The sequence below is a fragment of the Sulfitobacter sabulilitoris genome (genome assembly GCF_005887615.1).
GTDB classification, from domain to species: domain Bacteria; phylum Pseudomonadota; class Alphaproteobacteria; order Rhodobacterales; family Rhodobacteraceae; genus Sulfitobacter_E; species Sulfitobacter_E sabulilitoris.
Genome location: NZ_VANS01000004.1, coordinates 1 through 57671, shown reverse-complemented (window position 1 = coordinate 57671; position 57671 = coordinate 1). Strand labels below are relative to the sequence as shown.

The following is a 57671-nucleotide window of genomic DNA, read 5'->3' as shown; positions in this document are numbered from 1 at the left end:
GGGCCAGCACGTCGGCACCGCCCTTGCACGGGTCGTCGCCGAAGAGCTTGAGGCGAACTGGGACGACATCGAGATCGTGCATGTCGATAGCGATCCGAAATGGGGTTACATGGTCACGGGCGGGTCGTGGTCGGTCAATCACACATGGTTCATGCTGTCGCAAGCGGGGGCCGCGGGCCGCATCGCGCTGATCGAGGCGGGCGCACGGATGCTGGATGCCGATCCGGCGGATTGCACCGCGCGCGGCGGCATGGTCAAGCACGGCGAGGCATCCGTGAGCTATGGCGACATCGTCGCAGCCGGGCCGGAGTTCCGCAGCTTTTCATCCGAGGAGTTGGGCGCGATCACCCTCAAACCCGCAAGCGAGCGCCGGATCCTCAACACCAGCGCCCAGGCGCTGGACATCCCGGCGAAATCGACCGGCACCGCGACGTTCGGCATCGACGCCGAAGTCGACGGTATGGTCTATGCCCGCCCGGTGCTGCCGCCCTCGCGGTTCGGCGCCGTGGTCAACGGGTTCGACGACAGCAAGGCCAGGGACATTCCCGGCTATCTGCAAACGGTCGAGATCGACGATCCGTCCGGCACCTGCCAGGGCTGGCTTGCCGTGGTGGCAGAGACCTATCCCGCCGCGATCAAGGCCGCCGACGCCCTGAGCGTGGACTGGACACCCGGCCCCAATGCCGATGTGAGCGAAGCGCAACTGGTGGAAGAGGCGGCCCGCCTTGCGAACGATCCCGACAGCGGCGCGCTTTTCGTGTCGCAGGGGGACGCACGGGCCACCATCGACGCGACGGCGCCCGAACGGCTGGTCAAGGGCACCTACCGCACATCGAGCGTGCTGCACTTTCAGCTGGAGCCGGTGAACGCGGTGGCGATGGAGGAAGACGGCCATTGGCACCTGCATGGCGGCAACCAGTGGCAATCGCTGGTCCTGCCTGTCCTGGCCTCCGCCCTTGGGGTGGAACAGAGCAATATCACCCTGCACCAGTATTATCTGGGCGGCGGGTTCGGCCGGCGGCTTTTCGGTGACTACTTCGTGCCAGCCGCGCTGACCGCCAAGGCGGTGGGCAAGCCCGTCAAGATGGTGTTCACCCGCGAGGATGACGCATGGCTTGACTGTGCGCGCTCGCCATCGGTTCAGACGCTGACGACGGCGCTGGATGAAGGTGGTGCGCCCGTCGCATGGGATCATGCCGCGGCGGCGGGGTGGCCGACGACGGCCATTTTCCCGGGCGGTCTTGCCCAGGGCGTGAACGGCGAAAAGCTCGACGCGTTTTCCGCCAATGGTGCGGACCACTGGTATGCCATTCCCGATCAGCGCATCCGTGCCATCGACGTGCCGCTTGTGCGCGAGACGTTCACGCCGGGCTGGCTGCGGTCGGTGGGTGTGGGCTGGATCACCTGGGCGCTGGAAAGCCACATGGACGAGGTCGCCCGCGCCGCCGGGGCCGATCCGCTGGAATACCGCCTGTCGCTGCTCAAGGCCGAAGGCCGCAATGCGGGCGAGGCCCCGGTCAGCGTCGGCGGGGCTGCGAGGCTGGCGGGCGTGCTTGAGCGGGTGCGCGAGATGTCGGACTGGGACGCGCGCGATGCGCTGCCCGACGGCACTGCGCTGGGCCTGGCCACGGCCTTCGGACAGGAACGGTCCATGCCGACATGGATCGCCTGCGTGGTCCGCGCCAAGGTCGATCGCGACAGTGGCGAGGTCAAGGTCGAGAAGATCACGATGGCGATCGACGCGGGCACGGTCGTGCATCCGGACGGCGCGATGGCACAGGCCGAAGGGTCCATCCTGTGGGGGCTGTCGATGGCCTTGCACGAGGCCACGCAGATCGAAAACGGTGTCGTGGCCGATCGCAACCTCGACACCTACACGCCGCTGCGGATGAACCAGGTGCCCGAGCTCGAGATCGAATTCGTCGAGAGCACGGAAATGCCTGTCGGCCTGGGAGAGCCGGGAACGGTGGCGATTGCCCCCGCGATCGGCAACGCGATCCGCGAGGCGCTGGGCGTCAGGGTCACCGATCTGCCGATCCGTCCCGATGCCGTGACGGCCCTGCTCAAGGGCTAGGCGCAACGCCGCGATCCGGTCGGGCCTGCGCGCAGGCCCGACCCACCCCCGAACTGAAACAGCGCCGCCCCAACCCGGGGCGGCGCTTTGTTTTTTGTGGCGCGCCGGGTGTGCCCATGCGCGGCCCGATTTGACCCCGGAAGGAGGATCGGCCGCCGCAGGACATCCTTTGCATCTGACAACTGGCGTCTGCCGCAAAATCAAAATATCCTTCCCGTGCAGGTTCGCGACAGAAAAGGCAGGCGGAATGGCGAAAGCTCCCCCTAAAGGACCCACTGGCAAACGCGCAAAACCGTCGTCGGCGGCACGGAAAAAGCGCGCCATTGCCAAGGCCCCCTCCAAGGCGACGGAGCGCCTGGCGCCGGCGCCGACAGGTGTCGTGCCGGTCGTGGGGCTTGGCGCGTCGGCCGGCGGGTTGCAGGCCTTGTCGGATTTCTTCGAGGCGATGCCCGACGCGGGCGGCATGGCCTTTGTCGTCATTCACCATGCCGACCCCGACCATGAAAGCCTGATGGCCGATCTTCTGGCCAAGCACACCAGGATGACCGTGACGCTGGCAAAGGACGATACGCGCATCGTTCCCGACAATGTGTATGTAATTCCGCCCAACCGGTTTCTGAGCATGGACAACGGCGTCTTGCGGCTGACCGAGCCGGCAGAGCGTCGCGGCCTGCGGCTTCCCATCGATTTCTTCCTGCGCTCGCTTGCCGAGGACCAACAGCAAAAGGCGGTGGCGATCATCCTGTCCGGCACCGGCAGCGACGGTGCGGCGGGTGTTCGCAACATCAAGGCCCAGGGCGGAGTGGTTCTGGTTCAGAAACCGAAGGACGCGGCCCATGACGGGATGCCCCGCAGCGCCATCGCGACCGGGTCGGTGGATTACATCGTGTCAGTCAAGGACATGCCCGCGATCATCCTGAAATACGCCAAGCACCCCTATGTCGACAAAGCCAGGGCGCCCAAGGTCCTGGGCGACAATGCGCGCGGGTCGCTTTACGATATCATCGCCGCGCTCAAGGCCTATTCGCCGATCAACTTCGATCTCTACAAGGAAGGCACCCTGCTGCGGCGGATCGAACGGCGGATGGCCCTGCGGCACATGGAGAACTCAGCCGACTATCTTGCGTTGCTGCAAGACAGCCCGGAAGAAGCGGCCAGGCTTTGCAGTGACCTGCTGATCAGCGTGACATCGTTTTTCCGCGACCCGGAGGCGTTTGAATACCTGTCCGGAAACGTTCTTCATGACATGGTGGAAAATCAGACCTCGGGCCAACCGATCCGCGTCTGGGTTCCGGCCTGCGCGACGGGCGAGGAAGCCTATTCCCTGGCGATCCTGCTGATCGAAAAAATCTCTGCGTTGCGTAAGGACGTCAAGCTTCAGGTCTTTGCGTCGGACGTGGACGAAACCGCGTTGTCGGTGGCCCGCTCGGGCGTCTACCCCGACGCGATCGAGGAAACGGTATCGCCCGAACGGCTGGAACGGTTCTTCATCCACGAGGATCACACCTACCGCGTCGTGCCCGAACTGCGCGACACGGTCGTCTTTGCCAGTCAGAACATCCTCGCCGATGCGCCGTTTTCCAAGCTTGATCTGATCTCCTGCCGGAATCTGCTGATCTATCTCAATGCCGACGCGCAAGAGCGCATCATCCACATGTTTCATTTCGCCCTGAACGAGGACGGCATCCTGTTTCTCGGCTCGTCCGAGACGGCGAATGCCCAAGAGATGTATTTCCGTCCCGTTTCCAAGAAATACCGCGTGTATCGACGCGCCGGCGGGGTTCGGAACCGCCCGATCAATTTTCCCTCGCCGCAAAGATCGTACTTGGGGCACCTTGCGCCGGCGTTGCGCGCGGCCGACGCCCCGAAAGGCGTGCCCCTGGCCGATCTGAGCCAGAAGGTCCTGATCGAGCATTACGCGCCTGCGGCCGTTCTGATCAACGGACAGATGGAAGCCCTGTTCGTGCAGGGTCCGGCGGATCGCTACCTCAAGGTGCCGCTGGGCGAGGCAAGCCAAGATTTGCTGGCGATGGCGCGCGACGGCATGCGCGCGCAACTGGGCAGCGCCGTACGCAAGACCATCCAGCAAAACAAAGAGGTCGCGCGCACCGGAACGGTGACCCGCGACGGGGTCAGCGTGGCCGTGACGATCAAGGTGCACCCCATGCGGGTCGAGGACGCGCAGCTCTACCTCGTGACCTTTACCGATCAGCCGGTGACGGAACCCGCGCCAAGCCTTGACGACGTGTCCAAAGGCAGCGCGGCCTACCAGCAGTTGGAAAAGGAACTGGAGACGACGCGGCTCGATCTTCAGAACACGATCCGGGATTTCGAGTTATCGACAGAAGAACTGAAGGCCGCCAACGAAGAAGCCATGTCGATGAACGAGGAGTTCCAGTCGACCAACGAAGAACTGGAAACGTCCAAGGAGGAATTGCAGTCGCTGAACGAGGAACTCACGACCCTCAACAGCCAGCTTCAACAAAAAGTCGATGACGAGCGGCGCCTGTCGGACGATCTGAACAATCTCCTGTCCAGCTCGGGTGTCGCCACGCTGTTTCTCGATCCGGACCTCAACATCAAACGTTTCACACCGGCGACCCGTGACCTTTTCAACCTGATCACGAACGATGTCGGACGTCCGTTCAGCGACATCACCGGCAAGATCGACGATCCCGACCTTCTGAACGACGCGCGCCGGGTCATTTCCGAACTGACGGCGATCGAGGTCGAAGTGCAGGCGACCGACGGTCGTTGGTTCATTCGCCGGCTTCTGCCCTACCGGACGCAATCCGGGCAGATCAACGGCGTGGTGGTCACGTTCACGGATGTGTCGGACATCAAGAACATGCAGGAGGCACATAAACAGGCCCAGCGCTTTGCCGAGAATATCGTCTCGACGGTGCGCGAGCCGATGCTTGTTCTCGACAACACCCTGGCGATCGTCCGGGCAAGCCTGTCCTTCCACAAGTTGTTCCAGACCTCGCCCGAGCAGATCGAAGGCCAGGTTCTTTTCGATCTTCAGGGGCAGCAGTGGGACCGGCCCCGCCTGCGACAGTTGCTGGAACGTATCCTGCCGAACAAGACGACCGTCGAAGACTACGAGATCAAGATCGACACCGCACGGTTGGGCAAGCGGACGATGCTGTTGAACGCCCGCACGCTCGAGGGTGAAAACGACCACGGCACCATGATCCTGCTCGCGCTCGAGGACGTGACGGAGCGCAAGAGGATCCAGGCCGACCTGGAGGAACGCGAGGCGCGGTTGCGCGCGATCCTGGACGCCGCGCCCGAGGCGATCATCACCATCGACGAACATGGCATCGTGGGCAGCTACAGCCCCGCGGCGGAGAGCCTTCTGGGATTTCCCGCCAACGAGGTCATCGGCAAGAATGTCAGCATGCTGATGCCCGCGCCCGACAGGGACAAGCACGATTCCTATATTTCGCACTACATCAGGACCGGCGAAAAACGGATTATCGGCATCGGCCGCGAGATGAACGCCTGCCGGAGGGATGGCACGATCATCCCGATCCGCCTGACCGTTGCGGAATGGTGGATCGAGGGCAAACGCTATTTCACCGGCATCATCCACGACCTGACAGAAGACATGCAGCGCCGAGACGCCTTGAACCGGGTGCAAAAGATGGAGGCCGTCGGGCAACTGACCGGCGGACTTGCGCATGATTTCAACAATCTGCTGACCGTAATCATCGGCAATCTCGAACTGCTGGACATGCACCTTGGCGACCATCCCAAGCGCGACCTGCTTGTCGAGGCGCTGGAGGCGTCGAACCTGGGGGCGCAACTGACGGCGCAGATGCTGGCCTTTTCGCGGAACCAGGCGCTGACCCCGGAAATCGTGGCGCTGAATACGCTGGTGCGATCGCTGCGCCCGATGCTGACGCGCACCCTGGGCGAGCAGATCACCATCGAAACCGAGCTTGCCGACGATCTGCGCATGACCCTGACCGATCCGGGGCAGATCGAAAGCGCCATCCTGAACCTCGCACTCAACGCGCGCGATGCCATGCCCGATGGCGGCACCCTCGGCATTGCGACATGGAACGCCATTCTGGACGAGGATTACGCCGCCACGCAGGTCGACGTGACGCCCGGGGTGTATGTCGCGCTGGCGGTCACCGATACCGGGCACGGAATGACGCCGGATGTGATCAACCGCGTGTTCGAGCCGTTCTTTACCACCAAGGGGCCCGGTGCAGGTTCGGGGCTGGGGCTGAGTATGGTCTATGGCTTTGCCAAACAGTCGGGCGGCCACGTCGCAATTGACAGCACCCCCGGCGTGGGCACGAAAATCACCCTGTTTCTGCCGGTCGCGTCGGAAGGCGAGGCCGAGTTCGCCGATGTCACGCCCGATATGGTGGCCAGATCATCCGATGAAACCATCCTCGTGGTGGAGGACGACCCATGTGTCCGCAGGCTGACCGTCATGCGCCTCAACGAATTGGGCTACCAGGTCATCGCCGCCGAGGACGGCCCGACCGCGATCGAGGTGCTCAGGAAAAACGGTGACATCGACCTGATCCTTTCCGATGTGGTTATGCCCGGCGGCATGTCGGGGTTCGAGGTCGCGGAAAAGGCGCTCGAGATCAATCCCGACCTGAAGGTCCTGCTTGCGACCGGATACGCGAAATCGGAGCGACCGGGCAACGGCGAGCCGGCGACGCCCCACAAGATGCTGCGCAAACCCTACAGCCTGCAGGAGCTTGCCCAGTCGCTGCACGAGCTGCTGGACTAGATCAGCGTCACGGCGCGCCGGTGCCCCGACCGCCGGCGGGGGCCTGTTTCGACGGGCCAGCAACCAAAGGCCCGCGGAACCGCGCGGTCAAAGGCCAGGCTCCTTTTCGCGGCGCCCCGGCACTATGCCGCGCGACTGCATTTCCCTTGCCAACCGTGGGAAATTCACCATGACTTGAGGCACATCGCCGAATTTCGGCGCGCTTGCATGACCCTGACAGGGGGGCTGGCGGACGTGATATTTTTCAAGTTTGGATCCCGGCCGGCAGTACGCGGACGGATCGAGAGGTGTTCGACATCAAAGGGACATCAACCAGCAAAGGCCCGTCCGAGACCGCGTTGCGCGGCGGTATCTGGACGACGGTATCGCGGGTCTTGGTGCAGGTCATCCAGTTCGGGATCTTCATGGTGGCCGTCCGTGTGATGCGGCCCGAGGAATTCGGGATCTTCGCACTGGTCGCGGCACTTATCTTGTTTCTCAACCAGATGGCGACGGCGGGTTGGTCGGAATACATACTGCATTGGAAAGGGGCGGAGGACCGGCTGCGGCAAACCCTCTTTCTTGCGCTGGTCGCCGGTCTTGTCGGATCGGCGCTGGGGGTGTCTTTGTCGTTCTTCGCGCATATGTTTAGCGATGACCCCGTCGTCGCTTGGCTGGCGCGGGTTCTGTCGGCGAGCGTCGTTTTCACCGCGGTCGGGGCAACCTATTCCGGCGTGCTGATATGGCAGGGCAGGATTTCCGTGTCGGCGATCTGCATCCTGACCGGAGAGATGGCCAATTTCGCCGTCGCGGTTACATCGCTTTTGCAGGGTCAGGGCATCATGGCGCTGGCCTATGGCCGACTTGCCGGCGCAATCGTCACCTGCGGCGCATCGATGGCGGCGTCGCACCTGCGGCCGGTCGTCACCACGCAGCTATCCTTGATTGCCGAAATAGCGGTTTTCTCGTGGAATATCATGGCGACACGGCTGCTCGTGACCTTTCGCAGCTACGCGGCGACCCTGATGATCGGCGGTTTCATGGGGCCGGCGGCGGTTGGCATCTATCGCGCCGGGCAGCGCGTTGTCGGCGCTTTCGAAGAAATCCTGAGCGAACCCGCGCGTATCCTGGCATGGAGCCATTTTCGCAAGTTCCATACCACCGCAACCCCGGACCAAGGTTTCGACGAGGCGGCGCGGCGATACTTTCCGATGCTGATCTATTGTGCCGTCCCGCTGTTCACCGGGATTGCGGTGATGGCCGACGATCTGATCCGCGGGATGCTGGGCGCGGACTGGACCGCGGCGGTGCCCGTGGTTCAGGTTCTGGCGATCGCGGCATTTATCCGCGCGTCAAGTTCGGCCTCCACGCCCATCTTGTCGCTGGTGGGCAAGGTCGGCCTGCTGCCACGCTACGTGCTTTTGTACTCACTCATTTCCATCGCGTGCATATCCGTGGGCGCGGTGTTCGGCGTTATCGCGACCGCCCTGTCCGAAGTCATTGCCGCGGTGATCGTGTTCGTCATCAATGCGCGGGTGATGCGCATCCATGCCGATGTGCGATGGCCGGCCATTCTTGCCGGTTGCTGGCCGGTGCTGCCCGCGGTCCTGGCTGCGTTGCCGGTTCCGTACCTGCTGATCGGCACTGGCCCGGTCGCACATCTGCACCCGCTTGTGCGGTTTGTCGGTCTGGGTCTGTGCATGTTGGCAGTCTATGCCCCGGTGATCGCGATTTGTGACAGGTCACTGCGGTCTGCCATCGGGCGCAAGATACGATCATTGGCCGGTTAGCGAACTGTTTCGCGGCGCGGCGGCCTGTCCGCCGCGGATCAGGCTGCGATAAAGCCTTTCACGGCAGAATTGCAGGTTTGCACTTCGGTTTCTGGGTCGGCGGAAATTTGAGCGCGCGGCAGGCGGGACAAAGGATACATCGGCCAGAATCAGCGATGCGCTCCCGGAAAACGGCTTGATTTCGCCCACACACTTATCGGTTGAAAATCATTTGTCTTCGGACGCTGTTTTCTTGCTACTCTCATGGCATGAACAAAGAGGTGTTGCCCCCACTGGAACATCAATCGAAAATTCGCACGAAAACGATGCCCCGGTCCCGTCCCCACCGGCTTCGAGGATCGGTTCTGCGAACGATCGTCGTCGTGGCCTGCGCGGTGTTCTGGGGCGTGGCGATTTGGATGATTCTGGTTTGATAGGGCGCCAGGTGCGTATCTGTCGCCGAAATGGAAACAATCTCGGACGACTGCCTTGAGATTGACACCCTTGGGAAAACTTGTGCGCGGCCACAGTATTTGGTGGCTTTGAGCGCAGCGGCTACAATTTCTGCGGCGTCCGGGGGCGCCGCGACGTATCCGCCAGCAGGATCGAATTCCACCGACCCGGTGAAAGCTGACGCTGGCGCAAAGAAGAGTCGATTTTCGCAAGTCGATGATTTACCCTGAAAAAATTGGATCACGAAATTAGTGTGATTTCAGTTTGGTGGGGGCCGAACTTCCTTTGTAGATATTTTTCGCAGCACTATTTCGTGACTGCACCAAAAGGATTGTGCTCCCCGTTTGCGTGGGGGATGACATGCTTGACGATGCTGCAAGAAACGCGTTGGCGGAATTGCAATATGACGCCGATGCAACTCTGATCGACCAAGTCCTGAACGTCGCCGACATCGTGCCCGATGCCATTGCATTGCGCGGTGGTGGACACAGCTTCACGTATTCCCAAATGGGTGCCGCCGCCGATCGGATTGCCTGGCATCTGATGGCGAATGGCGTCGGGCCGGGCAGCCAAGTCGCCATGATCACCGACCGCACGCTGCATTCCGTGCTCGTGATGGCGGGGATCATGCGCGCCGGGGCGGTATATGTGCCGCTCGATCCGGCCTACGACTCCAAGCAGCTCGGCTATGTCATCGACGACTGCACCCCAGCGTCGATCCTGTGGGATGCGCCCTACGGCAATCTGGCGAAAGGGCTGGCCCCGGCGGGCACGCCCTTGCTGAATATCCAGAACCTGTTGCAAGACGCGCCGGACGCGCGCCCCGGCTTTCCCCGCCGTAGTGGCGACGATCCCTGCTACATCATGTACACCTCGGGATCGACCGGCAAACCCAAGGGTGTCGTGCTGCCCCATCGCGCCATCACGCGGCTGGGGTACGATCAGCCCGTCGGGCAGTTCACGCCCAGTGACGTGTCTCTCGCGAATTCAACGATCGCCTGCGATGCTTCGACGTGGGAAATCTGGGCGCCGCTGCTCAACGGGGCGTCGGTCGCGGTCGTGACCCAAACCAAACCGGCATTGGACGTGCTGGCCCGCGTCATCCGCGACGAACAGGTCACCGTGGCCTTTTTCTATACCGGGCTGGCACACCTGATGATCGAACACCACCTCGATGCGCTTGGTGGGCTGCGGCAATTCAGGGCTGGCGGCGATGTCATGTCCTCCTCTCACATGCGGCGCTTGATGGACACCTACCCAGATGTCGAGATTATCAACGGCTATGGCCCGACCGAAAATTCCGTGTTCACCACCATTCACCTGCTGTGCCGCGCAGATGTTGAGGGCGGCTCGATCCCGATCGGGGTGCCAACGGGGCATTGCGACTGCTTTGTCATCGACGACGACCACGCCGAACTGGGCGATGGAGAGTTGGGCCAGCTTGTTGCGGCGGGGCCGAGCGTGGCGCTGGGATACCTCAATCAACCCGATCGCAGCGCGGTGTCCTTTATCGCCGATCCGCGGCCCGGGCACAGCGGCCTGGTCTATCTGACCGGCGACCTGGTGCGGCGGCGCGATACCGGCATTTACGAATTCTCCGGCCGCGTGGACCGGCAGGTCAAGTTGGGCGGTCGCCGGATCGAGCTGGACGAGGTCGAACATCACCTGCGCGAATTGCCCATGCTGACCGACGCGGCGGTCGCGTTGGTCACCACCCCATCGGGGGATAAGCGGATCGCGTCGTTTCTGAAACCCCAAGGCGGGATGCCTCAGGATCATACCGCGTTCATCCGCGCGGTCATGGCTGCGCTGGCGAACAGCCTGCCCGACGGCATGCTGCCCCGCGTCAATCGCGTCCTGCCCGAGTTCCCCCTGACCGTGAACAGCAAGATCGACCGAAAGGCACTGCTGCGCAGCCTTGAAGAGACCCCGGCCACCCGCGAACCGGACCCACCCGCGCCCAAGGCAACTGTGGCGAAATCCGTCTCGGTCAATGACGTATCGCGCCAGATCGCGACGATTTGGGATCAGTCCCTGAAATGTGGTCCCGTCGCGGACGACATGACATTTTTCGAGGCGGGCGGCACGTCCTTGCAACTGGTCGACGTGCATGCCGAACTCAAGAAACACTTCCGCATCGGTTTCGACATCACCCTCTTGTTCGAGGCACCGAAGCTTGCGCAGCTCTCGGCCCGGCTGGCCGAGATCATAGCGCAGCAAGAGCCCGATCAAGCCCCTGTTCGCGATGCCGCGCCGGACGCGCACCCGACAGGGGTGACGGAGCTTCCCGACGCGGCCATCGCAATCGTGGGCCTGTCGGCCCGTACCCCTGCGTCGGGGTCCATCGCCGAATTCTGGGACCATCTGCGGCAGGGCACGAACCTGATCCGCCCCTTTGCCCCCGACGAACTGGAGGACAGCTTCACCCCGCAAGAACGCGCCGCGGGCAATTATGTCCCGACCCGGCCTCATCTGCCGGACGCCGGCCTTTTCGACGCCAAGTTCTTTTCGATGTACCCGCGCGAAGCGGCGGTCACCGACCCGCAGGCCCGGATCTTCATGGAAATGTGCTACGAGGCCCTGGAGGACAGCGGCCACGACCCCAAACACACCAAGATGAGCACGGGCGTTTTTGCCGGGTCGTCGATGAACACCTACCTGATCCACAACGTGCTGGGAAACCGCGCCGAGGCCGAGGCCTTCACCTCGAACTACCAGACCGGAAAATATTCGGAACTGACCGGCAACCTCGGCGATTGCCTGGCGACGCGCGTGTCGTTCAAGCTGAACCTGCAGGGCCCGGCGATGACGGTGCAGACCGCCTGTTCAACCTCGCTGACGGCTATTTCACAGGCGGTGCTGAACCTGCGGTCAGGCCTGTGCGACATGGCGCTGGCCGGGGGCGTTTCCATCACTTTCCCGCAAAGGCGCGGCTACTTCACCCAAGACGGCGGGCTGGCGTCGGATGACGGCACCTGCCGCCCGTTTGACGCGCAGGCAACGGGCACCGTGTTTTCGCATGGTGGCGGGGTTGTCGTTCTGCGCCGTCTGGCGGACGCGGTCGCGGATGGCGATCAGATCTATGCCGTGATCCGCGGTGTCGGGGTGAACAATGACGGCGCCGACAAGATTTCCTACACCGCGCCCACGGTTCTGGGTCAGGCTGCGGCCATTCGCATGGCCCACGCCGACGCCGGTGTCGCGCCCAAGACGATTTCCTACGTGGAATGCCACGGCACCGCGACTCCGCTGGGCGACCCGATCGAGGTCAGCGGGCTGCGGCAGGCATTCGGCTCCGACCTCGATGAAGGGCAGTGCGCACTCGGCTCTGTCAAAGGCAATATCGGCCATCTGGATGCCGGCGCAGGCGTGGTCAGCGTGATCAAGACGGCGCTGATGATGACGCATCGCGAAATCCCGCCAGTTGCCAATTTCAAGACCCTGAATGACCGGATCGACCTGTCCGGCTCTCCTTTCCGCATTCAGACCGAACTGTCGGACTGGCGCGCGGACGGGCCGCTGCGGGCCGGGGTCAGTTCCTTTGGTGTCGGCGGCACGAACGTGCATGTGGTTCTGGAGGAAGCCCCACCGCAGCGCCGGCGGGAGATACCAGACAACGTTCAGACGGTGGTTCTGTCCGCCAGGACGCCGGACGCGCTGGTGCAGATGCAGACCCGGCTCGCCGATGCGATGGAGGCAAACGATCCGCCGGATCTGTGCGACGTGGCATTCACGCTTCAGGAAGGGCGCAGCGCGTTCGCATACCGACTGGCCGTGGCGGGCACACAGACCGCCGAAGTGGCGGCCAGGCTGCGCCGTGCGCCTGCCGTGCGCAAGCCGGCCCTGTCCGGCACACCGGCGGTTTCGTTCATGTTCCCCGGCCAGGGGTCGCAATATCCCGGCATGGGCAGCGGACTTTACCACAGCGAACCGGAGTTCGCCCGCTGGATCGACGAGGGTGCCGAAATCCTGCGCCCGATCCTTGGGCTCGACGTGAAAACCATGCTGTGCTTTGGCGATTCGTCGGACAAGGACGCGGCGCGCGCGTTGCGCGAGACCCGGTTGACGCAACCGGCGCTTTTCCTCACGCAATATGCCTGCGCAAAGCTGTGGATGGCCCGCGGCGTGGTGCCTGCCGCGATGATCGGGCATTCCGTGGGCGAATTCACCGCCGCCGCGCTGGCGGGTGTGATGAGCTTCGAGACCGGCCTGGGGATCATCGCGACACGTGGTCAACTGATGCAGGACCAGCCCGAAGGCGCTATGCTGTCGGTGCGCGCGCCGCTGGATGTGCTTGAACCGCACCTTGACGCCAGCGTCGATATCGCCGCGCGGAACGCGCCGAAACTGAACGTGGTCGCCGGTGCCTTCGACGCGGTCGCGCAATTGGAAGAGCGTCTCAAGTCGGCGGGCATCGCCTGCGCCCGGCTGCATACCTCGCATGCCTTTCATTCGCGGATGATGGACCCTGTCTGTGACGGCCTGACCGAGGCCCTGGCAGGTATCGCCCTGACCCCGGCGCACATTCCCTATGTCAGTTGTGTCACCGGCACGTGGATCACCCAAGCCGAGTGTACCGATCCGGCCTATTGGGCACGGCAGGCCCGCGCGGCGGTGAACTTTGCCGATGCCGTGACCGAACTCGCCGGGCCGGATCCTGCGATCCTGCTCGAGGTCGGGGCGGGCAATACGCTCAGCGCATTCTGCGCGCAGACCCTGCCGCGCGACGCGCAGGTGGCAATTGTCCAATCGCTGCCCGATCACACCCGACCCGACAGCGACGAGGTGACAATGGCCGAAGGGTTCGGTCGGCTCTGGGCTGCGGGGGCCGAGGTGGCGTGGGACAAGCTGGGCCCGCGTGGCAACCGGCGCGTTTCTCTGCCCACCTATCCCTTCGAGCGAAAGCTTCACTGGATCGACGCACCGGCGCCCGATTTCGCAACCGACCAAGCCACGCCGCCTGCGGCCGCCGTCGCAGCCCCCAATCCCATACGCCAACAGGAGGTTGCCCCAATGGCCGACCCATCGACTGCACCGGTCATCGACCGCACACCCCGACTGATCAGCGACGTGCTGGCGATGCTCAGCGATGTCTCGGGCGAAGACCTCGGTCCCGACGACGCGGGCGCCTCGTTCCTCGATCTGGGTTTCGACTCGTTGTTTCTTGGACAGGTCGCACAAAAGCTGGGATCGGAATACGGAATTGACCTTACGTTTCGCCAGTTGCTTGCGAACTATCCCACCGCAGAGGCGGTCGCGGCCTATCTGGATGCGACCCTGCCGCCCGAAGTCGCCGAGGCCCTGCCCGCCCAGGACGGTGCAGCCCCGACCGGCACCACGGCCGCCGCCCCGGCAGTCGTCCCGGCCGCAGCACCGGTCCCGACAGCACCCGCAACCGCCCCGGTCGGTGCCGACAGCTCCGCCGCCGCCCTGATGCAAGCGCAGATATCCGCGATGCAGTCACTGTTTTCGCAACAACTCCAGACGATTTCAGGGGCCCAGCCCGCCGCAGCGGCGGTTCCTGTTGCGCCGTCACGGGACACTGTCGCGCCATCGCAGGCCGCAGCACCCGTGGCTGCGGCCCCGACCGCACCGACCGACGATGCGCCACGCGAGGACGCAAAGCCGAACTTCTCGATCGGGCGGGCGACCAACGCGAGCGGTGGCGACCTGACGGAGGAGCAATTGCGCTTTGCCCGCGATCTGGCCGATCGCTACAGTGCGCGCAGCCCGAAATCCAAGGCCTATGTGCAAAAATATCGGTCCGTCATGGCCGATCCGCGCACCGCGTCAGGATTTCGCGCGGAGTGGAAGGAACTGGTGTTCCCGATGGTCTGCGACACATCCAAGGGCGCGCACCTGTGGGACATCGACGGCAATCAATACGTCGATCTGGTCAACGGCTTCGGCCAGACCGCCTTTGGCCATTCGCCCGACTTCGTGATCGATGCCGTCACCCGCCAGATGAAACGTGGCTTTGCCATCGGACCGCAAAGCGACCTGGCCGGCCCCGTCGCAGAGCGTTTCGCGCGCTTCGTGGGCCACGAACGCGCCGCGTTCTGCAACACCGGGTCAGAGGCCGTTATGGCGGCGATGCGGATCGCCAGGACCGTGACCGGGCGCGAAAAGATCGTGGTTTTCGGAAACGACTACCACGGCCAGTTCGACGAGGTGCTGGTCAAAGGCAAGAAGCGCGGTGGCGACCCGACCGCCTTGCCGATCGCGCCGGGCATACCCCGGTCCAGCCTGTCGAACATGATCGTGCTGCCCTATGCCGAGCAGGACAGTCTTGACTGGCTGCGCGACAACATCGCGCACGTCGCCGCCGTGGTCGTCGAGCCGGTGCAAAGCCGCCATCCCGATCTGCGCCCCCGCGCCTTTGTGCAGACCATTCGCGACCTGACGCAGGCCGGGGGGGCCGCAATGGTGATGGACGAGGTCGTGACCGGCTTTCGCGTCGGGCCGCGCGGGATGCAGGGGGAATGGGACATTCAGGCCGACATGGCGACCTATGGCAAGGTCATGGGGGGCGGTATGCCCGTGGGAATGCTGGCCGGATCTGCCCGGTTCATGGATGCGCTCGATGGCGGTATGTGGCACTTCGGCGATGCGTCCGTGCCCGAGGCCTCTCCAACCTTCTTTGCGGGTACATTCGTGCGGCATCCGCTGGTGCTTGCCGCGATAGAGGCGACCCTCGACCACATGGAGAGGAACGGCGCCGACCTGTGGCAGGCGACCGCCGCGCTGACCGCAAGCGCCGTGGGCCGGATGAACGACATCCTGGAGCAACGCGGCCTGCCGCGCATGGTCGAGACATACTCAAGTTGGTTCGTCCCGCAGGTCACGGATCAGGACCCGAATGCGGCCCTGTTGTTTCCGTTGATGCGGCTGGGCGGGGTGCATGTGCAGATCGGCTATCCTTGCATCTTCACCACCGCCCATGGCCAGGCAGAGGCAGACAAGGTCGTCGCCGTCTTCGAACAGTCGGTCGATGCGCTGCGCAGCGTGGGCATTCTGGCGTCGGACACCACCGCGGCGTCGGCCACGCGCCCGGCGGAACAGGCGCCGACACGGGACATTCCGCTGACAGAGGCGCAGCGAGAAATCTGGATGACCGCGCAACTGGGCAAGGCGGCCTCGTGCTGCTTTAACGAAAGCGCGTCGATCGAGCTGGACGGACCGCTGGACCGGGATGCACTGCAGCGCGCGTTCGACCGGGTGATCGCGCGGCACGACGGCCTGCGGCAGGTCTTTGACCGCGCCGGCGAAACCTTTGACATCCTCGATCCGTTCTCGCTGCCGCTCGACCTGCACGACCTCGGCAATCACGCCGATGCGGACGCCGCACTGGCCGACCTTCTGGCCCGCGACGCCGCCACCGAGATCGATATCGTCGAAGGCCCGCCACTGCGCGCGTTCTTGGTGCGCAAGGCGACGGACAAGCATGTTCTTGTGATCAATGCGCATCACATCGTCTGCGACGGCTGGTCCTACAACGTAATCGGCAGCGACCTGGCGGCCTGCTATGCGCAGGAGGTGACCGGCACCACGGCAGACCTGCCGCCCGCGCCATCGTTTGCCCGGTACGCGATGGACCGCGCCGGGACCAAGACATCGGACGCCACGCGCAGCTATTGGCAGGCGCAATTCGCCGACCTGCCGGAATTGCCGGACCTTCCGACGGATCGGCCGCGCCCCGCGATGAAGTCCTTTTCCGGATCGACCTGCACGGCGCATATTCCGGGTGACGTGATGCGCGGCGCGCGCAAGGCGGGGGCGGCGCAAGGCTGTACGCTCTTTGCCACGCTCTTTGCCGCGCTGCAGATCGTGATCGGGCGGCTGTCGGGCTCTGACGACATAGTCCTTGGCGTCCCCGCCGGTGGCCAGGCCAATCTTGCCGACAGCGCCCTTGTCGGGCACTGCGTCAATTTCCTGCCGATCCGCAGCACCTGGACCCCCACGGCCTCGGTGGCCGAGACACTGGCGCAGGTGCGCGACCGGGTGATGGATGCCTTCGAGCATCAGGAATACACCTACGGAACACTGGTGCGCGATCTCGACATCGACCGCTCGCTCAACCGGTTGCCGCTGACCGAGATCCAGTTCAACCTCGAACGGCTGGGCGAAAGCGTCGACATGGGGCCGGTGCGCGCGACGATGGCGCCCAATCCCAAGGCCGCGGTCAATTTCGACCTGTTCTTCAACATCGTGGAGCGGCGCGACGGGCTGCGGGTGGATGTCGATTACAATACGGATGTGTTCGACAAGTCCACGGTCGAACGCTGGATCGGCCATCTTGAAACCGTGCTGTCGGAAATGGCCGCGGACACCGCGCGCCCGATTGCGCAGGTTCCGGTCCAGTCCGCCGGGGAACGCGCCTGGATGCTCGAGACGCTGAACGACACCGCTGCCCCGCTGCCCGCGCCGCAAACCGTCGATGCGATGGTGGCGCGCGCCGCCACCGCGCACCCTGATGCCATCGCCATCGAGGACAGCGCGGGCCAGATGACCTATGGCCGGCTTGAGCGGCGCAGCGACGCGATTGCCGCGGCCTTGCAGGCGCAGGGTGTCGGCCGCGACGGCCGCATCGCGGTGGCGGTGCCCCGCTCGGCAGAGGGCATCGCGGCGCTGCTGGCGGTGATGAAGACCGGCAATGCCTATGTGCCGCTCGACGTGACGCAACCGCCGGCAAGACTTCGCATGATCCTTGAGACTGCCGATGTGGCCGCAATCCTGCACGATCACGCCGAACTGCCGGAGTGCGCATCCGGGCTTGGGCTGACCGCGCTCGGGATTGGCGATTGCCCGCAGTCGGGCACGCCCGAGGCCTGCCAGGCGACCGGCGATGCCTCGGCCTACGTGATGTTCACCTCCGGCTCGACCGGCGTCCCGAAAGGGGTCGAGATCAGTCATCGCTCGGTCGTGAACCTGCTTGGATCGATGGCGCAGGAGCCTGGATTTGACCAGAACGACGTTTTGCTGGCCGTGACCACGACGATGTTCGACATCTCCGTGCTCGAGATGTTCTTGCCGCTGACCGTCGGCGGGCGCTGCGTGATCGCCCCGCACGAAGACGTGCTTGACGGCTTTCGGCTGGTCGAGCGTCTGGGCCGGGGCGACATCACCCACATGCAGGCCACCCCCACCCTCTGGGCGATGGCGCTGGAAGCCGGGTTCAAACCCCGCAATGGGCTGACCATGCTGGCCGGTGGCGAGCCTCTGCCGCAGGATCTTGCCGACCGTCTGACGGAGAACGGCGCGGATGTCTGGAATGTCTATGGGCCGACCGAAACCACGATATGGTCCGCGATTGCCCGCATGCGCCCCGGCGACAGCGTGACCATCGGGCATCCGATCGCGAACACCCAACTGCATGTGCTGGGAGAGGCGGATCAGCTTTTGCCGATCGGGGCGGTGGGCGTGCTGAATATCGGTGGCGCCGGACTGGCCAAGGGGTATTTCCGCAACGCGGAACTGACCCGCGCTGCGTTTCGCGACGTGACCCTGAACGGCACGGCCCGGCGTCTGTACAGGACCGGAGATCGCGCGCGGCGGCTGGCCGATGGATCCATCGAAGTGCTCGGCCGCGAGGACGGGCAGGTCAAGCTGCGCGGCTTTCGGATCGAGTTGGGCGAGATCGAAAGCGCCCTGCGCGGGCTGGAGGGGGTCGCGGCGGCGGCTGTTGCGCTGAAACCCACACCGCGCGGCGGCGATCAGCTTGTCGGCTACGTCGTGGCCCGCGGGGGCCGTGATCCGCAGCCCGGCGCCTTGGCCACCGCGGTCGGCGAGGCCCTGCCCGCCTACATGGTGCCGACCGCCTGGGTGTTCCTGAGCAAGCTGCCGTCAAACGCCAATGGCAAGCTGGACCGCAAGGCGCTACCCGATGCCCAGAGTGTCGCCACGATCACCGCGCTGCATACCGCACCGGGCACCGCAACCGAAACCAGGATGGCCGAGATCTGGGAATCCGTTCTGGGGATGGATGGCATCAGCACCTCGCAAACCCTGTTCGCGCTGGGTGCGGATTCGCTGACCGTCTTTCGGATAGCTGCACGGCTGATCGATGCTGGGATGAATCTCGAAGCGCGGCACCTGCTGGAATATCCGTCAATCGCGCGACTGGCCGCCTTTGCCGACAGCCGGCAGGACGATCCGGCGGCACCCAAGAAGCCATCGCTCAAATCCTTTCGGCGCGGGGCGCGGCGCGGGGTGTGAGCCCGGGCGCCAACCCGGCGGCGTCACCCGCCGGTCAGCGGGCCGGCGATCTGGATCCGGCGGCGGACCGAGCCGTTGCCGCCGGGGCCGCCGGGCGCGATTTCGAAATCAACCGTATCGCCCGGCGCCAGTTGCAACGACACCCCCGAAAGCGAAAACCTGTCCGGCGTGATCGTGGCTTGGGAAATCGTCTGCCGATTGTGCCGGATCAGAAGCTGCGAGGCTTCGGTCTTGGGCGATGCTTCCCACCAGCCGCTTACACGGTAGCGCCCGCCCGCCCGCGCGGTGAATCGCTCGATCGCGTGATAGGGCTTGTCGCCGAACCGCGCGGTCGTGATCCAGTCGTCGCGAACGGCCAGCGGTGACAGGTCGGGCGCACCCCGGTAGCTGGTCCAGTCCCAGTCGATGATCTCCAGCGGGACAAGGCCAATGTCGGGCCGCAGCGCATAATAGCTCCAGGGCGGCTGACCATATTGGTACAAGCTGTCGGCGACGATTTCCGAAGCGGCGACCTGCACCTCGATCCCCCGGCCCACGACAATCACGGGGCTGTCCGTCAACCGTGTCACGGGCGCGATGTCTCGCCCGCGTGTGTCGAGAAAGCTCGCCGCGCCCGTGATGGCGACGGTGGCGCCGCTGCCCCAAAGCACATAGGCCTCTCCGCTGGTGCCGAATTCGAACACGCGGACAGTCGCATCGTCGCTGAGCGTGCGGGGCCGACCGAGCGGGATCAGCCGGGTCTGCAACATCTGGAAGGTTTCCGCGGCGGGCTTGCGCGCTTTGCCCCCGCGATCCATCAGGCCCATATTGGGCCACCATTCCTCGTCCAAAAGCGCGTACCAATAGGCCTCCTCCACCCCGGCGGCCGCCAGTTGCGTCACCATCTTGACCATGTAATCGGGCGCATTGTCCGGGTTTTCGAACCAGTTGCCGAATTCGGTCACGTAGATCGGTTTTTCGCCACCGTACTCGCGCATCAAGGCCCGCAGACGCGCCAGATCGCCCATCAGGCTGTCAGGATTGTCGCGGTAGGGATGCACCGAGATCGCATCGCAGGCCACCAAACCGCCACGGCGAAAGAACGACCGGTAGAACCCGATGGCAACGGTGTTCAGGCCCGAGCAGATGATGCCCGCCTGCGGATGGTCCTGTTGCAGCCTTTCCTTTACCGCCCGCACCGTCGCCGCGAAATAGCGCGGCTGATCCGTGGCGAAAGGACCGTTCACGAAATCGCCCGAATTCACCTCGTTGCCGATTTCGATCCGCACCGCATCCGCGCCGTAGTGCGACAGGATGGCGCTGACATAGCGGGCAAAGGCGGCCCGGCCATCCGTGCTGTGTGGTGTCTTTCCCCCATCGTAAAGCGGGTTGGTGTCGTTGATGACGATGAAAGGCATGATGCCGGCCCGGATCAGCGGGTGCATGTACGCATCCGCGACCGAAAAGTCATAGACGCCGGGCGCGGTCTCGACCTCGCTCCAGCCGATTTCATCCCGAACCGCGGGCGCGCCGAGGCGCTTTGCGGTCTCGATCAGGTCGGTTGACCAGCCCTGCTCGAAATGGGTCTGAACGCCCAGGCGAAACGCGTCGACACGGTGCTGCGCGGCCGCACCCGACGCCCATGCCACGATCACCGCGCAGCATGTCGTGGCCAAGGGTCTCATTGCCCGCTCCAATCAAAGACATAACGGTCGCCCGCGACGCTCAGATGGTGAATTCCGGTAATGCCCGGGCGGTCGGCGGGTGTGAAACGCCGGATCAGGCTTTCGTCAAAGGCCGTCGCATCCAGCCGCGAGATTTCCATCAGGTTCAAACCATAGCCGTAAACGCCGAAGCTGTTGTTCTGCGAGGGCCGGAACAGACGACCGTCCTGACGGATGATCGCGCCGGCGTTGCGCGCGTGGTCGGCGCCGATTGCAACGGGGTTGTCGGGATGTGCCACGATGGATGTCAGGTCCGGCCCATCCACGGCAAACAGATAAAGCTCGCTTGAGTGGTCCTGGAACGCATGGTGGTCCGACAGATTCGTCAGCAGCCACCACTGTCCGTCCTGCGCCTTGAACAGGCTTGAATCCGCAAGGTGCTGCCCTTCGAAGGCCGTGGCGTGCAAGACCCAGTCGGTCGGAAAACGCGTTGCGCGCCAGACCTCCAGCCGTTGCGACTGGCAGGTTTCCGGCATCATGTAAATGTCGCCCCCGTCGCGAAACACGAAGGGAAACGACAGGTGATAGGGGCGCGCCAGCGCTGTCACCGGGGTTTCAAGCCCATCCCCGACCAACCGGGCAGCGGCGATCCACCCGTCGCCGTCATCAGCATTCATCGCCTCGTAGAACAGCCAATCAGACCCGTCGTCGTGGAACAGGAAAGGGTCGGCCATCGTATGCGTGAGCGCGGGCAGGCGTGCCGCCGACGTCAGGGACAGGTCCGCCAGCGCGCCCGTGCCGCTGGCAAGGCGCCAATAGACGCGCGCGCGGCCCTGCCGGGTCCGGCTCTCTTCCCTCAGCTTGCGCAGGGCGATCCGTGCAAACTGCGCGGCATAGCCCAGCGACGCGGTGACACCCGGAACCGCAGGCGCGGCCAGGGGCAATGGCGCGGGCCGGTCGGGCGCCCTGCCAGCCGCCAGATCCCACAAGGCGCGCAGCATCAGAAGAACAGATTTTTCCGCGACGAAGGCCCCTGTCAGAACGGCGCCCGGTTTGGGGTTGTAACCCGCACGACGCACCACCCTTGCCGACGGATGATCGGCAGACCGCGCAATGATATCGACGTCAACGGTCTCCGCCCCGTGGATATCCCGCGCCGCCCCGATCCACGAGGGGTCTGCCGCGCCGGAAAAGGTCACGGACCATTCCCCGTGCCCGACTGCCGCCAATTGCCCATCGGACAGCGCGCCGGTACTCAGCGCCAGCGCCAGATCGGCCTGCGCCGGTGCGCGATTGACAAGACTGTCCAGGAGACGTCGCGCCGGGCCCGTGTCATAGGGCCTGATGCGGCGATGCATCAGCGCGCGTTCGCCCGCCAGCACCATCCGCAGTACCGGCGACGGCGCGGGATCGGCGCGTCGGCCCTCTCCTTCGATCTGTCCCACAAAATCGAACCTGGGGTCCGCCGCGATCCTGTCGATCAGGCGGGCCTGCCAGTCCTGAAGGGATTGCCCCCTGGGCGTGACCAGCACGATGCGCACCGCCGCGCGGGCATTTTCAGTCATCGCGACGGTCGGCGGGCACCATCCGCCGGGCCTTGGCATCGAGCACGCCGATGATGCGGTCGAACCCCGAACGCATCAGGACATCGCCATGCCAGCCGTTGACCGGATAGACCGCCGTGTCACTGGCCAGGATACCCGACCACCCCAAAACGCCGTCGCGCGGCACGAGCCCCTGCGACCGGGTGATGAAAAGCGCCGCTTCCCCGTCGTAGGGCGCGAAACGGTAGTCGCGGGTCTGCGCCACCAGCAGGTCCACCGTGTCATCGACAAGCGCCTCGGTTTCGGTGGTGGCCGCCGCCTGACCGGAGCGGGGCAGGAGACGCGCCGCGAAATCGTTCTGCCGCAGCAGATCGATCCAGCCGATCTGGCCCTGAGCTTTAAGTCCCAGGTAGTAGCGCAGGCGCCGCAACCGGATCCGCCAGCGATCCCGCAGTCTGGCATTGGCCGAAAACGCCTGGATCGCTCCGGGTGCCCAGGTGTCTATCATGGCCACCAGTTGCACGGCTTCCCCGCTGTCCTTCAGACGCTGGGCAAGGCGCAGCGCGACCCGGCCATCGACGCACAAACCGCACAGCAAAAGCGGCCGGCCCGCGTATCGCGCGCGGACCACCGCAAGTCCCGCATCCAGTGCCGCGTCAAAGCCCGCGTCCGTCAGCGCCGCAAGGTGATCGCGCCCGGCAACGCCCAAGTTGGCGACCGTGCACTGCGCCGACATGTCCCGCGCCAGCGCCTGATACATGAACGGTTGGTTCATCGTCAGCAGCACCGGTGCGTCGGGGCGCGCGGCGCGCAATTCGATCAATTGCCAGATGGCCTGTGCAGCGGATCGCTCCTGCTGCGGCGCGGGGGCGGAGATCTGTCCCTTGGGAAAGTCCGCCTGCCCGAGCAGCCGCGCCAGCCCCGCCAGCGTCGGATCGCCCAGGAAGGCGTAAATTCCCGGACGGTGATCGAACTGATCCCCGACCTTTGCCAGCATTCGCAGCGCCAGCGCCGAATGCCCGCCCAGATCAAAGAAATTGCCCTCCACCTCGGTCTCCGGAAGGCCCAGGACATCGGCCCAGATCGCCCTGAGCCGGGTCGCCGTCTCGGGGCGTGGGGTGGGGTCAGGCGGCTGTTCGGCCAGCGCCGTCGACGCGGCCAGAACCGCGGGCGCAGGGGCCGACGGCGCGGCGATGTCGCCGATCGGCGTCTCGGCGCGGTGCATCATGGCCTCGAACACCTTGGTCAGCAGATCCGAGAACCGGCGCATCGTGTCCGCATCGAACAGACGGGCGTTGTAGTCGATCACCATACGCCATCCGGCATTGCGCCCGACGATATTGACGTTGAGATCGTAAAGCGTGCCCGGTGAATGCGATTGCACCGACACCAGCTCAAAGGGGCCATAGCCGCGCTCTTTCAGGAACGCCCGCTGCAGATTGAACATCACCGACACCAGCGGGATGCGCAGCGGATCGCGCGGCGGGTTCAAGACCTGTACAAGCTTGTCGAACGGCAGGGTCTGATGGGCCAGCGCCCCGTTGACCACATCGCGGGACGCCTGCGCATGCCGGGCCAACGACCCCCGCGGATCGACGTCGAACCGCAAGACAAGCGGATTGGTGAAAATCCCGATGAGCGGTTCGAGGTCGATGTCGTTGCGGCCCGCGACCTGCACCGCAAAACTGATATCGGTCCGGCCGGAAAACCGCTCGAGCGCGATGCTGAAGGCTGCCGTGCCCAGCGCGAATACGGACGTCTCCAACGCCTTTGCGGTCGCCGCCATGCGCTCTTCGAAATCTGCGGGCAGGTCCGTGGCGCAGGCCTTGGTCTCGGGTTCCTCGGCCACCCTCGGGTGGTCGGCGGGCAGTTCGAAATAGGGCATGCCGTGCAGCGTGCGCACCCAATAGGCCTCTTCTTCGGCCATTGCGCCACTGGCCTCGTATTCGGCCAGCCACATGGCGTAATCGCCGTATTGCAGTTCGAGATCGGGCAGATCCGGCGCGGTGCCCGCGGCCAATGCCGCAAGCCTGGTACCCAATTCGTGCCCCAACACGCCAATGGAATAGCCGTCGAACACCGCGTTGTGCACCGCGATCAACAGCGCCGCGCGCTGCGGTTCGATCTGGATCATTGCAACACGCATCAGGCAGGGCACGCCCAGATCGAAGGGCTCTTCGGCATGTGCCCTGGCGATTTCATTGATTTTTTCGGCCCGCGCGGCTTCGGGAACATTGCGGACATCGACACGGTTCAGCCGGAAATCGACATGATCGACGATCTGCTGAACCGGCTCCCCGTCCCGCTCCATGAAACAGGTCCGCAGGATTTCGTGTCGGGCCACGATCTGGCGGAACGCCGTTTCGACCATTTCGCTGGTTGCGGGCCCCCGCAGTTCCCACCGCACCGCAATGTTCAGCCCGCGGTTTCCGGGGTGGATCTGTTCCATGAACCAGCAGCGTTGTTGAGTGACCGAGGTTGGAAACGACGCAACGACGTTCCCTTCTTGCAAAGCTTTCATTTCAATTCCCTTTCACGCCCCATTGGTCGAAAAAAACCATCGGCAAATCAGGCAATACGGAAAAAATTCGCCGGAAACGGGCGCATGCGCGCAACTGATAATAATACATAGTTTCGCGCCATGCGTCGCGGCGAGTCAAAACAAAATCGAATTCGCCGCGGCCTCCTGTGCCAGTTTCACGCAAAAGGCGAGGCGTCCGGCGGCAAAACCGGTCGGCTTTCGCCTGTCCCGTGCACGAAGCCTACGCACCCCATTGCGCCGATTCGCAGTGCCGGCACGGCAGAGCCGACGTGTGCACACGAAATGGCCTGGCATATGTGCTGGCCTGCGCCACCCTGCCCTTTGGGCTGTCGGTTGATGGCCCGCAACCGTCCACGTCCGGCGCTTTGGTGAATATCAAGCCTGCGGCGGGGTTAAGTTGCTATAGTAAGTAATGAATTTTTTACCCAGCGATTCGTCATGTTTTTGATAGCGAGAAGTCATCCTTTTTTTATCGCCCCGGTGCGCAACTGGGTTTGGGCGGCATGCATGTTGGTCGCGACCCTCGGCGCGGCCATGCCCGCATCGGCGGCAACGTTGGACGCCTACCTGATCAACGTGGGCGACGAGCTTGAGCTTGACATACTGGATGACAACGACCCCCCCCAACGGTTTACGGTAGGCCGCGACGGTGCCGTGCAGTTGCCCTTTATCGGCGGCCTCGAAGTGGTGTCGAACACGGTCAGCGACGCCCGCCGGATGATCCAGGCCGCCTATGTCGATCGAGAGATCTTCGTGGATCCGCTGATTGAATTGTCGATTGCCAGCTTCCGCCCCATCTCGGTGCTGGGCGATGTCAGAACGCCGGGCAACTACGATTACCAGCCCTTCATGACGGCCGAGCAGGCGGTGGGCATGGCCGGCGGACCATCGATTTCAGCGAACAACGAGGAAGCGCGGGTTCTGGAGCGGCGCAGCCTTGAGGGGTCTCTCAATACGATCGAGTTTGATCTCGCTCTGCTGGCCGCGCAATTCGCCCGCGCTCAGGCGCAACTCAAGGGCAACGACAGCGCGGTCTGGACCGACGTGCCGCAGACGATCCGCCCCGGCATAGACCGCGAATTGTTCGATGAACACAGGATCGAGGAAGACAGGATCATCGCCCTTGAGGCGCAGGACGCGACCACCCGCCGCAAGCTGCTGACCGACGCGGTATCGGAGTCGGAAAACCGGATCTCGTTGCTGGAGCAGCAAGAGGTCGTTCTGACCGAGGTGTTGACCATCACCCGAGGCGAGGTCACACGCGTGCGAACGCTGGCCGATCGCGGGTTGATCCCCAAGAACGAGGTCACCACGACCGAACTTCGGGCCTCCCAGGCCGACAACCAGCTTTTGCAGCTGCGCGAAGAACGCTCTGCCGCGCGGGTGCAACTGGCCGAATTGTCCGGGCGATTGTCACAGTTCGACGCCGAACGCGAAAAACAGCTGTTGACCGAACAGCAAAGGTTTCTGAGCGAAATCAAGAAGGCGCTGTCGACGCGCGCATCGCTTCAGGATCGGATGCGCCTGTTGCAGCAATGGATGAACGCAGCCTCCGGATTGCAGACCGAATTGCTGCTGCAATACCAGGTTCGCAGGCGCGATGGCGCGGGGATCAGCACCCTGACCATAACGCCCAGTGACGAATTGTTGCCCGGCGACCTGCTGGTCATCGTCGTGAAATCCCCTGAATCCTTGGACGATAAATGATGAACCGTCCCACGGCCAACAGGCACCCAGGCGGAAGCGACGCACCGGTACATGGCACCGGCGAGGGGCACAACGCGATCCATTCGATCGACCTGATGTATCTCTTTTCCGTGCTACGCTCCAATGCGCGGCTGATCGCGCTGACGACATTTGCCAGCCTTGTCGCCATGTTCGTCTATCTGCAATTCGTACCACCGGTCTTTACCGCCTATTCGCAAGTGATCCTCGACACCCGAAAGGAACGGGTGACGCCGGTCGAGGAGGTCGTGTCAAACCTTGACGTCTCGCAGTCGGTGATGGCCGGCGAGGTGATCACGATCCGGTCCAATGTCCTGATCGGCGAGGTCGTGGATCGGCTTGATCTTGTCGATGCGCCGGAATTCGACCCGCGGCTGCCGCGGCCCGAAAGCGTCGTGTCGTATTTGAAGAGAATCGCGCGTGGTGGCGAAAAACCTCATGTCATCGCGGCGCGCCTGCCGTTTGACACGTTGCGGTCCTGGGTGATCGGCGCGGTGCGTCGCGACCTTGGCGTGTCGCAGATCGGGGTTTCCTATGGCATCGGCATCAGCTTTCGCAGCACCAACCCGAAACTGGCGGCAGAGATCGCGAACGCCGTTGCGGATCAATATATCGAAAGCCAACTTGACGCCAAGATGGCCGCGACACTGCGGGCCAACGCCTGGCTGTCGGACCGCTTGCTGGAGCTGAGCGACCAGGTCGAGACCGCCGACCGGGAGGTCGTGGATTTCAAGGCCAACATGATCGAGATCGCCAATGGCAGCGAGGTGAGCATCAACCAGTTGCTGGCGGAATTGAACACCAAGCTGGTCGGCAGTTCCACCGAGCGCGCCGATGCCGAAGTGCGGCTGAGCCAGGTCGAAATGCTCGAGCAGGCCGGCGGGCTGGGCGCGGTGGCCGATGTCGTGACCTCGCCGCTGCTCGAGACACTTCAGCGGCAGCGCGCCGAACTGGCCGCCGCGCAGGCGCAACTGGCCAGCACGCTGGGGCGAAAGCACCCCGAAATGATACGGATCAGCGCCCAGCTTGGCGATATCGACCGCAGCATCGAGGATGAATTGCGGCGGCGGTTGGAAGCCATGCGCAGCGATGTCATCGTGACGCGAAACCGCGAGGATGCGCTGAGCGAACAAATTGCTGTCGTGTCGCAGCGCGCGGATTCGCTTGCCAAGGCCTCCGTCCGGCTGAGCCAGCTTGAACGCACCGCGCAGGCGACCCGCCTTGTCTATGAAAATTTCCTGTCGCGGTTCAAGGAAACCAGCGCGCAGGCCGATTTTCAGACCCCCGAGGCGCGCGTCATTGGATACGCGTCGGTTCCGGTCGTGCCGTCGGGTCCGCGCAAGACGATCTTCATGCTCTCCGCGATGGTTCTGGGAATGTCAGCGGCAATTGCATTCATATTCTTGCGCAACCTCGTGCATGCGCCGGTATCCACGACCGACGAATTGCGCGCGATCAGCCAGAAACCCAATGTCGCGACCGTTCCCTATGTCCGGACATTCGGCAAATCCTTCAAGTGGTTGCGCAAGGAACTGACCGGGAAGAGCAGGACAAATTACATGGATCACGTGCGCGCCATCCGCACACATCTGTTCGATGTCGCTCGCACAAGGACACCGCGAATAGTCGTTGTCACCTCCTCCGTCCCGAACGAGGGCAAGACCTCCCTGTCTTGCGCGCTGGCCAAGGTGATGATCCAGCCCAAGAAATCGGTCCTGCTGATCGACGCCGACTTGCGGCGACCCGATATCCGCAAGGCGCTTGAGCTGCCGTCCGAGGGGAATTGCCTGGCCAGCTATCTTCAGGGCGGCGAAAAGCTGAAGGATCTGACCGTGCATTCCGATGTGCTTGGCGCGGATGTCATAACGCCCTGCCGGGCGACGCAGGATCCGACGAACCTGCTCCTGTCGCCCTTGTTCGAGGGCCTGCTCAATCGCATGTCGTCGCAGTATGACTATATCGTGGTTAATGCCCCGCCCGTGCTGAACCTCGCGGATTCCGTTTTGCTGGCCAAGCAGGCGGACGCCACGCTGTTTGCAGTTCAGTGCGGCAAGACGCGGGCCTCTGTGGCGCGCGACGCGCTGCGCAGGCTTGAAGAGGGCGGCGTGAACGTTGCCGGCACCGTGCTGACGATGGTGCGCCGCAAGGACGCCGCCTCTCGCGAAGTCGATATGTATTCCTACGGGTACTGACGGAATGGACACGCCGTGAAGGTTGCCATCGTTCACTATTGGCTGGTCGGAATGCGCGGCGGCGAGCGTGTTCTGGAAGAACTTGTCCGGCTCTATCCGCAGGCCGATATCTACACTCATGTCGCCGATCGTGCCTCTTTGTCCGATGTGTTGAACAGCCGCCCGATCACCGAGACATTCATCGCCCGTCTGCCCGGTGCCCGCAAGCACTACCAAAAGTACCTGGGCTTTATGCCCCGCGCGTTGGAGGAGTTGGACCTGACCGGGTACGATCTGGTAATCTCTTCCGAGAGCGGCCCCGCCAAAGGGGTGATCGTGCCGCCGGATGCCGCCCACGTATGCTATGTTCATACGCCGATGCGCTATATCTGGGATCATTACGGACCTTACCGCGACCGACTGGGGTGGCTGGGCCGGATGTATTTCTCGGGGCTGGCCCACCGTTTGCGGGTCTGGGATGTAACCTCGGCCGCGCGGGTGGACCGCTTTGTCGCCAATTCCACCTTTATCGCACGGCGGATACGGCGGTTTTACAACAGGGATGCGACCGTCGTGCATCCGCCGGTCGATCTTGAGGCCTACCGCCTGCCCCGCGACGCGGGCACGCGCGACTATTATCTCTTCGTGTCGCAGTTGGTGCCATACAAGCGCGCGGATCTGGTGATCGAAGCGTTTCGCGATCTGGATCATCGCCTGCTGGTCGTCGGGGATGGCAGCCAGCGTGCCGAGCTCGAACGCAATCTGCCCTCCAACGTCGAGCTTCTAGGCCGGGTCGCGGGCGAGAATCTGCCCGCCCTCTACCAAGGGGCCAAAGCGCTGATTTTCCCGGCGGAGGAGGATTTCGGCATTGTCCCGGTCGAAGCGATGGCCTGCGGCACGCCGGTGCTGGCCTATGGGCGCGGCGGTGTGTGTGACAGCGTCGTTGACGGCAAGACGGGCTTGTTTTTTGACCGTCAGGATACGACCGCCATCCGCGAGGTGGTGGCCCGCTTCGAACGCCGCGCGGCAGATTTCGATCCCGTCGGGATCAGCGACCACGCGGCCGGGTTCGGGGCGGAGCGGTTTCGCCGCGACTTCGCGCGCGTCGTCGAAGACGTGCTGGCCGATCAGTCGGGCAACGCATAAAGGATCAGTTCGGACGCCTGCGCAGTGTCGCTGTGCACGGCGATATTGGCCACGGTCATCGCCGTTTCGGAATGGTTCGTCCCGCCGGTATTCAGATTGCGCGCCAGGCGGGGAAAACTGCTGCCCGCAACATGAAGCCGCAAGCGATGGCCGGCGCGGAACAGGTAGGCGATATCGCGGATTTCGATGGTCACGTCATAGATCTCGCCCGGCTTCATCAGCCTGGGCCGGTCAAAGCCATCGCGGTAGCGCAGCCTGAGCGCGCCTTCCTGAACAAGCAGGGAGCGACCCTCCGGATCGACGTCCGTCAGGCGCAGGACCACATCGGTATCGGGAACATCCGCTGAAATCCGAAGCCGGGCGCGGATGGGGCCCGCAACCAACAAGGGTGCGCGCAGCGGCTCGGACGAATAGAGCAGCAGATCATCGCGCCCCTCGATCGCATTCTGGAAGACCGGCCCGCTGCGCGCCTCCGGATCGCCGGTGCAACACAGGGCGCCGCCGATGCTTGGCACCGGATCCGCGGGATCGGACCGCAACCGGCGCGGTGCGGCGGGCCCTGTCGGTCGCGCAGGGCTTAGCGCTGCATCCCCGGTCAGATACAAGCGTGTGAGGGTCGCGGCCTGCGGTGGCCAGCGTGTCGCGCTGCGCCAACGGTCTTCGACCAGCGAGTAATAGCTGAGCGGCGGCAACTGCGGTGCCGGGCCATCGGCCAGGTGATGGTCAAGAAACCCGACGATCGCATCGACAAAGCCGAAAGTTGTTTCCGGACTGACCGCCAGATCGCCCACCACGGTATCACCGTCGCTGCCCAGATACCCACAATGCGTCCCTGCGGCGATGATCGTACTGACCGGCGCCCCGCCGCGGGCCAATGTCTCGGCCAGGTCGAGGGTGGACCGGATGCCGGGGTCGTGCCAGGTATCGACAAGAAGCGACGGCGTGGCAAAACGTTCCTTGCCGGTGACATAGCCCGCATCGCGCCAATAGCCGGGCACATCGAAATTGCGCAAGAACGCCTCGTAGTCGGTCGGGTCGGGCCGCATCTGCCGGACGATGTCGATGATCGGCAGGTGGTCCAGCGTGGACGCGGGATCGATCGGATGAGGACCGGAGCGCGCGGGCGTCTTGCCGCCCTGTGCCCCGAACCAGCCCGCACCGGTGGCCAGGGCGAAAATTCCGCCCTCGAATACGCTGAAGTAGTCGCGATTGCCCCCGGCAGAGCCAATCGCCCCGCCCGCAGCGATCGGGACCATTGCGCGATGTGCGGGATGACCCTGGGCGGCCAGCATCAACTGCGCCTCGCCCAGCGCGGAACACCCGAGCGTGCCCACCCGCCCGTTCGACCACGGCTGCGCGACGATCCAGTCGAGCGTTGCCGCGCCGTCCCGCCCGGCGTTGGGATAGGGTGCGAACACCCCCTCGGATGCATGCCGCCCGCGCATGTCCTGCGCGACCACGGCAAAGCCCCGGCGGGTCAATTGATCGACCCAGAACCTGACCTCGCCGTAGGATCTTTTTCCGTAAGGAAGCCGCATGAGAACAGTCGGACGCCTGCCGGTTTCCCCCGGCAGATACACATCCGTCGCCAGCCGCACCCCGTCGGGCATGGCGATCATCGCGTCGGCGTGATCCGGTTGTCCTGCCTGCACCTGCCAGGCCACCACATCCCTGGCCGTGCCAAGAAGGTCGCGCCAGGGCGCACCCAGCGCCAGCCCGACCGCAGCGGCGGCCACCACCACGGCAGCTATGGCAATCGGTCGTTTCATTCGGCCCACCGCCCCGGCGGGACTGTCATGCCGCCCGCTCCAGGTAGTATCCGCGGCTGGTGCTGGCCCCGAGTGCGGGATGCGTTGCGATCACCCGCGCCAGCGACGGGATCGTCCAGCTGTCACGGATCACATAGCCCATCGCTCTCAGGTCGGCTTCGAACGCCTCGCGGTTGCGTATCTGGTAGGGCACACGCGCCGTTCCGATCTTTTCGAGGGTGACGACAGTCGGACCATCGCGGGTCGCGACCTTGTTGAGAACGATATGCGGCGGCCGGGCAGGTAACGCCGAGACAAGTTCCGCGATCGGTCTGTCGAGGTATTGCAGCAAGCCGGACATGAGCAGGATATCGGCGCTTTCCGCCTGGGTGACGTCATCCAGAAACCTGATTTCACCGGGCACATCCCCGCGCCGCTGTCCCGCGCGCGCGCCACGTATCGTTGCGGGCAAATCCTGAACGGTCCACCGAATGGCACCAAGCGCCAGAATATGTTGGAAAGCGATATATTTCGTGCCGAAATGCCCGCCCGCGTCGAGCACGTGCATATCCGGTTTCAACAGACGTTCGAGCCAGAAAATGACTGGATAATCCCAGATGTGGACCTCGCACATCACCTTGAAATTGAGCGGTGCGACAGTGTCGTCATCATAGGTATTGGGCGCGGTTTTCGGCGCGTTGGCCCGCGCGGTGTCGAAATCGGGATAGGCCCCGACAAAGGCGGGAGGGCGGATGCCGCTGGCCATCAGACGCCCCCAGAACGTCGCCGCCGGCAATCCAACTGTGCGCCGCGCCACGGTCAGCGCGGACTTGGCCATTTGACGCGGTCGCATGGTTTCAGGTCTCCACTCGAAATGGCTCCGGTCCCGCCGAGTATTGTGCAGGTCCGGCCCCGAACAAAGTGATTTTCCCACCGCCGGCGCAGATTTGTTGGCGGCGCGGGCGCATGGTGTACACTGGCAGGCAAAGGAACGGGAAAACCGATGGTCGTTTATCCTCTGGCGGCAGCCTTTGTGCTATTGTGGCTGGCGCTGTGCATGCGCAATGCCGACAACGGCGTGCCGGTTACGGTCGCCATGCTGCCCTTTGGCATGTTCGCGGCTCTGGTGGCGGGCGGGCTGTCGATCATCATCGCCAACCTGCTGGCGATCCTGACGATCGGCCTGCTGCTCGTGCGCTGGGTCAGCCAGCGCCGCGGCGTCCCGCAAGAGGGGTTGCCGACCGCCGGGCTGTGCCTGTTGCTCTTTTCCGGCTACGCGTTGTTTTCGGGGTTCGTCCTGGTCCGCCTGTTCGAAGGCCAGTTCCTGGTCTTCCCGATGAGCGTGTCCTCGAAGGGCACCCAGGTCAGCGTCTTCTACCCGTCCACCATGTGGCCGCTGTCCCCCGGCAATTCGAACATCGCGCAGTCCTTCTACATTCTGCTCTCTACCGGCTTCTTTCTGACCTGCGTATTCGTCATGCGCCGGCGCGGCCTTGGCTTTGTGTTGTCCGGCCTCGTCGCGGCTGGGGTCATCAACCTTGTCCTGGGACTGGCGGATTTCGCGCAGCTCGACCCGCTTCTGGCACTGATCCGAACCGCGGATTACAACCTCAACAATCATCACACCGTATCGGGGTTTGCCCGCATCATCGGCGGATTTGCCGAAGCCTCCGGTTTCGGGGCCGCATCCTCCGCGTTCTTCGGCTTCTTTGCCATGTCCTTTTTGGTCGGTCATGGGTTTCGCGATGGGGTACTGGCGTTCGCCAGCCTGGCGTGCGCGCTCATGGCGCTGTCCAGCACCGCGATGTTGTCGCTCGCGGCGGCGTTGCTGTTGATCGTTCTGCACGCCCCCGTTTATCTGAGCACCGGAATGTCGCGCGTGTTCGGTCACGTTTTCATTATCGCGCTGGCTGTGGCGGCGCTTGTCGGCTGTCTGGTTTTCCTGCTCACACCAGCGGCGGACCTGACATCGGATATCCTGGATCGCCTGGTGCTGTCCAAGGGCGATTCACTCTCGGGGCTGGAACGCGGCGCATGGGCACAAAGCGGCATCGACGCATTCTTCAACACCTGGGGGATGGGCGCCGGGGTGGGATCGCTGCGTGCGAACGGGTTTGCCACGGTTCTTCTGGGCAGCGTCGGCGTTCCGGGAACCTTGGCGTTTGCCGGGTTTCTGACATTGGCCTTCGGCAGAGGTATCGGCCCTGCGCCAAGGGACACGAAAAAGGCATTCTACGCGGCCCGTATCGGCGCGCTCACGTTGTTTGCCTCGATGCTGGTGTCGGCTACGGTGCCCGACCCGACCCTGTTCCTGGTCGCGTTTGCGTCCATCTGCGTGGTGGCCCGCGAAACGGCCGCCCGGACCCAAAGACCTCGTGCGGGGTCTGCAACAGCCGGGTTCACGGCAGGAACATCGCAGGCACCGACGTGGTGATTGCCAAGTGTCCCACCGCCGCCCAAAATAATCAGAGATTGAATCGCCCCCAGACGGAATTGTGTTTTTTTCAAGGCGATTTTCTGGGGTTTTCAAGAATAAGCCCGATGATTGTCTCCAAACCGGGGACAAGAGGGGGGCAAGTTAACACTTTGTAAAGTTTTTGCCGAAACGTGAGGGGTTTTAAGCTATACTCATCGAATGCGTCCGATTCGCATTTTGGCGTTTTTGGCGTTCTTTTTTTTAATGAAACTAGATGCTTACATCATGGAATCTGATATTCACCTCCGAGCGGGCGATTCCAAAACCAGGGTTTTTTGTGTCCCTGCACTGCCATCGAAGGTACGTCAGGTTAACATTCTCAAGAGTTTTGCGAGATCGTCATTTGATAAAGGGTTTGCCGTTTTGGCACTCCTGTTTTTTGCGCCGTTTATTGCCGTCATCGCTCTGGCGATCCTTATTTCGGAAGGCGGTCCGGTGTTTTTCGCGCACAAGCGTGTCGGAAAAGATGGCCGGGAATTCAATTGTCTGAAATTTAGGACGATGGCCGTGGATGCCGAAGAACGGCTTGCCGCGCTTCTTGAGAATGACCGCGAGGCCGCCGCGCAGTGGCGCGCCAACCAGAAGCTGGACAACGATCCCCGGATCACCTGCATCGGCGAGTTCTTTCGCAAGACCAGCCTGGATGAATTGCCCCAGTTCTGGAACGTCCTGATTGGCGACATGGCGATTGTGGGGCCCCGGCCCATCGTCGCGTCAGAGACACACCACTACGGCGAATACCTGTCGGATTATCACTCCATCAAGCCGGGGATCACCGGTTACTGGCAGGTCAACGGTCGAAGCCTGACGACCTATGAGAGACGGGTTGCGATGGACGTCGAGTACGTCCGGACCCGCACCTTCGGGAAAGATCTCGGTATTATTCTGAAAACTATAAAAGTAATGCTGCTCGGTGACGGCGCCCGCTAGCCACACCCATTCGCCGGATCAGAATGCGAGGAGCCAGATGACAGCCAGCCAGCTGAGTGCGCATGCACCGATCACGGTGGACCGAAGTATCGCGGGCGAGACTGCGTTCAACACCCGGCGACACCGGGAGGCGTTGTCCTGTAGGTCAAAAAACATGAGTTCTGCTCTTGTTGTTTTTCATGTCAGCTTTGGCGTCGAAACTACTCCGCCCGGCATTCCCGGTCAATTGCAGAGATTGCAGTCGGCGTGTTTCGGCATGACTGCGGCCATGCGGCGGGGTACTGCATGATGGGCCTGGTCGTATCCATTCCGACGACGAACAGGCCGCTGGTCGTGGCGTCGACCGTCAGGGATATTGCCCGCCAGACACGTCTGCCCGATCTCATGCTTGTCGTCGTCGCCAGCGACACCGACATCGACCCCGCCGCGCTGAAAGACTTGCCGTTTCCTGTCCGGGTCATCCCAAGCGAGCGGGGACTCGTGCTTCAACGCAATACCGCCTTGCAGCACCTGGGCCGTGATGACGTGCTCTTGTTTCTCGATGACGATTTCCTGATGGCTCCCGATTACCTGCAAACCCTTGAACGGCTGTTGGCACAGAACCCCGATGTCGTGATGGTGACCGGAACCGTGCTCGAGGACGGGATTCACGGGCCCGGGCTGGACTTTGGTCATGCACAGCGGCGGCTTGCCGAACCATCTGCCCCCGCTGACCCGGCGCTTGAAGACATCTATAATTGCTACGGATGCAACATGGCCGTCAGGGCGCGTCCTCTTGTCGATCACGAAATCCGGCTTGATGAGCGGCTCAAGCTGTATGCATGGCTTGAAGATGTCGATTTCTCGCGGCAGATGGCGGCCCATGGCCGGATCGTGAAATCGCCGGAACTGCGCGGCGTTCATCTGGGCACGAAAATCGGACGCAGCAAGGGCGTGCCACTGGGCTATGCCCAGGTCGCCAATCCGCTGTATCTGTTGTCCAAGGGGACCATGAGCTTGCGCCGCGTGCTGACGATCCTGTCGCGGAACCTGATCAGCAATTTGGTGAAATCGCTAAAGCCGGAACCCGAGATAGACCGCTGGGGCAGGCTCAAGGGCAATCTGACCGCGCTGGCCGATCTTGTCCGTGGCCGGATGTCGCCAGAACGCCTGCTCGAATTCAAATGAAACCGTCCTGTCCGGACAGGGTTGTCATCATCAGCGATTTTTCGACGGTGCGGGGCGGCGCGTCGCAACTGGCGGTATCGCAGGCGGCGCTTTTGTCGGCGCGCGGCGTGCCCGTCACCTTTTTCAGCGGCGACGCCACACACGACCTGCCAAAGGGGGTGAGCCAGGTCGCGGTCGGCGGCCAAAGGCTGCTGGAGGGAGGGCGTGTCTCGGCGGCCCTTGCGGGGCTTTGGAACCGGGCGTCATCGACGTTGCTTGCGGACTGGATCGCGCAAAACGATACCGCCGCCACGATCTATCACCTTCACGGTTATCATCAGACGTTGTCGCCGTCGGTGCTGGCGCCGCTGCGGCGGGTTCGATCGCGCAGCGTGATGCATGCGCATGACTACTTCCTTGCCTGCCCCAATGGCGCTTTCTTCGACTTCCGCTCGGGTCAGACCTGTGGACGCGCTCCGCTCTCCTTTTCCTGCGTCATGCGAAATTGCGACAAGCGGAACTATGGCCACAAACTCTGGCGGGTGGCCCGGCAGACAGTGCAGAATACCGCGCGCCGACAACTGGCCCCCGGGGTAACAACCATCCTGCTGCATGACGCTATGCAAGCGCGCCTGTTTGCGCGGCGATCGCCCGGCGGCATCCGCGTCATTCCCAACCCGGCGCAGGCCTTTCTGGCTTCTCCGGTCGCGGCGGAACGCAACAGCGATCTCATCTATGTCGGCGACATTCACAGCTACAAGGGCGTTCGGTTACTCGCATGTGCGGGGCGACAGGCCGGGGTGCAGATCCGTTTTGTCGGCGATGGTCAGGACAAGGAGGCTTTGGCACGGGACTATCCCGAGCACCGCTTCGATGGCTGGCAGGACCGCGCCGGGCTGTGCCGTATCATGGCCGATGCCCGGATTCTGGTTGCGCCGACCTTGGGGCCAGAGCCCTACGGGCTGGCCCCCGCCGAAGCACTGATGTCAGGGATACCGGTGCTGATCTCGGACAGTATGCTGCTGGCCGGCGACATCGACACCGGCGGCATGGGCCTGCGCTTTGCGGCGGGCGACCGCGATGATCTGGCAAGGGCGCTCGTCACTCTTGCCCATGACGACGGGCTTGTGGCCCGGCTTTCGCGAACCGCCCGGTCGAACGCCCGCGATCTGTCGCTCAGCGACGAGACGTGGTGCGACGCGCTGTTGGGTCTTTATGGCGACATTCTTGACCGGCCTGCCGCACGCTAATCCAGCCAACAAAATCCGAACGGGTATCGCCGGGGCGGGTGACGCTACAGCATATCCAGCGGGGTTTGCCCCGCGAAAAAGGCATCGAGGTTGTCGAGCGCCCGAAACCCCATCGCATCACGGGTTTTCCGCGTGGCGCTGCCGATATGCGGCAGCATGAAGATCGTGTCATAGCGTGCGAAAGCGGGGTTCCCGCCGGGTTCGACCTTGAAACAATCAAGCCCTGCGCCCGACAGGTGGCCGGCGTCAAGCGCGGCCATCAGCGCGTCTTCGTCCACCAGCGCGCCGCGTGCGGAATTCACCACGACGGCCCCCTTGGGCAAAAGCGCCAGCCGTTCCGCATTCATCAGATCCGTGGTTTCGGGCGTGGCCGGGCAATGCAGCGACAGGAAATCCGCGACGCCAAGCAGGCTTTCGATGCTGTCATGATAGGTCGCGCCCCCTGCCTGATCGGCGGGCAGTTCGGAGCGGTTGTAATAGTGGATATCCATGTCGAAACCGCGCGCCTTGGCGGCAAACGCGCGTCCGACGCGGCCCATTCCGACGATCCCCAGCCGTGCACCGGTGACTTGCTTGCCGACCATGAAGGATGGCGACCAGGTATCCCACGCGCCGCTGCGCACGATCCGGTCCCCCGCGACAGCGTGACGGGCCGCGCCCAACATCAGCAGCATGGCCAGTTCTGCGGTCGCATCCGACAGAACGTCGGGCGTGTTCGTGACCGTGATACCGCGCGCTTTCAAGGCGGGCAGATCGCAGTGATCGACACCGACCGAATGGTTCGCAACGATCTTGAGACGGTCGCCAAGCGCCGCGACGACCGGTGCCGTGAAATGCTCCGAGTGGCAGGGGATGATTGCGTCGAAGGCATGGCTGGCCGCGATGATGTCGTCCGCCGTACCTGGCAGATCGGCATGGTTGATCACGACATCATAGTCGCGCGCGGCGCGTTCCAGCGTGGCATCGGACAGACGGCGTGTGATCCAGAGACGCGGCTTGGTCATTTCTTGCGAACACATTCATCCCAGAAATCATAGACCGCGGCAGCGCAGACGATTATGGCGATGATCATGAACGGCAGACCGCCCATGAACCCCGCGAACCCGGACGACACGCTGTGCGACAGGCCGCCGATAAAGACCAGCAACAAGGCGGTTCCGATGAATCCCGTGATCAGTTTGACAGTGTAAGACATTGTATATCCTTTGCTATTCCGCCGCAGCCGCGAGGTGGCTTTGCAGCCAATGCGCGGTGCGCAAAAGCCGGTCGTCCTTTTCGGCAGGCCCGATCAATTGCACCCCGATCGGAAGGTCATTATCGCCCAGAAGCAAGGGCAGTGTCACGCACGGCAGGCCGGCCAGGGTCCAGAGCGTGCAGAAGATCGGATCGCCCGTGCCCTCGCCGAACCGTGGGGCTTCACCAGCCGCGGAGGGGGCCACGATCGCGTCGAATTCCGTAAAGAAATCGGCAAAGAAGCTTTCCGCCGATGCCTTGACGGCGAGCGCATCGTCGTATTCGGCCTTGCTGATCTGGCGACCACGCGTGACGATGGGTTTAAGGGTGTCGCTGATCTGATCCCAATGCGTATCGAACACCTCTGCCTGATGCAGGCAGATTTCATATTCGTGAATCCGGGCCTGCACGGCCACCAGGTTTGACAGGGTGTCGGCGGCGCTCATCCTCGTGACCTGAGGCCCCAGGGCTTCGAGCACCGTTTCCAGCCCGGCGCGCGCATCCTCGGCCAGCCGGTCGTAGAACGGCAGATCCAACCACGCCAGGTCGGGCGTGACCGGCACGTCGGCGTTCGCGCCGCGCAGCATCGACGCCCGCGGCCGGGCAAAGCTTGCAGGATCGCGTTGATCGTAGCTGCCGATCGCGTCCGTCAACAGGGCGACATCGGCCAGCGTTCTGCCGAAGCTGCCGATCTGGTCCAGTGAGGCGGAGGTCTGCAACACGCCGCTGCGGCTGATCGTGCCCCGCGTCGGTTTGAACCCGAATGTGCCGCAAAAGGACGCCGGGCGGATCACCGACCCGTTGGTCTGCGTGCCGATGGCAAGCGGAACATGGCACGCGGCGACGGCGGCGGCGGATCCGCTGGATGACCCGCCGGGGCTGCGACCGGTATCATGAGGATTGCGCGTCTCGTTGGCGTGAACGAAGGCCAGTTCGGTCGTCACCGTCTTGCCCAAGATCACCGCGCCCGCCTCGCGCAGGTGCTCGACGATCCGCGCATCCGCATCCGGCCTGCGACCGGCAAATATCGGCGTGCCACGCTGCGTGGGCATGTCGGCGGTGTCGATGATGTCTTTCAGGCCGACCGGAACACCGTGCAAGGGCCCGGTCGCATATCCGGCCTTGCGAATGCGGTCGCATTCCGCCGCCTGCGCCAGGGCGGCGTCGGCGTCCAGATGGGCCCAGGCCTTGATTTCGCCGTCGGTCGTGGCAATTCGGCCAAGGCAGGATTTCACCAGATCGACGGAACTGAGGCGGCCCGAGGCGATGGCCGCCACCGCCTCGGTAGCTGTCAGGGTATGGGGCGCGGCCGTCACGGGACGTATTCGCCAAAGAGGAAGTCAGGAAACCAAAGCGCAATACCGGGGAAGGTATACATCAGCACCATCGTCAGGATCACGATCCCCAGATAGGGCATGATGCCCTTGAAGATCTCGATCAGTTCGATCTGTTTCTTCAGCACCCCCTTCAGATAGTAGGCCGACATGGCCATTGGCGGCGTGAGGAACGATGTCTGCAGGTTGAGCGCGACGAGCATCGCGAAGAAATACGGGTTCACGCCGAAGGGCTCCAGCAGGGGCAGGAAAATCGGCACGAAGATGATCAGGATTTCCGACCATTCGAGCGGCCAGCCCAGGACAAAGATGATGAGCTGCGCCATGATCAGGAACTGGATCGTCGTGAGGTTCATCCCGATCACCCAATCCGAAATCAGGTCATGCCCCCCGAGGTACGAGAACACCGACGCAAAGGTCCAGGATCCGACGAACAGCCAGCACACCATCGCCGTGGCCTTGGCGGTCAGGAAAACGCTTTCCTTCAGCTTTTGCCAGGTCATCGAGCGGTAGATGACCGCCAGCACCATCCCGCCCAACGCACCCATCGCGGCGGCTTCGGCCGGGGTGGCCAGCCCCCCGAGGATGGACCCCAGCACCAACGCGATCAGCACCGTCAGCGGAACGAAGGAAATCAGCAGATCCTTGTAGATCTTGGAGGGCGGCGGCACGTCTTCGAGGTTAGGTTTTGGCGCGATGGAAGGATTGATCCAGACGCGGACGATCACATAGACGATATACAATCCCGCAAGCAGCAGCCCCGGAAAGACCGCCGCAGCATACAGACGCAGAGGCGACAGGTTGCCGATGGCGGCATAGACGATCAGCATGATCGACGGCGGGATCAGGATACCCAACGTACCGCCCGCGCAAATCACGCCGGACGCAAAACTTTTGTTGTAGTTGGCATTGGCCATCGCGGGATAGGCCAGCAAGCCCATCAAGGTGACGACCGCGCCGACGATGCCAGAAGCGGTCGAGAAAACGGCACAGGTCAGCAGCGCCGCAATCGCAAGCGAGCCGGGCAGGTTTCGCGCGGCCATGTAGAGCGAAAAGAAAAGCCGATCGACGATATTCGCGCGTTCGACAACATAGCCCATGAACAAGAACAGCGGGATGGCGACCAGGGTGTCGTTCTCCATCACCGAATAGGTGTTCTGGTTCAGCAGGTAGAAGATGTTGTTGTTGAAAACGTCGGAAATCGCCTCGGGCGGACCCTGGTAATAGGCGTAGTAGCCAAAAGCGACGCCCATGGCGATGAGAGTGAAAGCGATCGGAAAGCCAAGGAGAACCAGCACGATGAACATGCACAGCATCAGGATGGCGACTTCGGGATTTGACATTGTTTTTATCTTTCAGGAAGCGGCCAGGGCCTATTTGGTCTTGCGGTCGATGTGATTGTCACCGGGCAAAGGGACCGGGATCGCCGTTTTGTCCATGTGCATCAGCATGTCCTCGGTCTCTCGGACGTCATCGAGACGCTCCAACCAGACACCTGTCCGCATCGCGTTCCAACACCGAAGCAATTCGGCAAACCCTTGCAGCAGCAACAGACCGCCCGCCAATGGGATCAGTGTCTTGAAAAAATAGATCTGGATGCGTGCGGGGCTGTTCCAGCTCACTTCCTTGTAGCGCCAACTGTCCGACGCGATTTCCCAACCGTACCAGAACAGCGCGAGAATGCCCGGAAAGAAGAAGATCAGATACAGAAGGAAGTCGATCCGAGCCTGCCAACGCACCGGAAACAGACGATAAAGCACATCGCCGCGCACGTGGCTGTCCTGCGCCAGCGCATAGGGGCCTGCCATCAGGAAAAGGGCGCCGTACATCTGCACCATCATGTCAAAGGCCCAGACCGTGGGCGCATTGAGCGCATAGCGCACGAACACTTCGTACGAGACCGACAGCGTCAGGATCAGGATACACCATCCGAACGCCCTCCCGACCCAAAGGCTCAGCCCTTCAATTCCATGCACGAGTTTGATCAATTTGCCTCTCCTTCTGGCACAGCCGATCCGGGGGCCTGACAGGTCCCCGGATCGTGTCGTGTCTGGTCAGTTCAACCGAAGTAGTGGTTGTAGGCCAGTTTGTAGTCAGGCTGGTTCAGGTTCAGATAGCCCATGACGTTCTTGGCATAAGCCTTCTGGCTTTCGATCACCTTGGCAAAGAATTCATCCTCTCCCGCGATGCGCTCGACCACCACATCCCAGGCGGCGAGCTGGTCGGCCATCACGCTGTCGGGCGTGCGATAGACGTTGACGCCCTGCTCTTCGCGCAGCGTGTTCAGATCGTCCGCGTAGCGCTTGGTGTTGTGCCAGTAGAAGTTCGAATTCTCGGCCTCGGACGCATAACGCAGGATCGCCTGAAGCTCGGACGGCAGCGATTCAAACTTGTTCTTGTTGAACGTCACCTCAAAGAATTCCTGCGACTGGTGGAACGACGCAAGGTGATAGTGCTTGGACACGTCCTGCATCCCGAAATCGCGGTCGGATGTCGGGTTGTTGAACTCGGCCGCGTCGATCAGGCCGGATTTCATCGCGGGCTGAATTTCGCCACCGGGCAACTGCACGACGGACATGCCCATTTCCAGCAGAACGTCGGCCGCCAGACCGACGGTCCGGTACTTGAGGCCCTTCATCTGGGCCGCGTCGGTGATCTGCTCTTTGAACCAGCCCAGCGGCTGCGCCGGCATCGGCGAGTTGAAGAACGACACGACATTCAGGCCCAGCGAGCCCATCAGTTCGTCGAACAGTTCCTGACCGCCGCCATAGTTGACCCAGCCCAGAACCTCTTGCGAGGACCAGCCAAAGCAGGGGCCGGTGCCGAACAGCGATGCCGTCTTGGACTTGGAATACCAATAGGCGGGCACGTAATGCGCCGCGTCCAGAACGCCGCGGTGAACGGCATCCTGCATCTGGGAGGTCTTCACGACCGAGTCGACCGCCAACAGGTCGATCTTCAGTGAATCGCCGGCCATCGCATGAACGCGGTCCACATAGGATTGCGCATTCTCGAGAAAGATACCGCCCCCCCAGGCCGCTTGCATTTTCAGTGTTGTCGTGTGGTTCGCGGCAATTGCTGGCGTAGCAAGAGCGGCAGCACCGACGACAGCGGAGCCACGCAGGAATTTCCTGCGGTTAAGATTATCTGTCATTTTTCCTCCCAAGGAATGTAAGCGCGCCAGACGTCTTGAGCCAGCACTGGTAGCTTCATTTTCTGGATCACGCAGTCAGGCTTTGTTGTGCGTTCCGGGCAAACCAGTTGACCGGGAGCGCGGCCGCCAGTTGCACGTGATCCACGCAAACTTTAGAAGAAGTGTGCGTTCTGGCAAGCGCATCTTGGCCCGTGGGGCCGCTCCAGAACGCCGTGATTTCGCTCGGATGGCTGCATTGCACTGGCAACCGTTTTGGTTGCAGACCATCCGAATTTTGCCCTGACCCGATTCAAGTCATTGGTATTCCTGCCTTTTACCTCGTCGCCGTGACCTGCCCGCGCGAACGCTGCGGGGCCCTTTGGCCGACGCGTCTGAGTGATGCCAGCCAATTGGCGCAGTTTGAATTCGTTGGAAAAAACTCGAAAGATTTCTTGGAAACGCGATTTCTGTATACAACTTTAGTCGGTATCGAACAAAATTGCCACGAATCGTCGTGTCATCCGCCTGAACGCGCTACCAGCCAGAGGTTGTGTATACATTATTTCACCCAGGCAGCGACCGCGCCTGCGACATCGAAGGGGCCAAAGGCTTGCCTGATCGTCTGAGCCAGTTCGACAAAGCGCTCTTTGGCCTGCGTTCGCTGGTCCTGGGCGGCGCGTTTCTGGGCGACAAACGACTGTCCGAAGTGGCCGTCGCCAAGCAGTTGGGCGTGTCGAGAACACCGCTCCGTCAGGCGATGGACCGGCTGGTGTCGGAAGGGTTGCTGGAACGGATCGAGACCGGTGGGTGCCGGGTGGCGATCTTTACCAAGCAAGACATCACGGACGCGATCGAGATCCGGGGCGTCATGGAAGGAACCGCCGCGAAAATGGCGGCGGAACGAGGCGCCGATCCGCTTTTGACCGCGCAGGCCAACGATGCGCTGGACCGGATCGACATCGCGCTCGCGCCGCGTGGCCGGATCGACTTTGATCTATACGTCCGGCAAAACGCCCGGTTTCACAATTTGCTGGGACGGCTCGCTGGCAGCGGTCTGATCGAACGGGAATTGGAACGGATGAACCGCTTGCCATTGGCTTCGCCTTCGGCGTTTCTGATCGAACAGGCCGGCATCCCGGATTTTCAGGAGTCGCTGCGCTATGCACAGCGGCAACACCGTGCGATCCTGGAAGCGATCACGAACCGTGAGGGCAGTCGCGCCGAGGCTTTGACGCGCGAACACGCGCGCCTTGCGCTGACGAATTTCGACTATCTGACGAAACACCGGCCAGAAGCGACCAAGGGCGTTCCCGGTCTTGCTTTGGTGACGTCGCGACAGGGGTCAACGACCGATAGCGCCTGACGGGTCCGGGCTTTGACCGCCAGATCCCGGAGATGGCATCGGCCCGGTCACGATATGCCGCGCCCCTTGCGGCCCAAAGGTGGCGTTCCGGCTCAGGCCGAGGGTGCCGTTTGACGGGATATCGTCCCGATGACCTCCTGATCGGGAAGATCGGCAACCTCGACCGACCACAGGGTCGTGCCGTCCTCTCTGGTTTCCACGAGGCCAAAGCCCAGCTGCGCGTAGTGCTGCGCCACCATGCCATTGCGGTCCGTCGGAATGTAGCGCCCGCGCAGCGTCGTGATGCCTGCCGCCTGCGCCGCGTCCTTCAGAACCTGCAGGATGGCCCGCTCGACCCGGCGGCCCAAGACGCGGCAACTCATCAGCCAGGTGTCGATCTCCCATGTCGCGCCGTCGGTCCGGCAGATGACGACGCTGATCATGCCGTTATCGGCGAACCGATCCCTGAGCCGTATCTGGAGGGTCAAGAGCCCTGAATCATCCTCCATCGCGGCGACATCGGCCTCGGAATAGCGCCGCGTGGTCAAGTTGAACTGGTTGGACTTGTTGATCAGTTGCGCGATCCGCGCGCGCCCCGGCGCGTCAAAGGGAAGAACCGCGAACTCCATGTCCAGAGAGCGCAGGTATTCCCCGATGTCGGTGACTGACGCCTGCAACGCCACGCGCTTGGAGTTGCTTTGGTAATCCTCGGCCCGTCGGCGATCCTCGTCTGAAAACGTTGTCGCCTCGAAAAGACCGCTGGCCACGAGGGTGCGCACGTATAGCGCCGGATCCTCCGGCAATTCGGGCACACCGACACGCGGCAGGGCCTCGCGGATCAAGCCGCGTTCGGCGGGATTGTCGTCAAGAAACGCCAGCGATTCCAGCCCCAAGGCCAGATCATCGCTGATCGCCTGGATATTGGTCGCCTTGTCGCGCCAGTTTGCCTGGAAAACGGCGATGTGATCTTCCTTCAAGACCATTTCAGCATGATCGCGAAAGGCGGTTCGGGCAACGGCGTCGTCGTTCTTTGACGACACGGCCAGAACCACGCCCTGACTGCGGAATTGCAGCGCGCGGTCCTGAACATCCCTGTGCGCCTCTCCGACCGGGTCGCCTTCCGCCAGGCGAATTCCGTCCAGCCCATCGTCGCCGATCACCCCGTGCCAAAGCGTATTGTCCAGATCCAGCACGAGACAGCGCCGGCTTTTGCCGCGCCATGCCGCGATCACCCGCATGATGTGATCGGCATAAAGCGGCAGCACACGGTTGGAAAAGGGAACCCGCGCCATGTGCCACAGCCCCGGATCGTGCCAGGTGGCAAGCCCCACAGTGTCGGCCAGACCGGCGGTATCGAGCAGCAGATGCGGCGTTCCGGTCAGCATGTCGGCCAACGCGCGGTTGAAGTCATGGGTCAATTGGCGCCACGTTCCGGGCACGCCAAGATCGAGCGAACCCAGGTCCGGCTCTGCCGGGCGAGCGACGGTCTGGAACATAGCGACCGCGCGGGAATTCTGTTCGATCGCAGCCTTCAGGGTCTCTATCTGGTCAAGCGACGCCGCGAGCCCGGCAGCCGCCGCATCGACGTCGCCCGGCACCGCCGTCAGGTTCAGCCCACGGTGATCCAGCGATATCACGATCACATCCGGATCCGCGGCATAGGTCATGGACTGGGGATCAAGCAGTTCCTGAACCACCTGTCCATAGGGCGCCAGGACAAGGTCGGTCGCGAACCCGTACCGTAACCCCGTCGCCATCATCGCAGGACTAAGGAATTCGGTGGTTGTATTGCTCAGCAGCGCGACCTTGAGCGGGATCAGCGGTTTGAGGTCGACGCCACCGTCGCGTGCGTCCGACAGGGCGCGCGCGACCTTGTTCAACTGCAGTTCGTTCAGCCCGAATTGAGCCAGCCCGCGCAATGCCTCTGCGGTGGCCGGGCCCGCGTCGCGCACCGATTTGATGATCTTGTTCAGATCGGACGGCGGTCGGGGAAGCCAGCCCAGGTCAAGGTACAGGTCGAGGCTCATACGCGCAGGCTCCCTCAGGTTTTCGCGGCGATCAGGCTGGCAAGCTGGCCGACGTTCTTGAGATCACTGATTTCACCGGACGAAAACTTGACCCCGAAATTCTGCTGGATGTTCAGCATCAGACGGATGTGGTTGAGACTGTCCCAGCCATCCACCTGGTCCGCTGTCAGATCGGGACCGAATTCGGAGCGGTCAAGTTCGAAGAAGTCGTTGAAAATCTCGTAGAGGGTCTCGGAAACCTGCGTGTCGTCCATGTCATTGTCCCTTCAATCGGTTGCTGAGGTGATGCGAGTCGGCGCGAAAGTTTCGAGACGCGCGGCAAGCGCATCGACCCACGGCCCCAAATCGCGCGGCCGGACATGCGCATCGTCGTAGAAACTGTCGGGATCATCGAGATGGCGCAGATCGACGTAGTCGAAACGCTCCACCCCGGTCAGGCCCGCCACGACCTGGGCGATCCTCTCCCGGTGGTCGGCGTGATAGGGCAGGCCCTGCGCATGCCAGTCAGGGATCGGAAGGTCGGCCACGACCACATGCGCGCCCTGCCCCGTCAGGTCACGCACGAGACGATCAAGAACATCATACTGTTCGCCCGAAAGCCGTTCCGATTTCATGTAGCCTGCCCGATAGGCCAGCGCGGCGGCTTTCTGCGCCTTGCTTGGTGTCATCGTGTTGCGCGTCTGCGTGTCTATCCGGGGCGGGCGCACGAAAAACAGGCTGCGCAAATCCGCTGTCACGATCCGGATGCCCTTTTCCAGCGCAATCAAGGGATGGACAAGGACCGCTGCGATGTCGGCATCGCGGTCCGAGATCCATACCTTCGGACCGTTCACGCCACCGCGCTGAAAACCGTAGCGATACCGCTCCCGGTCGATATCCGTCTCAAAACGGAGCGCATCGCCCGAGGACCAGCGATTGGCATTATCCACGAAGGTCGCGTACCAGATGCCGATAACAAAGACCTGATCCTTGATCCGGTCGGACCCGATTGAGGACAGCGCCAGATCGGCAATCTGTGCAATCTCGGTGATGTTGGCATCGCCGATGCCCAGGTTGTGAACCGCCATTCCTTCCATCCTGTCGGCAAGCGCCTGCCGGTCGAATCCGACCTGCGTGTTGCTGGACCCCAAAAGAATGACCTTGGGGCCTTCGTTTCGCAGGCTTTTCCGGCCATAATAGATCAGACGCGGCGGCGTGGAATAGACGGTGGCGCCGGCGCGAAAGGTATCGATCGGGGTGATCCGATCGGGCGGCGGCAAGACCAGCAACGACAGCCCCAGCAAAACGGCGCTGAGCGCGACAAAGCTCATCACCAGCAGCAGCATTTGCCACAGTACGGTTTTCAGATCAGAAATCCGCATAGACAAACCCAGCCCCCTTGTTGAGGATGGCCTGCGCGGTGATGCAGGTATAGAGGATGCCGGCCATGCCGCCAAAGGCCAGCCCGGCGGGCGCCGATTGCCAATCCCACCGCCAGCGCGTCAGCCCCGACGCCATGTCCATCAGCAGCGCGATCATCGCCCATCCAAGGCTAAGCAGCCCGAGCGCCAGAAGCCATCCGGTCAGCCGGAAGCGTTCGGTCAGCGCCGCGACCTCGGCGTGGTCGAACCAGAAGGCTGTCAACGCGATGGCGAAATATCCGATGGTCAACCCGCGTGCCGCATAGGTATAGACGCGATTGGCCGACAATCCACGGAACCGCTTGTGGCCCAACCGCGCGGTCAACAAGACCTGCCACAGCTTGTTGAGGCTTACGCCAAGGCCCAGCACAAAGCCGTAGGCCACGAAGACCGGCGTCGAGCCATGCCAGATGCCCAGCACCATGAAGACTACGAAATAGGTGAAGACGCCGAAAAAGGGCGCGGCACCGGCCGAGGGCCACCGCATCATCAGAGCTTGCAGGATCGGGATGAAAGAATACTGCTTGAACCAGTTCGACAGGGTGATGTGCCACCTGCTCCAGAATTCGATCATGCCGCGCGAGGCGAAAGGTTTGTTGAAATTTTCCGGCAGGTCCAACCCGGCAAGCCGCGCGATGCCGATCACGATATCCATGTACCCCGAAAAGTTCATATAGAGGTAGAAGGTATAGGCAGCCGCTGCGATGCAGTAAAAGCCCACCAGCTTGGGGCCTGCCGCCATTCCGTCATCCAATAGCTGCGGCGCGATGTTGTCAAAGACGTAGAGTGCAATGGCCGACAGGATGAGCACCTTGCCATAGCCGATCGTCACCCGCCCCAGCGCCGCGCGCACCGCCGTGGGGTCGGCCGGAGCGGGGATCATGAAATTGTCCCGGAAGGTTTGAAACCGGTCAATCGGGCCTGACACGAAGGCAAGGAAATTGACCGTGTAGTTAAGATAATCGACTGGGCTGATCCGATCCGGCAAGGCACCTTCGCGGGCGTCGAAAACCATGTGCAGGATCCGAAACAGGATATAGGACAGGCCGATGGTCGATATGGCCACGGGCAGGCCGGGCACGAATGCGATCAGGCTGTAGCCCTGAAACCATGCCAGAAGCCCGACGAACAGCACCACCCACGACCAACTCAATGCGCGGTGCGGCATCGCTTGCACCGACACGACGGCCAGGTAACCCAATACAACGAACCCGACCAACGGCACCGCGCCCGCAACCGACGCGAAAAAGCCCGACACGAACAGAAGGTTTGCCGCCAAAAGCACCGAGGCACGCCACACGTAGTCCGAACGCAATCGAAACATCAGCACGAATACAACGGCGAATAAAATGAACACGTGTGAAAACAAAGACATGGCAAAAAGACCACTTCCGCAATCTTGTCACGCCTAACGACAACGGCGCGCGGGGTATCAAATCTTCTACCGTTTGGAAAAACGGTTGCCCTGTTGAAGGGCGGACAGTCAAAAAGCTCTGAACGCGTGTCACCAGCTTCGACGATCGGGAACACGGCCTGTAATCTGGTTCGGGACAGCTTCGCCGATTTTTGCCTTTTTTTCAATATCTTTGATCCGCACGCGTGCTTCGACCACAGGGTCGCGGCGATCAATCCTGCGGCAGGGGTTCGAAAATATGGCGTGATTGATCCTGTTCGATGAGTTCGATGATGAAATCCAACGGCGAGTAAAAAAACTGGATCAGGGCACCGCCAAAGGCCACAGCCGGATCGGGCATCGACACCGCAAGGCAACCCGCTGCTTCGAGATGTGCAGCAGCCGCGGCAAGATCATTGGTGCGATAGGCGACGTGATTGAGGATGTTCTGGCGGGATTTCAAAGACTTTGCGATCGGTGATCCGGTCTCGCTTGGCGCGATGAGTTCATACACCATCCCCCCCCGATCACGGCCGAATTGCACGTGCACCTTTTGAATAGGATCGGTGAAGCTTGCTGTCCAATCTCCGACGCTGATGGTCCGGGATAAAAACGACCGCCCAAGAGAAAGGTCCGAGCAGACAAGACCAAGGTGATCGAAGCTCAGGTCCGGTGCCACAAAATCCGCCTCGCCATTTTCAAAGCCGCACGCTTTCACTGTACTGCCTAATATTCGCAGAGTGAAAAACGGTAATCGGTCTGGTCCCAGGGTGACAAGATCAAAAAAGCCGAATACCGCTTGCGCAGCGCAAGCCGAAGACACGCAGCTTGCAGTGCGTCACGAACTGCGGCCCGTTGGCGTCCTACACCGCGCGCAGGAGCAATCCACCTGCGAGCACAACGACAATTCCACCAGCGGATATTTCCACCACTGCGGCGAGCGTTGCCGCGCGAGGTGATCCAACGACCCCGGCAAGCACACCTTTGCGCAATGCACCCGCGCCAAGCCCGAACGCGATGGTGATCGCTGCCGTACCAAGCGCCATGGCGAATGCGCCACCGACCCCCAACACTCCGATCCCCATCTGCCAGGTGATGATCAGCACGAACAGCGCGCCGGTGCAGGGGCGCACAGCGATGCCTGCGATCAGTACCAATGCCTCTCGCAGTGTTCCGGTCTTTTGAACCTGAGCCAGCGTTGGCCCGTGTGTATGGCCGCAGCTGGCGCAGACCGCACGGTCAGAATCATGCTCTGCCACAGGTCGCAGATGGCGCAGCCCGCGCGTGACCAGCCAGCCACCGATCAGCGCAATGGCGGCATAGCTCACCGGGGCCATGATGTCTTCTGTCACGCCAACCATCGCCTCACGTCCGAGGTTCAACAAGGTTATTCCACCATAGACCAGCGCCACCGCTGTCACTGCCTGACCCAGCGCGGATGCCAGCGCGATGAGCGACAAGCGCAGCATCGACACGCCCCGCGCCATACCATAGCCCCCGATCAACAGCTTGCCATGACCCGGTCCGGCTGCATGGGCCAGGCCATAGGCAAAGCAGGCGGAGAGGAGGGCAATGACCGCGCCCGGTTGACCTGCGCGTGCGGCGCGCAGGCTGCTGGCGATGGTGTTCTGAAATGCACGCTGCTGGCCAGCGGCCCAATAGCCGATACGGTCAAAGCTGCCGCCCCACCACATCAGGATCAGGCCGATCAGGACGGTGATCGTCGTCAGTGTCAGGATGCGACGCATGTCACATCTACGCTGCCGGCCAACTGCGCCCCAATGTTGGGCAGACCGACATCCTGCGGTTCAGACCCGGCATCCAACGCCGAAAGCTGCTGTTGAAGCGCTTTCAACCCGTCGTCCATCTCCGGTGCCTTAAGCTGCGCATCGCACTTGCCGCCGCCGCTCACTGTCACAGGACGGGATAATTCATATGCGGTATAATAGGTCGGATCATAGGCTTTTATGACCAGGGCTTCACCTGCCGGTACTGGCTTTTCAAGCGCGCGGAGATGGGTTGTGGTGATGCGCCCGCCGGAATAGCTGGCGGTGACCTCCCGAGGCTTTGACATCGCGATGGCCCCGTCTTGCACGGTGAGCATCAGATCACCATTGAACCCATCAATCCATTTCATATCAAAGCCTGTCAGTGTCTCAAGTTCGGCTTTGGTCAGCACGCCATCGCCGTCACCATCCAGCGCCAAGTCCTCGGTGATCAGCAGTGAATAGAATTCATCGTATTCCCACGTGACCCGCACATGGGTCAGCTGGCCCGCGTCGTTCGTGACCAGTTCAAACCCGGTATCGACAAAGATATGCGGATGCGCCGCGAGTGAGGTGGCGGTCAGGCCACTCAGGATCGCGATGATGTTGATGATGGTTCGCATGACGCTTGAATAACGCCTGTCGCGTGGCACAGCAATTCCGCATATCCGCGACCAGCAGCCTTCAGCCGGTTCGCCCGCAAACGCCGTGCACCCGCGCCACCACAGTTGAGATTTGCCGAGTAGAAGAAACTCACGGCACGGTGTTGCGTGACAAGCGCTGCATCATTGGGGCGGAAGGGTTGGGCCCGCTCCGGGCTTTCGCTGCTGCTCCAAGAAATCGTGATATGCCAAGGCGCCTGCGTCAGGTTGGGACAAAGGGCGCGTCGTCGGGCAGAAGCGACCGCGTCCTCACCACCACGGACGTGATCAGCCGGACCGTTCTTCCTCGACGGCCCAAAACGGTGCTTCACCACAATCGACGCGGATAGCCGCTTCCATCCGTGCAGAGGTTTGTATTCAAACCTCGTCTCACTCCGATGACCCCGCTCGGACCGCTATGCTGGCCGCTCAGGCGCGCATCTCTTTGAACACATCCGAGATCACCTGGCGCAGCCATTTTTGCCCCGGCTCGCGCTCGGTTCTGAGATCCCAGCAAAGATCGAACGAAAACACCACTTCCTCCAGCGGCAAAGGGGCGGCCCGCAGGTTGTTCAGTCGTGGGTCCAGCGAAAACAGACGTCGAGGCGCGATGGCGATCAGGTCGGAATTCGCCACGATGTCGGGTATCTCGAACCAGCTTGCAACGGTCATTGCCATGTGGCGCTTGAGCCCACGCGCCGCCAGTGCGTCGTCGATGACCGTCGTGCCCGTGGCCGATTGTGACAGCTTCACGTGGGGCAAATCGGCATAGAGTTCGGCCGTCATCGGTTCACACGCCCGCGGGTGGTCGCGCCGCATCAACACAACAATCTCGTCAGCCAGCAGGCGTCGGGACCGCACCATTTCCGGTTGCAGCCGCCCCGGTGTCAGGCGCACCTGCATGTCCACCCGGTCCCAGACGCTCTCGTGCGAGATGGAAAAGGGCAGGATATCTATGGATACGCCGGGGGCTTCGATCTGCAGCCGCTCGGCCAACCGCGGGAGAAGAAACCCCGAGACATAGTCAGCGACCTGTATCGTAAAGACCCGCTCGGTCTGCGCCGGGACAAACTCGTGCTGCAGTGAGATCGCCGTTGAGATGAAGCCGAGGCCGCGTTCGATATCGGCATTGAGGTCACGGGCGCGATCGGTTGGGCTGACCCCGTCAGCAGTCCGGAAGAACAGCTCGTCGTTGAGCATCACGCGCAACCGGGCGAGCGCGTGACTGACGGCGGAGGGCGACAATCCGATCTCCTCGGCGGCACCCGCAATGGAGCCACGGTTCATGATGGCCCGAAAAATGACCAGAAGGTTGAGGTCGAAACGACGCAAATTCACCATCGCGTCACCGCAAAAGCCCCACGATAGACAGCGTTACCTGCGGCACGAAGGCCACCAGCAGCAAAACTCCGATCATCACCGCCAACATGGGCATCAAGGGCCGGGCGATCTGGCCAATTCTCAGTCCACTGATCGCAGCCCCGACGAAGATCGTGTAGCCGAAAGGCGGCGTGGCCATTCCGATGGTGAAATTGATCGCGACCATGGCACCGAACTGGACTGGATCCATGCCAAGCTGTTCACCGATGGGCACGAGAAACGAAGCGAGGATGATCATGGCCGCGAGGTTGTCCATCACGCAGCCGATCACCAGCAGCAGCAAATTCATCATCAGAAGATACAGCGCCGGCGTGTCGGCAAAGCCTTCCAACGCCTGCGTGACCTGTCCGGGGATACGTTCGAACGCCATCACCCAGCCGAAACCATTGGCCAGCGCAATGATGAACATGACGATGGTCATGGTCTTGAGCGATCCACGCGTGACAGGGACGATGTTCCTCAGCGTCAGTTCCCGGTACGCGCCAAAGCCCAGCACCAGCGCAAAGACTGCGGCGACGATGGCGGCTTCGGTTGGCGTGACGATGCCGCCATAGATTCCGCCCAGCACAAGGATTGGACCGCACAGGGCCCATTTTGCTGAATTGAAGGCGGTCCAGACCTCGGCGCGGGTCGCCTTTGGCTGGGGTTCAATGTCGTGCTTGCGCGCGTGCATCCAGCAAAGCGCCATGAGTCCGAGGGCCAGAAGTATCCCAGGCACGACTCCCGCCAGAAAGAGCTCGCTGATGGAGGTTTCGGACATGACCCCCCAGACCACCATGGGGATCGAGGGCGGAAGCATCGGCCCGATAATTCCCCCGGCGACCGCGAGCGCCGTCGCGAAGGGACGCGAGTAGCCCCGCTTTTCCATTTCGGGGATCATGATTGCGCCAATGGCCGCCGTGGTCGCGGGGGCCGACCCCGAGAGTGCAGCAAAGAACGCTGCCGCCAGAACCGCAACCATGCCCAAGCCGCCTGTACGATGACGAACCAGGACATCAGCGAAAGCGACCAAGCGGCGTGAGATTCCACCCGCGGTCATCAAGTCACCGGCCAGGATGAAAAAGGGAATCGCCAGAAGGCTGAAGGACTGGGTCCCGGACACCATACGCTGCGCGAAAATCATCATGTCGATGTCGGCCGTCCAGAGCGCGCCGATCGTGGCAAGGCCGATGGCAAAGGCCAGCGGGACGCGCAGCAAAAGCATCACCGGCAGGCCAAGCGTCAGGACAAGAAGGGTCGTGTTCATCGGGCACCCTTGTCGGGGTCATTCGGCCCGAGAATCCGCGCCACCCCGTGCAGGATGAACAGCGCACCGCAGACCGGTACACAGAGGTACAGCGCCTCGATGGGCATTTGCAGCGCGGCGGTCTTTTGCCCGGCGGTGCGGCCCACATAAGCGATGCCGGCGGTCAGCGTGACGGCGCCAAAGACGACGGCCAATCCGGCAACCCAGCGATCGGCCCAGCGGTGCAGACGGTCAAAGCGGGCTGGGATCGATTCAACGGCGACATGGAAGCCTTCGCGCAGACCGACCGTGGCATAGAGCAGAACAAGCCAGGCAAAGAGAATGATGGCCAGTTCTTCGGTCCAACTGGGCGGGGCGCCGAGAAAGTAACGCATCAAGACCTGCGTCACCAAAAGCCCCAGCATGACGAAGATCAACCCGACACACAGGTTCGCCACAAGCCGCGATGTCACGCGGCTTGTGGTGGAAATCAGTGAGACGATCTGTTGCAAGAAGACTCCTGCGCGTCAGTTGGACGAGACGGCTTGAAGCGCGCGCTCAAGCAGATCCGCACCGATGGTCGGCTCGAACCGCTCATAGACTGGGCCGACCTTGGCGCGAAAGGCGCCGACGTCTTCAATGTCGTTGATCTCCATCCCCTTTTCCGTCAGCGCGGCGACAATATCGGCCTCTGCGGCGGCAACGGTCCGGCGCTGCTCGGCAATCGCCGCTCGGCCGGCATCCTGCACCGCCTGCTGCACGTCCGCAGGCAGACCCTCGAAGCTTCGCTCGGACATCAGGAGGTGGATCGCCGAATAGGTGTGGCGGGTAAAACTCAGGTACTTCGTCACGTCGGCGTAATTGTTGGAGTTCACCACGGAGGCTGGGATTTCAAGCCCGTCCACGGTGCCCTGCTGCATGGCGGTAAAGACCTCGCCCCAGGCCATCGGCACCGGGCTGCCACCAAGCGATGAAAACATCTCGATGAACACGGGGTTTTGCATGGTGCGATATTTCACACCTTCAACATCCGCAGGCGTGCGGACAGGCCGGGTGTTGTTGATCATGTTGCGGAACCCGCCTTCGGCGGCCCCAAGAGAGACGACGCCATCATCGCGCAGGTTGGCGGCGAGCTGTTGACCAACGTCGCCATCCAGCACCTCGTGCGCCTGCTCGGCGCTGCCGAAGAGGAAGGGCAGATCGACAAGCTGATAGGTCGGTTCCAGGTTGGCCACCACGGCATTGGTAATCACGCCCATGTCTATGGTGCCGAATTGCAGACCCTCCAGGATCTCCTTGTCGTCGCCCAACTGACGGTTGGGGAAAAGCTGCACTTCGACCCGTCCGGGCAGCGCGGCTTCAAGCTCTTTCTTGAAGGCGTGGGCGGTGATTGCATACGGATCGGTGGGACTGTCAGCTGTCAGCCAAGCCAGTTTAAGCTCGATTTCTGCAGCATGGGCCGTTCCGGTCAACGCGGCCGTCGTCAGCAATGCTCCGAACAGCCTGCGCGTGAAAGTCATGGTCATCAGGTATCCTCCCTAAAATGATCCTTCGGAGCCCAGAGTACTCGTAGGCCCGAAAGGTCCACGCACAGCCTAAACATGCGACGACCGATGCAAACAGTGCATAAACCGCACGGTGACATGCATATCATGCAGCACGCCTGATGAATACGGTGCAGCACGACGTGAAAGGAATGAAGTTTGCTCAGGACGCCCTCGGCGATAGGTTGGCCCGACGACAAATGCGATTTGAGCATGACCGGGGCCAAGACATCATGGAAGAAATTCAGTACGAAAAACATTCTGTAGCACAGGATTTGTGTTGGCCCGACAACCGCCGGATCGCCGTCGTCTTCAACCTCGCCTACGAGATGTGGTCGCCCGGCGTCACGTCCGGTGTCGGGCCGATGGGCAATGTACTGACCGACGGTCTTTTCGATCCCAACGCAGATAGTTACGGACGCTACAACGCCACCCATGGGATACCGCGATTGGTGTCCATTCTCGAACGGCACGGCATCCCGGCCACCCTCATGACCTCGGGGTTAGTGGCAGAAGCCTATCCAGATCAACTGCGCGCCTACGCGGAACAGGGACATGATATCGTGGGCCACGGGCTGGCGCAGAACTTGGTATTTCCGACGCTTTCGGCCGATGATGCACGTCATTCGATCACCCGCAGCACGGCATTGATCGAAACTGCGACTGGGCAGCGGCCGACAGGCTGGATCAGCCCCCGGGTCACATCGTCGCCGCAAATACAGGCCATGTTGTCCGCACAGGGTTACACCTGGCACGGCGATGCCCTGGATGGCGACCAACCCTACGTCCAGCGCTTCGATAAGGGCGAGATTCTTGCCATCCCTATGTCTGTCGAATTCAACGATCTGCCGCACGCCATGCGCTTTGGGCGCACGCCAGGACAATTTGTCGATCTTTTCCGCGAGGCTCTTGTCGGGGTCCAAGCCCAACCGGCGGAAACGGTCATCTTCGACGTCTTTGCGCATGGTCATTGCTACGGTCGTCCCGCTGCGGCTTGGGCTATCGAAGATATCGCAAAGATCTGCCGTCAAGATGGATCGCTCTGGGTGACAACCCGCACCGAAATTGCGGCACATTGCGCACGGGTGCGCGGGCTGGCGTCTTGAAGGCTTGAGGTCACCTTCGCTACTCCTCTCGGACAATGATGCGACGTGGCCTGTCTGACGTGTCTCGCGGCAAGGTCGCCAACCTCGCGGAGGCCTTGAACGCTCCAGATGCCAAGACGGAAGCGGCGGAGATCCTTCGCAGCTTGCTGTCGGAGGTTCGCCTGACACCGGACCGCGACAGACTCGCCAAACGTTGACGTGGCGTTGACATGGAATGCGGACAAGCAAAAAGCCCCGCGTGATGCGAGGCCTAAGGCTTTGGTATTGTTTGGTAATTTTGGTTGCGGGAGTAGGATTTGAACCTACGACCTTCAGGTTATGAGCCTGACGAGCTACCGGGCTGCTCCATCCCGCGACGCTTATGGCCGGTTGTCGCGCTTTGCGAGTTTTGGCCCTGTGTGCGGATCGTTTGGATCGCGCGTTGTGTCGCTGTGTGTGTCATCGATCGAGAGATACGGTTTTGCAGAGGTTTTACTAGGTTTGGCGGTGACCTACTCTCCCACGCCTTAAGACGCAGTACCATCGGCGCGGCGGCACTTAACTGCCGAGTTCGGGATGGGATCGGGTGTTTTGCTCG

General features: G+C 62.6%; 35 protein-coding genes, 1 tRNA gene and 1 rRNA gene (1 of these 37 running past the window's edge). 13 read left to right on the top strand and 24 right to left on the bottom strand.

Annotated features, from left to right (window positions below):
• The 4 genes from FDT80_RS14430 to FDT80_RS14415 form a co-directional block, all read left to right on the top strand.
• Nucleotides 1-2074, top strand: partial view of a xanthine dehydrogenase family protein molybdopterin-binding subunit gene (locus FDT80_RS14430; RefSeq protein ID WP_138663023.1) — the 3' portion only. The gene continues 203 nt to the left of window position 1, outside the view; the window shows 2074 of its 2277 coding nt (coding positions 204-2277); the start codon falls outside the window, past its left edge; its stop codon occupies nucleotides 2072-2074.
• 247 nt (nucleotides 2075-2321) lie between these two features.
• On the top strand, nucleotides 2322-6833 hold the full coding sequence (locus tag FDT80_RS14425) for a chemotaxis protein CheB (RefSeq protein WP_138663022.1): 4512 nt from the start codon (nucleotides 2322-2324) through the stop codon (nucleotides 6831-6833).
• A gap of 287 nt (nucleotides 6834-7120) precedes the next feature.
• Nucleotides 7121-8602, top strand: a complete 1482-nt coding sequence (locus FDT80_RS14420) for an oligosaccharide flippase family protein (RefSeq protein ID WP_170311882.1) — start codon at nucleotides 7121-7123, stop codon at nucleotides 8600-8602.
• Between the two features lie 792 nt (nucleotides 8603-9394).
• Complete coding sequence (locus FDT80_RS14415) at nucleotides 9395-19249, top strand: non-ribosomal peptide synthetase/type I polyketide synthase (RefSeq protein ID WP_138663020.1); 9855 nt, start codon at nucleotides 9395-9397, stop codon at nucleotides 19247-19249.
• 23 nt (nucleotides 19250-19272) lie between these two features.
• On the opposite strand, the gene FDT80_RS14410 is transcribed toward FDT80_RS14415, so the two are convergent.
• Genes FDT80_RS14410 through FDT80_RS14400 form a run of 3 tightly spaced genes read right to left on the bottom strand, consistent with a single transcriptional unit; the run spans nucleotide 19273 to nucleotide 24957 of the window.
• The gene (locus FDT80_RS14410) at nucleotides 19273-20913 is read right to left on the bottom strand and encodes a glycosyl hydrolase (RefSeq protein ID WP_138663019.1); all 1641 of its coding nucleotides are present in this window, start codon (nucleotides 20911-20913) and stop codon (nucleotides 19273-19275) included.
• Nucleotides 20910-22457 carry a glucosamine inositolphosphorylceramide transferase family protein gene (locus FDT80_RS14405; RefSeq protein WP_138663018.1) on the bottom strand — a complete coding sequence of 516 codons (1548 nt, stop codon included), beginning with the start codon at nucleotides 22455-22457 and terminating at the stop codon, nucleotides 20910-20912. Before FDT80_RS14405 ends, FDT80_RS14410 begins: the two co-directional genes overlap by 4 nt.
• Nucleotides 22450-24957 carry a condensation domain-containing protein gene (locus FDT80_RS14400; protein WP_138663017.1) on the bottom strand — a complete coding sequence of 836 codons (2508 nt, stop codon included), beginning with the start codon at nucleotides 24955-24957 and terminating at the stop codon, nucleotides 22450-22452. The genes FDT80_RS14405 and FDT80_RS14400 overlap by 8 nt, the downstream gene beginning before the upstream one ends.
• Before the next feature lie 528 nt (nucleotides 24958-25485).
• Here FDT80_RS14400 and FDT80_RS14395 point away from each other — a divergent pair.
• The 3 genes from FDT80_RS14395 to FDT80_RS14385 are packed head-to-tail and all read left to right on the top strand — an operon-like array spanning nucleotide 25486 to nucleotide 30020.
• On the top strand, nucleotides 25486-26685 hold the full coding sequence (locus tag FDT80_RS14395; protein ID WP_170311881.1) for a polysaccharide biosynthesis/export family protein: 1200 nt from the start codon (nucleotides 25486-25488) through the stop codon (nucleotides 26683-26685).
• Nucleotides 26682-28895 carry a GumC family protein gene (locus FDT80_RS14390; protein ID WP_138663015.1) on the top strand — a complete coding sequence of 738 codons (2214 nt, stop codon included), beginning with the start codon at nucleotides 26682-26684 and terminating at the stop codon, nucleotides 28893-28895. Before FDT80_RS14395 ends, FDT80_RS14390 begins: the two co-directional genes overlap by 4 nt.
• A gap of 15 nt (nucleotides 28896-28910) precedes the next feature.
• Entirely contained in the window at nucleotides 28911-30020 is a 1110-nt protein-coding gene (locus FDT80_RS14385) for a glycosyltransferase (RefSeq protein ID WP_138663014.1), read from the top strand.
• Here the strand turns inward: FDT80_RS14385 and FDT80_RS14380 are convergent.
• Complete coding sequence (locus FDT80_RS14380; RefSeq protein ID WP_138663013.1) at nucleotides 30002-31789, bottom strand: CocE/NonD family hydrolase; 1788 nt, start codon at nucleotides 31787-31789, stop codon at nucleotides 30002-30004. The genes FDT80_RS14385 and FDT80_RS14380 overlap by 19 nt on opposite strands.
• 25 nt (nucleotides 31790-31814) lie before the next feature.
• On the bottom strand, nucleotides 31815-32621 hold the full coding sequence (locus FDT80_RS14375; RefSeq protein WP_138663012.1) for a methyltransferase, TIGR04325 family: 807 nt from the start codon (nucleotides 32619-32621) through the stop codon (nucleotides 31815-31817).
• A gap of 150 nt (nucleotides 32622-32771) precedes the next feature.
• On the opposite strand from FDT80_RS14375, the gene FDT80_RS14370 reads away from it, so the two are divergent.
• The 4 genes from FDT80_RS14370 (at nucleotide 32772) to FDT80_RS14355 (ending at nucleotide 37570) form a co-directional block, all read left to right on the top strand.
• Nucleotides 32772-34202, top strand: coding sequence for a hypothetical protein (locus FDT80_RS14370; RefSeq protein WP_138663011.1), 1431 nt, complete (start codon nucleotides 32772-32774; stop codon nucleotides 34200-34202).
• Nucleotides 34203-34469: 267 nt separating this feature from the next.
• The gene (locus FDT80_RS14365; RefSeq protein WP_138663010.1) at nucleotides 34470-35174 is read left to right on the top strand and encodes a sugar transferase; all 705 of its coding nucleotides are present in this window, start codon (nucleotides 34470-34472) and stop codon (nucleotides 35172-35174) included.
• A gap of 285 nt (nucleotides 35175-35459) precedes the next feature.
• Entirely contained in the window at nucleotides 35460-36341 is an 882-nt protein-coding gene (locus FDT80_RS14360) for a glycosyltransferase family 2 protein (protein WP_138663284.1), read from the top strand.
• Complete coding sequence (locus FDT80_RS14355; RefSeq protein ID WP_138663009.1) at nucleotides 36338-37570, top strand: glycosyltransferase family 4 protein; 1233 nt, start codon at nucleotides 36338-36340, stop codon at nucleotides 37568-37570. Before FDT80_RS14360 ends, FDT80_RS14355 begins: the two co-directional genes overlap by 4 nt.
• Before the next feature lie 44 nt (nucleotides 37571-37614).
• Here the strand turns inward: FDT80_RS14355 and FDT80_RS14350 are convergent, their stop codons facing one another.
• The 6 genes from FDT80_RS14350 to FDT80_RS14325 all read right to left on the bottom strand — a co-directional run bounded on the left by FDT80_RS14350 (nucleotide 37615) and on the right by FDT80_RS14325 (nucleotide 43291).
• On the bottom strand, nucleotides 37615-38574 hold the full coding sequence (locus FDT80_RS14350) for a 2-hydroxyacid dehydrogenase (protein WP_138663008.1): 960 nt from the start codon (nucleotides 38572-38574) through the stop codon (nucleotides 37615-37617).
• Nucleotides 38571-38765: a hypothetical protein gene (locus tag FDT80_RS14345; RefSeq protein WP_138663007.1), complete on the bottom strand. Its 195-nt coding sequence runs from the start codon at nucleotides 38763-38765 to the stop codon at nucleotides 38571-38573. The genes FDT80_RS14350 and FDT80_RS14345 overlap by 4 nt, the downstream gene beginning before the upstream one ends.
• 13 nt (nucleotides 38766-38778) lie before the next feature.
• Complete coding sequence (locus tag FDT80_RS14340) at nucleotides 38779-40119, bottom strand: amidase (RefSeq protein WP_138663006.1); 1341 nt, start codon at nucleotides 40117-40119, stop codon at nucleotides 38779-38781.
• Nucleotides 40116-41480 carry a TRAP transporter large permease gene (locus FDT80_RS14335; protein WP_138663005.1) on the bottom strand — a complete coding sequence of 455 codons (1365 nt, stop codon included), beginning with the start codon at nucleotides 41478-41480 and terminating at the stop codon, nucleotides 40116-40118. Before FDT80_RS14335 ends, FDT80_RS14340 begins: the two co-directional genes overlap by 4 nt.
• A 30-nt stretch (nucleotides 41481-41510) precedes the next feature.
• Complete coding sequence (locus tag FDT80_RS14330; RefSeq protein ID WP_138663004.1) at nucleotides 41511-42125, bottom strand: TRAP transporter small permease subunit; 615 nt, start codon at nucleotides 42123-42125, stop codon at nucleotides 41511-41513.
• Between the two features lie 71 nt (nucleotides 42126-42196).
• The gene (locus tag FDT80_RS14325) at nucleotides 42197-43291 is read right to left on the bottom strand and encodes a TRAP transporter substrate-binding protein (RefSeq protein ID WP_138663003.1); all 1095 of its coding nucleotides are present in this window, start codon (nucleotides 43289-43291) and stop codon (nucleotides 42197-42199) included.
• A gap of 589 nt (nucleotides 43292-43880) precedes the next feature.
• On the opposite strand from FDT80_RS14325, the gene FDT80_RS14320 reads away from it, so the two are divergent.
• Nucleotides 43881-44633 carry a GntR family transcriptional regulator gene (locus FDT80_RS14320; RefSeq protein ID WP_212733863.1) on the top strand — a complete coding sequence of 251 codons (753 nt, stop codon included), beginning with the start codon at nucleotides 43881-43883 and terminating at the stop codon, nucleotides 44631-44633.
• A gap of 92 nt (nucleotides 44634-44725) precedes the next feature.
• On the opposite strand, the gene FDT80_RS14315 is transcribed toward FDT80_RS14320, so the two are convergent.
• The 11 genes from FDT80_RS14315 to FDT80_RS14265 all read right to left on the bottom strand — a co-directional run bounded on the left by FDT80_RS14315 (nucleotide 44726) and on the right by FDT80_RS14265 (nucleotide 55970).
• Nucleotides 44726-46639 (bottom strand): HAD-IIIC family phosphatase, encoded by a 1914-nt coding sequence (locus FDT80_RS14315; RefSeq protein WP_138663002.1) that lies wholly within the window; start codon nucleotides 46637-46639, stop codon nucleotides 44726-44728.
• Between the two features lie 14 nt (nucleotides 46640-46653).
• Nucleotides 46654-46893: an acyl carrier protein gene (locus FDT80_RS14310; RefSeq protein ID WP_138663001.1), complete on the bottom strand. Its 240-nt coding sequence runs from the start codon at nucleotides 46891-46893 to the stop codon at nucleotides 46654-46656.
• A 12-nt stretch (nucleotides 46894-46905) separates the two neighbouring features.
• Nucleotides 46906-48000 carry a hypothetical protein gene (locus FDT80_RS14305; protein ID WP_138663000.1) on the bottom strand — a complete coding sequence of 365 codons (1095 nt, stop codon included), beginning with the start codon at nucleotides 47998-48000 and terminating at the stop codon, nucleotides 46906-46908.
• Nucleotides 47987-49363, bottom strand: coding sequence for an MBOAT family O-acyltransferase (locus FDT80_RS14300; protein WP_170311880.1), 1377 nt, complete (start codon nucleotides 49361-49363; stop codon nucleotides 47987-47989). Before FDT80_RS14300 ends, FDT80_RS14305 begins: the two co-directional genes overlap by 14 nt.
• A gap of 301 nt (nucleotides 49364-49664) precedes the next feature.
• On the bottom strand, nucleotides 49665-50111 hold the full coding sequence (locus FDT80_RS14295) for a VOC family protein (protein ID WP_138662998.1): 447 nt from the start codon (nucleotides 50109-50111) through the stop codon (nucleotides 49665-49667).
• Nucleotides 50112-50295: 184 nt separating this feature from the next.
• A complete protein-coding gene (locus tag FDT80_RS14290) occupies nucleotides 50296-51180 on the bottom strand; it encodes a nickel/cobalt transporter (protein ID WP_138662997.1) in 885 nt (294 codons plus the stop codon).
• Entirely contained in the window at nucleotides 51165-51821 is a 657-nt protein-coding gene (locus FDT80_RS14285; protein ID WP_138662996.1) for a DUF1007 family protein, read from the bottom strand. The genes FDT80_RS14290 and FDT80_RS14285 overlap by 16 nt, the downstream gene beginning before the upstream one ends.
• Nucleotides 51822-52268: 447 nt before the next feature.
• Nucleotides 52269-53180, bottom strand: a complete 912-nt coding sequence (locus tag FDT80_RS14280) for a LysR family transcriptional regulator (protein WP_138662995.1) — start codon at nucleotides 53178-53180, stop codon at nucleotides 52269-52271.
• Nucleotides 53181-53184: 4 nt separating this feature from the next.
• Nucleotides 53185-54465: a TRAP transporter large permease gene (locus tag FDT80_RS14275; protein ID WP_138662994.1), complete on the bottom strand. Its 1281-nt coding sequence runs from the start codon at nucleotides 54463-54465 to the stop codon at nucleotides 53185-53187.
• Entirely contained in the window at nucleotides 54462-54956 is a 495-nt protein-coding gene (locus tag FDT80_RS14270; protein WP_246039966.1) for a TRAP transporter small permease, read from the bottom strand. The genes FDT80_RS14275 and FDT80_RS14270 overlap by 4 nt, the downstream gene beginning before the upstream one ends.
• Before the next feature lie 15 nt (nucleotides 54957-54971).
• A complete protein-coding gene (locus FDT80_RS14265; protein WP_138662993.1) occupies nucleotides 54972-55970 on the bottom strand; it encodes a TRAP transporter substrate-binding protein in 999 nt (332 codons plus the stop codon).
• 140 nt (nucleotides 55971-56110) lie between these two features.
• Here FDT80_RS14265 and FDT80_RS14260 point away from each other — a divergent pair, with 140 nt between their 5' ends.
• Nucleotides 56111-57094 (top strand): polysaccharide deacetylase family protein, encoded by a 984-nt coding sequence (locus FDT80_RS14260; protein ID WP_246039965.1) that lies wholly within the window; start codon nucleotides 56111-56113, stop codon nucleotides 57092-57094.
• A gap of 278 nt (nucleotides 57095-57372) precedes the next feature.
• On the opposite strand, the gene FDT80_RS14255 is transcribed toward FDT80_RS14260, so the two are convergent.
• Both FDT80_RS14255 and rrf read right to left on the bottom strand, forming a co-directional pair.
• Nucleotides 57373-57449 (bottom strand) — tRNA-Met (locus tag FDT80_RS14255).
• A 123-nt stretch (nucleotides 57450-57572) separates the two neighbouring features.
• Nucleotides 57573-57671 (bottom strand): 5S ribosomal RNA (rrf, locus tag FDT80_RS14250); the annotation flags it as partial.

Bases quoted from the DNA above. Each gene is read 5' to 3' on its own strand.
- FDT80_RS14265 (WP_138662993.1), bottom strand. From the start codon at position 55,970: ATGACCATGACTTTCACGCGCAGGCTGTTCGGAGCATTGCTGACGACG.
- FDT80_RS14415 (WP_138663020.1), top strand. From the start codon at position 9,395: ATGCTTGACGATGCTGCAAGAAACGCGTTGGCGGAATTGCAATATGAC.
- FDT80_RS14335 (WP_138663005.1), bottom strand. From the start codon at position 41,480: ATGTCAAATCCCGAAGTCGCCATCCTGATGCTGTGCATGTTCATCGTG.
- FDT80_RS14290 (WP_138662997.1), bottom strand. From the start codon at position 51,180: ATGCGTCGCATCCTGACACTGACGACGATCACCGTCCTGATCGGCCTG.
- FDT80_RS14300 (WP_170311880.1), bottom strand. From the start codon at position 49,363: ATGTTTCGATTGCGTTCGGACTACGTGTGGCGTGCCTCGGTGCTTTTG.
- FDT80_RS14360 (WP_138663284.1), top strand. From the start codon at position 35,460: ATGATGGGCCTGGTCGTATCCATTCCGACGACGAACAGGCCGCTGGTC.
- FDT80_RS14410 (WP_138663019.1), bottom strand. From the start codon at position 20,913: ATGAGACCCTTGGCCACGACATGCTGCGCGGTGATCGTGGCATGGGCG.
- FDT80_RS14365 (WP_138663010.1), top strand. From the start codon at position 34,470: ATGGAATCTGATATTCACCTCCGAGCGGGCGATTCCAAAACCAGGGTT.
- FDT80_RS14285 (WP_138662996.1), bottom strand. From the start codon at position 51,821: ATGCGAACCATCATCAACATCATCGCGATCCTGAGTGGCCTGACCGCC.
- FDT80_RS14425 (WP_138663022.1), top strand. From the start codon at position 2,322: ATGGCGAAAGCTCCCCCTAAAGGACCCACTGGCAAACGCGCAAAACCG.
- FDT80_RS14315 (WP_138663002.1), bottom strand. From the start codon at position 46,639: ATGAGCCTCGACCTGTACCTTGACCTGGGCTGGCTTCCCCGACCGCCG.
- FDT80_RS14280 (WP_138662995.1), bottom strand. From the start codon at position 53,180: ATGGTGAATTTGCGTCGTTTCGACCTCAACCTTCTGGTCATTTTTCGG.
- FDT80_RS14395 (WP_170311881.1), top strand. From the start codon at position 25,486: ATGTTGGTCGCGACCCTCGGCGCGGCCATGCCCGCATCGGCGGCAACG.
- FDT80_RS14275 (WP_138662994.1), bottom strand. From the start codon at position 54,465: ATGAACACGACCCTTCTTGTCCTGACGCTTGGCCTGCCGGTGATGCTT.
- FDT80_RS14260 (WP_246039965.1), top strand. From the start codon at position 56,111: ATGAATACGGTGCAGCACGACGTGAAAGGAATGAAGTTTGCTCAGGAC.
- FDT80_RS14400 (WP_138663017.1), bottom strand. From the start codon at position 24,957: ATGAAAGCTTTGCAAGAAGGGAACGTCGTTGCGTCGTTTCCAACCTCG.
- FDT80_RS14325 (WP_138663003.1), bottom strand. From the start codon at position 43,291: ATGACAGATAATCTTAACCGCAGGAAATTCCTGCGTGGCTCCGCTGTC.
- FDT80_RS14350 (WP_138663008.1), bottom strand. From the start codon at position 38,574: ATGACCAAGCCGCGTCTCTGGATCACACGCCGTCTGTCCGATGCCACG.
- FDT80_RS14405 (WP_138663018.1), bottom strand. From the start codon at position 22,457: ATGACTGAAAATGCCCGCGCGGCGGTGCGCATCGTGCTGGTCACGCCC.
- FDT80_RS14370 (WP_138663011.1), top strand. From the start codon at position 32,772: ATGGTCGTTTATCCTCTGGCGGCAGCCTTTGTGCTATTGTGGCTGGCG.
- FDT80_RS14380 (WP_138663013.1), bottom strand. From the start codon at position 31,789: ATGAAACGACCGATTGCCATAGCTGCCGTGGTGGTGGCCGCCGCTGCG.
- FDT80_RS14345 (WP_138663007.1), bottom strand. From the start codon at position 38,765: ATGTCTTACACTGTCAAACTGATCACGGGATTCATCGGAACCGCCTTG.
- FDT80_RS14390 (WP_138663015.1), top strand. From the start codon at position 26,682: ATGATGAACCGTCCCACGGCCAACAGGCACCCAGGCGGAAGCGACGCA.
- FDT80_RS14375 (WP_138663012.1), bottom strand. From the start codon at position 32,621: ATGCGACCGCGTCAAATGGCCAAGTCCGCGCTGACCGTGGCGCGGCGC.
- FDT80_RS14305 (WP_138663000.1), bottom strand. From the start codon at position 48,000: ATGCGGATTTCTGATCTGAAAACCGTACTGTGGCAAATGCTGCTGCTG.
- FDT80_RS14355 (WP_138663009.1), top strand. From the start codon at position 36,338: ATGAAACCGTCCTGTCCGGACAGGGTTGTCATCATCAGCGATTTTTCG.
- FDT80_RS14310 (WP_138663001.1), bottom strand. From the start codon at position 46,893: ATGGACGACACGCAGGTTTCCGAGACCCTCTACGAGATTTTCAACGAC.